Here is a 56,939-nt window from a genome sequence, read left to right on the forward strand (position 1 = left end):
GCGTCCATCCGCTGACTCCTGTCGCGTTGCGGTACCAGGTCGACGCGGCGGCCAACTCGGCGAAATGCGGGAACCGGGTCCCGTCGACGCCGCCGGCGGCGTCGAGCAGGGAGACCAGCGGCAGTTCGTCGAGGACCAGCATGACCACCGGCGGGTGCCGGTTGCCGGTCGCCGTACCCGCCGCACCGCCGTCGCCGAGTGGCATCACCACGGGGCCGGTCGGGGAAGCGAACAGGAAGAGCCCGACGAAGATCGGCGGGCCGACGGCCGCCAGGCGCAGTGCCCGTCCGAGCGCCGTCCAGCGCCGGTGGGCGAGGGCTCCGGCGGCACCGGCCACCAGTGCGGCCAGCAGCAGCGGTACGCCGCGCAGCGGTGTGATGTGCCGGCCCACCTGGATCGCCAGCGCGGTGACGAGCAGCCCGAGCAACAGGCTGTGGACCCCCGTCCGGAGCGCGTCTCCGGCCAGGCCGGCGAGCAGGCCCAGCAACCCGAGCGCCACCGTCGGCACCACCGCGACCAGCGCCACCAACAGCAGGATCTCGCCCCGGTCGGCCCGGTGGAACAGGAAGAAGTCCGGGCTGCGGCCGAGAACGTCCAGCAGCGGCTGGGTGATCACCAACCCGACCAGTGCGGTGACCTCCAACAGCCGACGGCCCTCGGCCCGCCGACTGCTGCGACCCCACCGTCGCCGGTGGCGTACCGTCGCTGCGCCGTCAGCGGTGCGTGCGGAGCCCCGCGGCGCCGGATCGTCGGTGGTCGCGGCATCCGCTCGGGCGGCGCTGCGGTCGGCTGAGCCGGCCCCGGTGTGGGGTCGGTCGGTCACGGCAGGGCCACCCGGTACAGGGTGCGGGTGCCCGAGGGCAGCTCCAGCCGGTCCTCGACGGTGCCGTGGCCGGCGAGCAGCGCCTCGAAGACGTCCCGCCGGTAGTCGGGGAAGAGGCCGTCGGGCTTGTTGGCCAGCAGCCGGGCGGCCATCGGATCGTCCGGGTGGACGAACTCGACCACCAGCCGGCCACCGGGGGCGGTGAAGCCGGCGAGGCAGGCCACCACCTCCGGCAGCGGCACGTTACGGCCGATCGCGAGGTGATGCACGAGCGCCAGGGCGAGCACGGTGTCCGCGTCGGCCCGGGCGGCGAACGAGGCCCGCTCGATCCCCCGCCAGCCAGTGCCGGGTGACGGGTCTGCCAGGTCCATCACCAACGGCAGCACCTGCCGTTGACCCTCGCCGCGCAGGGTGCGGTACAGCTGGTCGACCACCGCCGGGTCCTGCTCGACGGCGACCACGTAGTCGGCGTGCCGGGCGGCGAGCCGGGCGTACCGTCCGTCGTTGGCGCCCAGGTCGAGCACGAGCCGGCGCTGCCCGGCGCAGCTGAGCGCGGCGACCACGAAGCGTTCCTTGCCCGCCCGGTCGTCGTTGGAGTAACCGCAGGTGTACTGGTAGTCGACCCAGTGGGTGGGCGGCGGCTGATGGTCCAGGCGGCGAACGAGTTTGTCCAGCCCGCGAACGGTGGCCGCGGCCAACTCACGGGTGTACCCGGCGTCACGTAACTGGGCGCGTACGGCGGCGGTGCTGGTGGCGGCGCTGCGGCGCTGCACGGAGCCGTGCAGGTGGACGTGGGTGAGCACGCCGGGCAGCAACCGGCGGGTGCCCCGGAACAGCGGACCCATCTGATCGGGGGAGATGCCGTCGACGTGGGCCCGCAGCCAGGGTTGGAAGGGCAGCCCCAGGTGGGCGCCGAGCATCAGCGGATAGAGCAGGGTCTGGCAGAACTGCCGGTAGCCGGCCCAGGGTTCCCCGTCGCGCAGCGGGGTGAAGGACCCGACGTCGATGAAGACCGGCTCCGTGCCACGCCACTGGAGGTTGTACGCCGAGCCGTCCTTGAGGGTGAACCCGGCCGGCAGGGCGGCCTGGAGGATCTCCAGGTGCAGTTGCGCGGCGTCGCGCAGCATGGCGAAACACCACTCGTACGGGTAGGCGACGAACGGAATGCGCTCGTGCCGCAGCACCGTCGCCCAACGGCGCGAGGACGCGTCGGCCGGTAGGTGCCGCCACGGCGACTGTGCCGGCAGTTCCTCGGTGCCGCACACCTTGCCGGCGGCCAGCAGCGACGGGAAGAACCCGCTGGCCGTTAGGGCACGCCAGTCGGCCGCGGCGGTCTGGTCGAGTGCCCGCAGAATGTCGTCGCCGACGCGGAACACCCGGTTGGCCGGGTCGCGGAAGGAGCCGGGCTCCGCTCGGGGGCCGACGTCGATCGGAGTCGGTCCGGGCGACCGGCCCAGGTCTGGCAGCACCATCGCGTCGGATCAGCTCTGGTCGGTGGGCTGGCGGCGGAACCGGCTGACGAGGCGGCGCCAGTAGAGTTTGGCCGCCACCGCGACCCCGGCGATCCCACCGACCACCGCCTGCACGATCAGGCTGCCGGATCCCGCGTCCAGGTAGGCCAGGTGGTTCACCGACCACTCCTTCCGTCGCTGCCATGCCCTCGCACCGGCCGCCGCCGCTGCGTGGAGCCGAGGCGACACGGCCAAAAGGTACCGTACCTCCCGAACTACCATGAAAACCCGGAAAGCCCTATAACCTCCCCTCCCGCCTCCTCCGCCTGCCGGCTGTCGATCCGGTCACGGGAGCGCCCGTCGCCCTCGGATCGACACACCAGCGGGACTGTCAAGGGCGGTGGTGCATGGCCAGGCGGAGCAGGAGGAAACGCATCACCGTGGCGGCGAGGTTGGCCGCCACCAGTACGGACAGCTCCACCGCCCGGCTGGGGTCGGTTGCCGCGTGCAGCACCGCCAGCGAACCGCTGGTGAGCGCCAGGCCCAGGCCGAACGCCAGCAGTCCCTGCACGTGGTGCCGGGTGACGTGGCGGCGACCGGCGATACCGAAGGTGAGTCGGCGGTTCGCGGCGGTGTTGGCGATCGCGGTGAGCAACAGCGCCAGCAGGTTCGCCGGTTGGGCGCCGAGCGCCCCCCGGGTGAGAGTGAACAGCAACAGGTAGGCGCAGGTGCTGGCCACCCCCACGGCCCCGAACCGGACCAGTTGCCGGAGCAACCCGGTGGGCGGCAGCTCCGGCGGGGCCGCCAGCGGAGCCCGACCGAGCTGCACCCGCAACTCGTTCAGCGGCAGCGCACCGGTGAGCAACGCCCGGCCGAGACGACCGATGCCACGCAGGTCCGCCACGGCGGTCGCCACCACGTCCACCCGACTGTCCGGATCGTCGATCCAGTCGACCGGCACCTCGTGGATGCGCAGCCCGGCCCGCTGCGCCAGCACCAGAAGTTCGGTGTCGAAGAACCAGCCGGTGTCCTGCACCAAAGGCAGTAGCTCACGGGCCACGTCCGCCCGGATGGCCTTGAAACCGCACTGCGCGTCGGAGAAACGGACGGCGAGGGTGCCCCGCAGCAGCAGGTTGTACGTCCGGGAGATGAACTCCCGCCGGGCACCGCGTACCACCCGGGAGGTACGCGCCAACCGGGTGCCGATGGCCACGTCGGAGTGCCCCGAGATCAGCGGCGCGACCAGCGGCAGCAGCGCCGCGAGATCGGTGGACAGGTCGACGTCCATGTACGCCAGTACCGGCGCATCCGACGCCGACCAGGCCGCCCGCAGGGCGCGCCCCCGCCCCTTGGCGTCCAGGTGCCGCACCTGCACGCCGGGCAGTTCGGTGACGAGGGCCTCCGCGACGGCCAGGGTGCCGTCGACGCTCGCGTTGTCGGCGATAGTGATCTGGAACGGGTACGGGAAGTGAGCGACGAGGTGCGCGTGCAACCGTCGGACACAGGGTTCGAGGTCGGTCTCCTCGTTGTAGACCGGCACGACCACGTCCAGCACGGGATGCGACGCGGCCGGCCGGGCGGGCACCGCCGCTCGGGTCTCGATAGAGGTGATCATCGTTGTCACCCTTCCTTTCCGCTGCTCAGGTCGTAGAGAGTGACCCCGTCGACGGTCTGCGTCGGGAAGTTCTCCGCGACCCAGGCTGCGATCTCGGAGGAGGCGGAGCTGCCGCCGTTGGTGCCCCGGAACCCACCGCCACCGAGGAACCAGTGGATCTGCCCGTCAGCCACGTACCGCTGGAACTGTTCGAGGGTGGGCGACGGGTCGCTGCCGTTGAACCCGCCCACCGCCATCACCGGTTTGCCGGTGGCCAACTGGTAGCCGGAGGCGTTGTTGGCGCCGACGGTGGCCGCGATCCAGGTGTAGGAGTCGCTGTCGCGTTCCAGCAGCTCCCGCAGTTCGGCGCTCGGTTCGCGGGAGTCGAGCAGGCCGCCCGTGCCGCCGCCCCGGGCCCCGCCGTCCCGCCCGGCGGAGGCCGCTGCGCCCGGCTGACCGCCGTCCGCGTCACCCGGACGCTGACCACCTGGCTGCCCGCCACCGGCCTGGTTGGCGGGCGGTTGACCAGGTGCCTGCCCGTCGTCGGTGGCACCGGGCTGGCGGGCCCCGGCGCGGTCGTCGCCCGGCGTAGCGGGCCCGTTGCCGTCGTCGGTGCCGGCGGAACCGCCGAGCCTTCCGCCATTGGTCCCGCCACCGAAACGACCGCCTCCGCCCGGCCCGGATCCGCCGCGTACCTCCGGACCAGCGGTCGGGATGGATCCGGTGTGCGGGGTCGCGGCGGTCTGCATCGCGTACGCGGCCGGCCCGGCCAGCGCCACCACGACACTCACCGCGATCGCGGGAACGCCCACCCGACGTGCCACCCGGTGCGCCAGCAGCAGCGCCGACACCGCGACCAGCCCGCCGACCAGCACGGCGGTCCGCAGCCAGGGATACCAGTCGGGGGTACGGTCGAGCAGCGTCGCCGACCAGCCGGCGGTGACGGCGATCGTGACGGCGAGGGTCAGCGTGCCCGTGAGCCGCCGCCACCGCGTCGCAGCGGTGCGCGCCCGCCACAGCAGGGTCGTGCCGATGCCGACCAACGCACCGACCGCCGGTGCCAGCGCCACGGTGTAGTACTCGTGGAAGATGCCGGACATGTAGCTGAAGATTCCGCCGGTCACCAGTAGCCAGCCACCCCAGAGCAGCAGGCCCGCCCGTACCCGGTCGGTACGCGCCGCCCGACCGGCCAGCACCAGCCCGACGACGAGCAGGATCAGCGCAGCCGGCAGCAGCCACGAGATCTGCCCGCCGACCTGGGATCCGAACATCCGCAGCAGGCCAGTCTGCCCGGAGAACGGTCCGCCACCACCCGGTCCGCCACCACCTCCGACGCTGCCCACCTCGTTGCCGGTGATCCGGCCCAGACCGTTGTAGCCGAGGGTCAGCTCCAGCACGCTGTTCGTCTGCGACCCGCCGACGTAGGGGCGGTCCGCGGCGGGGACCAGTTCCACCACCGCCACCCACCAGCCGGCAGCCGCCACCACGCCCAGCCCGGCGAGCAGCACCTGCCGGATCCGACGACCCGGTGTGGTCGGCGCGGCGACCAGGTAGACCGCCCCGAGGACCGGCACCAGCAGGAACGCCTGGAGCATCTTGGTCAGGAAGCCGAAACCGATCAGAGCACCGGCGAACACCAGCCAACGGGTGCTCGCCGTCTCCAGGGCCCGGACCGTGGCGTACACGGCGGCGACCAGCAGCAGCACCAGCAGCGCGTCCGGGTTGTTGAACCGGAACATCAGGGTGGCGACCGGGGTGACGGCCAGCACCAGTCCGGCGATCAGGCCGGCCACCGGCCCGTACCAGCGGCGTACGGTGGCGTACAGCAGGCCGACCGTGGCCACGCCGCAGAGGGCTTGCGGCACCAGCAACGCCCAGCTGTTGAGCCCGAACAGGCGTACCGAGAGCGCCATCAGCCACAACGAGGCGGGCGTCTTGTCCACGGTGATCGAGTTGGCCGCGTCCGAGGAGCCGTAGAAGAAGGCGGTCCAGTCCTGCGAGCCGGCCTGCGCGGCAGCCGCATAGTAGGAGTTGGCCCAGCCGGAGGCGCCCAGGCCCCACAGGTAGAGCAGCCCGGTGACCAGCAGCAGCAGGGCCAGGGCCGGTCGGGTCCAGGCCGGCGCGGTCCCGGGCGGGAAGTCCGTCGCCGGTGTGTCGACCGTCGGCGTCTGGGGCTCCGGTGCCGGCTGCGCCGGGCCGGGTTGCGGCTCCGCCACGGACGACTCGACGTCGGTGCCGGGCCGGGAGGCCACGGTGGGCGCATCGGCGCCGTCAGCGTCGGCGTCCGTCGGCGTAGCTGACCGGGTGTCTGTTCTGTCCATGCCGACAAGCCTCTGCCGGCGAGCTGTTTCGTCTCCGTGCGTAACCTATGTGCCTGCTGTGGAGTTCGGTAGCAGGACGGTGAACACGGTGCGACCCGGTCGGGAGTCCAGGGACACGGTGCCGTGGTGTGCCTCCACCACGGCGGTGACGATTGCCAGGCCGAGGCCGGTACTACCGTGGACACGCGACCGGGAGCTGTCTGCCCGGGCGAAACGTTCGAAGACCTCCGGCTGCAGTTCAGCGGGCACGCCGGGGCCGTCGTCGACGACGTTGAGTTCGGCGGCGTCGCCGACCTGACGCAGGCTGGTGGTGACGGTACTGCCCGGCGGGGTGTGCACCCGGGCGTTGGCCAGCAGGTTCGCCAGCACCTGATGCAGCCGCGCGGGATCGCCCGGCACCCGGATGACCTCCTCGGACAGATCGAGCTGCCAACGGTGCTCGGGTCCCGCCACGTGCGCGTCGCTGACCGCGTCCACGACAAGCGCGGTGAGGTCGACCGGTTCGACCGCGAGGGGTCGACCGGAGTCCAGCCGGGCCAGCAGCAGCAGGTCGTCGACGAGGCTCGTCATCCGGGTACTCTCCGACTCGACCCGGCGCAGCGCGTGAGCCACGTCGGGCGGTACCCGGTCGTGCCCCCGGCGCGCCACCTCGGCGTAGCCGCGGATCGCCGCGAGGGGTGTGCGCAGTTCGTGGCTGGCGTCGGCGACGAACTGGCGTACCCGGGTTTCGCTGGCCTGCCGGGCGGCGAGGGCGGCAGCGACGTGGCCGAGCATCCGGTTGAGCGCGGAGCCGACCTGCCCGACTTCGGTACGCGGGTCGGTGTCGGCGGCCGGTACCCGTTCGGAGAGCGCCACCTCGCCCCGGTCGAGCGGTAGCTCGCTGACCCGGGCGGCAGTGGCGGCGACCCGGCGCAGCGGGCGCAGCGTGGCCCGGACGATCAGCGCACCGGCGCTGCCGGCGACGAGCAGCCCCACGACGGTGACCCCGGCCTGCGCGGCCACCATCGCCCAGACGGTTTCCTGAGCCTCGGCCAACGGCACACCGAGCATCCGCACGGTCCCGGTCGCCGACTCCCGGGCCACCACCCGGTAACTGCCCCGCTCTCCCAGGCTCAGGGTGTACGCCCGGCCGTCGGTGGGCACCTCGACGAGCGCGCTCACCTGCTCGACCGCTACCGGCTGTTCCTGCCGACCGAGCAGGGTCCATGCCTCGGTGATCTGCCCGTCGACGGCCTGGGCGCTGATCGTGCCGGGTGGGAAGCCGCGCGGCACCCGCACGTCACCCCAGGGACTCGTGCCGGGGCTCGGTTCCCACGGCGCGCCGGGTCGCGCGCCCCCGGGCGAGAAGCGCAGCTGTTCATCCACCCTCGAGATCAGGAACTGGCGCAGCGCAACGGTGGTGAGCGCCCCGATGGCCAGGCTGACCGCGGCGAGCAGCGCCACCAGGGTGAGCACCAGGCGGGTCCGCAGCGACCAGCCCGCCAGCCACCGGCGCACCGCGTTCACTCTGCCGGCTTGAGCAGGTAACCGGCCCCACGCAGCGTGTGGATCATGGGCTGCCGGCCGGCGTCGATCTTCTTACGCAGGTACGAGATGTACAGCTCGACGACGTTGGCCTGGCCGCCGAAGTCGTAGTTCCACACCCGGTCGAGAATCTGGGCCTTGCTCAGCACCCGGCGGGGATTGCGCATCAGGTACCGCAGCAGTTCGAACTCGGTGGCGGTGAGGGTGATCAGTTGTCCGTCCCGGCGTACCTCGTGGCTGTCCTCGTCCATGGTCAGGTCACCGACGGTGAGTACCGCGTCCGGGCGGGTGGCGACGGCGAAGCCGGAGCGGCGTAGCAGCGCCCGCAACCGGGCGATCACCTCCTCCAGGCTGAACGGCTTGGTCACATAGTCGTCGCCGCCGACGGTGAGTCCGGCGACGCGCTCCTCGACCGCGTCCCGGGCGGTCAGGAAGAGCACCGGTACGGTGTCGTTGTCCGCCCTCAGCTTGCGCAGCACCTGGAAGCCGTCCAGGTCGGGCAGCATGACGTCGAGCACCACCGCGTCGGGCCGGAACTGCCGGGCCGTCCGGACCGCGGCCATGCCGTCGCCGGCCGTGCGCACCTGCCAACCCTCGTAGCGCAGTGCCATCGACAGCAGGTCGGTCAGGGTCGGCTCATCGTCCACGACGAGCACCCGGACCGGCTCACCATCCGGCCGGCGCAGCTCCATCCGGCCCGGCGCGGCCTCCCCCTCGATCCTCATACCGTCCATGGTCGTACCGCGCTCTGGGTGCCGCTTGTGCGACTCCTGTGTGCCAGCTGTGCGGTGCCGGCCGCCCGAGGTCGCCCGGGGCTCACTCGGTCACGCCGACCGGGTCGGTCCGGACGAAGCGCATCGACCAGGTGCCCGATCCGTCGGGTCGTTGCCGCACGTAGAGATGGTCCGTTGCCGGCGCGGGTGCCTCCGGTGGACGGCGCAGCACCCACAGCCGGGGCGGGGCACCGTCCGGACCGGCCGGCAACGACCTGACCAGGTCGTTGGCCGGACCGCCGACGAAACGTACGGTCACCTCACTCATCACGTTCCGCCTCCAGCCCGCCCGGCGCGTCGGGCGTCCCGGCTCGCACGCTAACGCACCAGCCGCCGTTCGAGGCGGGTTTGCCCTGATCGGAGCCGGGGTACCGTGCCGGGACCACGGCCGTGAACGCCGTGGCGGGCAGACACGAGGGTAGGAGGCGGTCGATGCGTACGCTGGACGGGCGCTACCGGCTCGAACAGCGCATCGGCATCGGCGGGATGTCGGAGGTGTGGCGGGCGCACGACACCGTGCTGGACCGGCCGGTCGCGGTGAAGCTGGTCTCGCCCGGCCAGCCGGACGGGGCGGCCTCGGTGGAACGAATCCGCGGCGAGGCGCGGTCCGCGGCCCGCCTGGTCCATCCCAACGTGGCGAGTGTGCACGACTTCGGTACCTGCGCGACCGGGGTGGGGCACGAGTTGCCGTACATCGTGATGGAGTTGGCCGAGGGGCAGACCCTTGCCGCGCACCTGCGTACCGGCCCGCTGGACTGGCGGATCGCGGTACGGGTCTGCGCGGAGGTGAGCGCTGCGCTGGCCGCCGCGCACGCGCACGGCATCGTGCACCGGGACATCAAACCGGCGAACGTGATGCTCACCCCGACCGGCGTGAAGGTTCTCGACTTCGGCATCGCCACTCCGGCCGGCGCTGCCGACACCGCCCCCGACGGTGTCGTGATCGGTACACCCGCGTACCTGGCGCCGGAGCAGCTGCACCGGGCTCCGGCGACCCCGGCGGCCGACATGTACGCCCTCGGCGTCCTGCTTCACTACTGCCTGGCGGGGCGTCTGCCGTTCCCGGCGGACAGTGTCCCCGAGTTGCTCGGTCGAGAGGCTCGGCGTTCGCCACGACCGCTGCCCGAACTACCCGGGCTGCCCGCCGAGGTGGCCGACCTGTGCCGGCGTTCCCTGGCCGACGACCCGAGCACGCGGCCGAGCAGTCTGGTGTCCGCGCTGCTGCTGGCCGAGGTGGTCGACGCCCGGGTGTACGTGCCGATGCACGAGCCGCTGATGCCTCGGCAACGGCCGCAGACGTTGAGCCCGTGGACGGAACAGGCGGCGGAGGAGGTCACCGAGGCCGCGGTGGGGGCGCTCTGGAGCCGGCACGGCGGCTGATCCCGGTTTCACCCGACCGCCCCGGGGTAGCCGGGCGGGGAGTGACGGGAGGAACGCGATGCCGAGTTCCTGGTTGAACGAGGTTGCCGCCGCGACCGCCGAGGGCGGTCACATCCACACCGACGACGAGGTGCTGTCGACCGCCCTCGCCTCGCCGCTGGCGCCGCACTGCACCGGGCTGACCCCCTCGCAGCTGCTCGCCGCGGCGTTCGCATCCTGCCTGCACCATGCGGCGGTGGAGGCGGCCGGCGAGATCACCGACGAGGCGCACACCGTGCAGGTGCGCGCGGAGGCGAAGCTCGGACGCGACGACGACGGCCGGTACCGGTCCGACGTACACGCTTCCATATCGTCGGTGGGGCTGAGCCGGGAGCAGCTTACCGAGCTGGTCGAGTACGCCGACCGGCTCTGGCCCTTCTCCAGCGAGGACGGCCGGCACCGGCTCACCGTCAGTCCGGCGGACAACGGCCGACACTGATCGTCGGCGCGCGGAGCGGTTCGGGTGCTGTCGACGCGGCAGCGCCGGAGGGTGCCGCATGGTCCGACCATCCGATTGCCGTCACGTTGGGGCCGATCCGGGCCTCGTCCGTTCAGCTGATGCAGCCGGGAATGCCGATAGACGCCAGCAAGATCCCGATTAGGCCCTGTTTTATATGCTGATATACGATATTTACCTTAAAATTGATAAGGTGGCAACGGCGGTTTTGTAGGCACTCGCGAAGAATCACCAGGCGGATAGCCGCAAATTGTGGCGCATGCCACCATCCGGGCCGATGGCAGCGAGCCGTCAACTTTCTAGCCTCGGCGGGTGCATCCCCACGACGACATCGACCAGACGCCGACCCCCGGGCCACCAGCGAGCCTTTCGGCCGACAAGACATCGGCCGAAAGGGTTACCGGGCGGCATCGCGCCGTACCAGCACCGCGCCGGGGCGTTCGCGCGGTGCTCGTCTCCACCCCGGTCCGGGTGGCGCTGGCCACCGGCGTGACCTGCTGCCTCGGCGCCACCGCCGTGACCGCGGCCCGGCACGACGAGCAGGCACCGCCGCCCCGGGTGACCGAGGCGCTCACCGACCGCGCTCTCGCCGCTCAGGAGAAGGCCGCGTCCCGCGCCCTCGACCGCAGCCCCACGCCCGCTCCGGCAAGCGCGAGTCCGACCCCCTCGCCCACCGCGAAGCCGTCACCCAGCCCCACGAAGGCGACAAAGAAGGCCCCCGCCACCCCGACGCGCCCCCGACCCGTCGCCGGGCTCACCCAGGCCCAGATGGACAACGCCAAGGCGATCGTGGACGTCGGAGTCGAGATGAAGATCCCGCGCCAGGGCTTGGTGATCGCGGTGGCCACCGCGATGCAGGAGAGCACCCTGCTCAACTACGCCAGCGGCGTACTGCCCGAGTCACAGAACTACCCGCACCAGGCCATCGGCTGGGACCACGACTCGGTGGGACTGTTCCAGCAGCGGCCCAGCAGCGGTTGGGGCAGCGTACGGGATCTGATGCGGCCGGAGTACGCGGCCCGCGCGTTCTACGAGGCGCTGCTGAAGGTGCCCGGATGGCAGCAGATGAGCCTGACCCTGGCCGCCCAGGCCGTGCAGATCTCCGCCTTCCCCTACGCCTACGCCCAGCACGAGCAACGGGCCGGCACGGTGGTGGCGGCACTACTCTGAGCAGGACCCGGTCGCCGGTCCGGCCCGCCGCCGGAAACGGCGGGTCAGGCCCGCTTGGGCAGTACGACCACCCGACCGAAGAACTCGTCGATGCGGTGCACCACGTCGTTGAAATCGTCGAGGTCGATCGGCTTGGTGACGTAGGCGTTGGCCTGGAGGGTGTAGCTGCCGATGATGTCGGTGTCCGCGTTCGAGGTGGTCAGTACGACGATCGGGATGGTCCGCAGGTCCTCGTCGTTCTTCACCTCGCCGAGCACCTGACGCCCGTCCATCCGGGGCATGTTGAGGTCGAGCAGGATCATGTCCGGACGTTGGGCGTCGCGGTGCCGACCCTCGCGGCGGAGAAACTCCATCGCCTCCCGGCCGTCACTGACCACGTCGATCACCTTCTCGACGTTCGAGGTTGCCAGCGCCTCCTCGATCATGAGCACGTCGCCCGGGTCGTCGTCCACCACGAGGATACGAACCGGAGCGAGGGTGCCTGTGCCCATCTCTACCTGCCTCAGGTTGGCCAGCCCGGGACCTACCGATCCCATGCTGGCGGAAATGTAGCCCATAACCGGGCGGTCAACGACCGCCGGGTAGGCGAAGTCGCGGCGGTGTGTACAACACCCTCCGGTCAGGCAGCTTGCCGGTTCGCCACCGCGAGTACCGCCCGCCCCCGCTGGAGATGGCCCACCGCCCGGGGAAAATCGTGTAGTAACCGACCGTAGTGCTCCAGGGACGCGTCCATCGTCGCGACCGGCACCTCTCGACTACCCAGGATCGTCGCCAGCCACTCGATGAACTCGGTGAACAGCGAGCCGTCGTCGACGTAGAGAGCGGCGGCCAGAAAATCGACAATGTATCCGAGGTCGCTCACAGTCGCGTCCAGTTGGGCGGGCGAGTGGTCTCGGACGGCCGGGAACCGCCGCGCCAGTTCGGCCAGGGCGCTGTCGATCAGCTCACCGCGCCGGCTGACCAAACTGGCGTACTCGTCGTCGGCCAGGTGCACCAGGTCGGCCGGCGGTACCGCACGCAGCGCCCGTTCGTCGTCGAACAGGTCGGCGGCGGCGGGCGCGCTGGGAGCCCACGGCACCCCGAGTCGGCGCGCCCACCGGCCGTCCACGCCGAAACCCCGACCGCCGACGAGCACCGGCACGTCCGAACGCCGGCACGCCTCGATCATCCGGTGCGCATGGGGTAGCCGCATCGGCAACGCGGAGGCCAGCGCCACCGCGTACGCGTCGTAGCGGTGCAGGTACGACACCAAATGCGCAGCCGGCACGCTGGCCCCCAGGAAGGTCACATCCCAGCCGCGCAGGCGCAGCACCTCGGCCACCAGCCGCGCCGGCAACGCGTGCCACTCGCCGTCCATGCAGGCCACCACGATCCGGGCGCGGGTCGGACGCACGTCGACGTACGCGGCGACAGCGGCCACCACCCGCTCACTGATGTGGGTCGCCGCGTGCTCCTGAGCCACACTCCACTCGTTGCGCGCCCACCGTTCCCCCACCTCGGCCTGAGCCGGCGCGACCAGGTCCAGCAGTACCCGGTCTGCCGCCACACCACCGTCGAGCAGCCGGTGCGCCACCTCGATGGCGGAATGTTCGTCGGCCTCGGCGAGACAGTGCAGATAATCCGGGTAGGCGGCCTCGAGAGAGGTGTCCTGCGTCGCGGCGGTCACTGGGCCGTCGTCCTCGCCGAATCCGACCCGGTCGCGCCCGGCACCGCGTGCAGATGCCGCTGCGGGCGGCCACCGCCGGCGGCACGCAGGGCGAGCACCGCGATGTCGTCGTGCTCGCGCTGGGCCAGCCAGTCGCAGGTCACCTGCTCGATCCGCTCGGCCAGAGCGGGCGCCGGCATCCGATGGCACCCGCCGAGCGCTTGCACCAGACGATCGGTGCCGAGCAGTTCCTCGCCCCACCGACCGCCCCGGGCCTCGGTGACTCCGTCGCTGTAGAGCAGGCAGGTCTCCCCCGGGGCGAGCCGGGTGGAAACCTGACCGATCCGCGGATCCGGCACCACACCGATGAGCATCCCGTTCAACGGCAACTGCTCCACCTCGCCGGAGGCGCGCAGCACCAGCGGCGGCAGGTGCCCGCCGCCGGCAAGCGTCAACCCCAGGCCACCGTCACGATGCGGACGGGCCACGCCCAGCACCATCGTGGCGAACCGGCCCTGACCGTGCGCCAGCGTCGTCTCCAGCAGCGTGTCGTTGAGCAGCCGCAGCAGCCGCGCCGGTTGCTGCTCGACCCGGTGCAGCGCGTGCAAGCACTGACGCAGCTGCCCGGTGAACACCGCCGCTTCGACCCCCTTACCGGAGACGTCGCCGAGGAAGAACACCGAGCCACCGTCGGGCAGCCGGTGTGACCCGTAGAAGTCGCCCCCGATGCGCAGGCCGGCCTGCGCTGGACGGTACGCCGTACCCCACTGCACCCCCGGTGCCGGCGCGGGCGCGACAGGCAGCAGGCTGGCCTGCAACATGTCGGCCACCTCCGTCTGTTCGCGGTAGAGCAGTGCGGTGGTCAACGCCGCACCGGCCCGGGCAGCGAAGGCCCGGACCAGGTCCACGTCGTGCTCTGCGTACCAGCCGCCCGCCCCACGCGCGACGAGCAACACCCCCGCCGGCTCGTCCCGACCCGGCAACGGCACCAGGCGGGCCGCCACGTCGGCGGCGGAGCCGCCGGGCAGCCAGCCCGCGTCGACGGCCTGCTCGACCAGCCAGTCCACGGTGTGCGCGGCGCTGCCCCGCAGGCTGTCGGCGATCGCCGGGGGCAGCTGCGCCGCAGCCAGCACACCACGATCGACAGCGGGGGTCCCGTCCGCGTCCTGGCGAGCCCGCCACCATCGCGCCCGCCCGGATCGGGGCGCCGTGACCAGCACCGCCACCTCGGCCAGGGTCGGCACGGCGAGTCGGACCACGGCGGCAGCGGCACGATCCGGATGCATCGGGTTGCCCAGCTTGTCGCCGACGGTGGTGAGGAACGCCGACCTCGACCGCTCGGCGGCCAGTTCCTCGGCCCGCTTCTCGTCCTCACTGACATCTTCGACGTACCAGCAGCTACGCCCGGCGGACAACGGCACCTGACGCAACCGCAGCCGTCGGCCGTGGTGGCGCAGATACGACTCGTGGGAGGTCAGCTGCTCCACCGCCGCGAGCCTCCCGCCGACGACCGCCTCGGGCAGCAGACGTCGCGCGACCGGGCTGACGTGCCGCACGGAGCCGTCCGGGCCGCACAGCACCACGCCTTCGTGCAGATGTTCGGCGACCTCCGCCCAGTCTGCGGCGAGCTGCCCCCACGGTGGTTCCCCGGCGGCCGAGCCGGCCGCCGGCCGAGAGGTGGTCGGACGCCAGACGGGAACCCGGTCGACGCTCGGCGTGGCAGACCGTCCGTCGCCGGGGTCGAGGTCCCTGACGTCGGCACCTGTCACCAGCTTGAGCCTCGCTCCTTGTCGGTTCCGCAGCCGCTTCGAGCAGCGCGCATCGTCGCGTCCAGGCCCCAGCCTACGCGGGTCTGCCGGTACCGCCACCCCGGCGACCGGGCGATCGGGTGCCGACCAGCGAACCGGCCAGGTGGTTGTTACGATCCGAACGCCCCTGCCCGCCCGCCACCGCGGAAGGCGTGATCGTTGCTGTCCCACGGTCGCAGACCCGAGACGCCGCCGCTGCGCATGTCCGTCGACCGGTCCGTCCCACACTCCCCCGTGATCCAGGTCGTCGGTGACCTCGCCTACATGACCGCCGCGCCGCTGCGCGTCGAGATCGACCGGACGATGGACACCGGCCTCATCACTCTAATACTCGACTTCGGCGGCCTGAAGTTCATCGACAGCACCGGACTCAGCGTCATCGTCCACGCGTGGCGCGAGGGACAGCAGCGGGGCGTCCGCGTGCGGTTGCGGTCGGTCCCCCGGTTCCTCGGGGCCATCCTCGACATGACCGGCGTCACCGGCCTGCTGGCCCGAGAGCCGACCGTCGTCGAGCCTGCCGGCGCCACACCCGACGACCGGTCCGTCACCGCATAGCGCCGGCCGCGAAACCTGCCCCGCAACTTGCGCCTCGCCGGCGTACTGGCAGCATGGGGTCATGTCGGCACAGTTGTTGGTCATCGAGGTCGACCGGCACGACGCGGGGCACGCGGAGGTGCGGCTGACCGGCGACCTCGACTACGACAGTGCGCCGGAGCTCGTCGAGGTCGTCGCCACCCTGCGGCGCGACGGCTACCACCAGCTGGTCATCGACCTCGCCGGGGTGGTCATGTGCGACTCCTCCGGGTTGAGCGCGTTCGTGGTGGCCCACCGGGGCGGCTCCGCGCCGCTACGGTTGACCGGCGTCAACGCCACGCTGCGCCAGCTGCTGGACCGCACCGGCCTCGCCGAGTTACTGGAGCTTCCACTGGTCGCCGGGGACGACGTGCAGGTCGCCGGCTGACCCGGACGGGTCACCTGTCGAGGGTGGCCCCCGACCCTGGGACCAGGGGTCGGGGGCCGGAGGAAGGCTCACGGGACCGGGATCGGGTACCGGCCGACGCGGTGGTGCCGCGCGGCCGGTTCCGCATCCTCCGGTGGGCCCGAATCGGGAGTCCTGAACAGGTAGCGGACGAACTCCGCACCTGTGCCGTCGTCCTGCCCGCCGGGCCACTGGCCGGCACAGTCGACGCCGATCACCTCACGACCGCTGCCATCGGCCTCTTCCACCAGCGCCCACAGGCTCACCGCGTAGCAGCGGGTGCCCTCCGGTGGTGTCAGCCGCCACCGGGCGTACCAACCGGGTCGCGCGGGGACGATCTCGACTATCCGCTTCATCACGACCTGCCCTTCCGCAGTGCCTCGGAAGATCTCCGGTCCACCGCGATCGTCGGCCCAGTCCGGGTGACGGGCCCTCACCCCGGCCGGATGAAGCCTCGTCGAGGTCGTCGAGCCGCCACCGCCCGAGCGGGTCGTTCAGCGCAGCCGCCCACTCCGGTGCCCGCCTGGGCGCGCTCCTCGACCGAAGCCGCGCTCAGCGGACCCGCGCGGGCGTCTCGGGCGACGAACTCTCCAGCGGTACGGCGTTCGCCGAGATCAGTCCGAGCTGCGCCGCCGGTCGCGGCAGTACGGCGTCGAGAAGCCAGTCGGTACCCACCCTGGCCCGGTTGCCGGGCATCGCGAGCAGGTGGTAGCCACGGGTGACCGCCTTGGCGGGCAGGCCGGACAGCGACACCTTCAACGGGTTCGCCGCGGCCTGCTTACCACCCAGGTCGACCACCCAACCAAGATCGTGGTGCTTGTACGGCCGGCGGCGTCCCCGGCCGTACGAGGCGGCGATGTTGTGCGCGGCAAGCTTGCCCTGGCGCTGCGCGTGCTGGGCGGTCATCGTGCAGATCTCACCGGGCCGGGTCAGATCCGGCACTGCGGCGGCGTCGCCGCAGGCGTAGACCTCGGGGAATCCGGGGACGGTGAGGTACTCGTCGACGACCAACCTCCCCTTCTCGGTCCGCAGGCCCAGGTCGGCCACGAACGGATCGGGGCGTACGCCCACGCACCAGACCAGCGAGCAGGTGGGCACGTACTCGCCGTCGGTGAGCTTCACCCCGTCGGAGGTGGCGACCGCAACCGAGGTGCCCATCCGCACGTCCACCCCCCGCCGGCGCAGCACCCGATCCGCGGTGACCGACATCCTGCGGTCCAGTTCCGGCAGCACGCGTGGGGCGACGTCCAGCAGCAGCCACCTGGGCCGGATCTTGAGCCGGGGGTGCTGGGCGGCCAGTTCGTCGGTGAACAGGATGCCGTGCGCGGCCACCTCGGTGCCGGTGTATCCGGCCCCCACCACCACGAACGTGGCGCGAGCCTGCTGCTCCGCCGGGTCCTCGGCCTGCTCGGCCAGTTCGATCTGCCGGACCACGTGATCGTGCAGGTACAGCGCCTCCGGCAGGCCGCGGAAACCGTGCGCGTACTCGGTGACACCGGGAATCGGTAGGAGCTTGTTGACGCTGCCCACGGCCAGGACCAGTCGGTCGTACGCCAGCCGGTTGCGGTCCCCCTCCGGCTGGGTGAAGCCGACCCACCGGTTCTGCAGGTCGACGCTGTCGGCCTCGCCGATGACCACCCGCACACCGTCGAGAGTGCCCGACAGTGGCACCGCGATCCGGCCCGGCTCCACCACGCCCGCCGCCACCTCCGGCAGCAGCGGAAGGTAGAGGAAGTAGTCGGTCGAGTTCAGCAGGACGATCTCGGCTCGGTCGCGGGCCAGCCGGTTCAACGTCTTCGCCGCGTGGTACCCGGCGAACCCGGCACCCACGATCACCACACGAGGTTTCGTCATTTCGGCCCGGTTCCCGCCGTACGCGGCGGCAAACGTCCTCGGCCAGTCGTCAGCCGCGATCGAGTGGCCTCGGGAACTGGAGGAAGGTGACACCTCGCAGGTCGAGCCAGGCGCGGTCGGAGCCGCGGACCAACCGCACCATCACTTCGATCGTACCGTCCATGATGGGAGGCTCACTTGCGCTCGGTGACGACCTCCTTGGCGCCCGGCACCACGTTACGGGTCGCACGGAGGCTGGTGTACGTGACCACGGTCAGCACAACGACGATGACCAGCAACGAGGCCACGGTGGGAATCTCCGGGACACCCTCCCAGACCCCGTGCGCCCAGTGCAGACCGAGCTTGACACCGATGAAGGCCAGGATGACCGCCAGGCCGTAGGTGAGGTGGACGAGCCGGCTCAACGCGGCGTGCAGCACGAAGTACAGTGCCCGCAGACCCAGCAAGGCGAAGGCGTTGGTGGCGAAGACGAGGTACGGGTCCTCGGTGATGCCGTAGACCGCCGGCACCGAGTCGACGGCGAAGACCACGTCGGTGGCGAGCACCGCCACCACTACGAGCGCGAGCGGGGTGAGCGCCCGGCGCCCGTCGACCTGGACGGTCATCTTGGTGCCGTGGTACTCGTGGACCACCGGCATGAACCGGCGCAGCAGACGCACCGAGCGCATGGAGCCGATGTCCACCGACTGCTCGTGCCCGGTGAACGCGTCGCGGAGCAGTTTGGCAGCGGTGAACAGCAGGATCAACGCGAAGATCAGGAAGGCGAAGTCCAGGGTCTGCAGGGCCGCGGCGCCGAGGGCGATGAACAGGCCCCGCAGCACGAGCGCCCCGGTGATGCCGAACAGCAGCACCCGCTGGGCGAGCACGGTCGGCACGGCGAAGGCGGCCAGCAGCAGCATGAAGACGAAAAGGTTGTCGACCGACAGCGATTTCTCGACCAGGTAGCCGGTGAGGTACTCGAAGCCGCGTTGGGAGCCGTAACGGTGCCATACCCAGGCGCCGAAGAGCAGCGGCAGGGCTATGTAGAAGGCGGACCAGCCGAGTGCCTCCTTGAGTGACACCTCGTGCGGGCGCCGGGTCACCAGGAAGTCCAGCACCAGCAGGGCGAGCACACCGAGCAGGGTGATCGCCCAGAGTGAGGGCGTACCTACCGAATCCAAGCCGGCCGCTACAGAGAAATCGGACATGGGGCCTCCTCGAACACCGTGTCATGTTCGAGGTCTCCTTCACCCACGTTTCGTGGGCAACCACCCGAGGCACGCTCCGGGCGCGCCGTACTGACCGGCATGGTTCGTGGGAAGTACTCCCCTCGTGCAGACAAGGTTAGGACAGCCGGTTCCGGCCCGCCAGGCGGGGCGTTGCCAGGTCCGGTGGGCTCGCTCACCGTCGGCAGCAGCCTGAACACGACGTGAGCGCCTATCGTGAGCCGGTGACCGCAGATCTGGCGACCGGCCCGCTGGCGGGCGTACGGGTGGTGGAGCTGGCCGGGATCGGCCCGGGGCCGTTCGCCGCGATGATGCTCGCCGACCTCGGGGCCGAGGTGATCCGGGTCGACCGGGTCGGCGAGGTCGATACTGCCGCCTTCGGTACCCCGCATCCCGATCTGCTCAACCGGGGACGCCGCTCTATCGGGGTGGACCTGAAGTCCACCGACGGGCGCGAGGTGGCTTTGGCCCTGATCGGTGCCGCGGACGTCCTCGTCGAGGGATTTCGGCCCGGGGTCACCGAGCGGCTCGGTGTCGGCCCGGCCGACTGCCACGCGGTCAACCCGAGGCTGGTCTACGGGCGGATGACCGGGTGGGGGCAGGACGGCCCCAATGCCCCGTACGCCGGGCACGACATCGACTATCTGGCGCTCACCGGCGCGCTGCACGGTGTCGGACGACCGGACGAGCCCCCGGTGCCACCGATGAACCTGCTCGGCGACTTCGGTGGCGGCGGCATGATGCTCGCCCTCGGTGTGGTCAGCGCACTGTACGCGGTGCGCGGAGGCGCGACCGGTCAGGTCGTCGACGCGGCGATCGTGGACGGAGTGGCGGTGCTCAGCACCCAGATCCACGCGTTGCGGGAACTCGGCATGTGGCGTAACGCGCGCGGTACGAATCTGCTCGACGGCGGTGCGCCGTTCTACGACACGTACGAGTGCGCCGACGGACGTTATCTCGCCGTCGGCGCACTGGAGCCCCGCTTCTACGACGAACTGGTCCGGCTGACGGGCTTCCCGCTGCCCCCCGACGAGCCGGTCGACCGGACCGACCCGGGAAACTGGCCGGTGTTGCGGGCGGCCTGGGCGCGCCTGTTCCGCAGCCGGACCCGCGACGAGTGGGCGGCACTGCTCACCGCTTCGGACGCCTGCGCCGCACCGGTGCTGGACTGGCACGAGGCCCCGCAGCACCCGCACCTTGCCGCCCGGGAGACGTTCGTGCGCCGCGACGGGGTCGTTCAGCCTGCTCCGGCGCCCCGGTTCTCCGCCACCCCGACCGCGATCCGACGACCGCCGCCCTGGCCGGGCGAGCACACCGACCAGATCCTCGCCGAGGTCGGCTTCGACCGGGACCGGATCGCCCGGCTGCGCGCCGCCGGAGCGATCGGCTGAGTGGATCGGATCAGCTTCGGCCGCGACGTAGGGTCGCACCGGGTGCCAGGGCGGGCTCCACCATGTCCCGGTAGTCACGGGGTAGCTGCACCACCAGCTCGTCGAACTCTCCGCCGGTGACAGCCTCCCGAATGGTGGTGAACACCGCTCGTGCCGCATCCCGGGCGGCTGGTTCGGCAACCCCGGCGCGTACGGCCACCCGGGCGACGAACTCGGCCGCACCGAACCGCTCCGCCGCCTCGATGTCCGGGGTCGGACGCATCGGCAGCCGCAGCGGGGCGGGCAGTTGCACGGCCAGATCCAGCACCTCGCCGCCGGTCAGCCGCTCGGCCAGCGTCTCGAGCGTCGCCCGGATCAGCTCCGCCGCCCGCGACGACGAGGTAGCGGTGCGTTGGGCGACCTGGTCGACGAACGTGTCGTAGTTCATCGGGTACCCCCTCCGTCCGGCGGTTACCCATCCATCGGGTCACGAAACGGCGACCGCCTTTCCGTCCGACTCAGCGCGTGAGGGGCCCCACGACGGGTATCCGCGGCCGGTCGTGACCGGACCGGAGCCCGGGAGGAGCCGACACCATGGCAAGTTACGCCGACATCCTGCGATACCTGTCCGACTTGGACTATCCCGCGGGCAAGAACGAGGTGGTACGCGAGGCCGAGCGCGAGGGGGCGCCGCCGGACGTGCTGCAGGCCCTGCGTGCGCTGCCTCCGGTGGACTACGCGAACGGCAACCAGGTGGCCCGGTCGGCCGGCATCGAGGCGGACCCAGAGATCACAGACGCGCAGCGCGGCGCCCGGGGCCGCGACAAACGGCACCAGCGGGTGTCCCAACACCTGCGCAGCATCTGAACTGCTCAGCGGTGCCGGCGGCGGACCCGTTGGCGAGGGCACCTGCCGATCCGAACGCACGGGGACACCCCGACCGCGAACCGCAGTCGGGGGCGCCCCTGCGTAACCGCCTGCCCTGGCGACCGTGCGCCCGAACCGGGCGCAGCCACCAGGCGGCCGACAGCCACCCGAACCGGGTGGCTGCGCGTCAGTAAGATCAGCCTACCGCACGACATCAGCCGAATGGCCAGTAGGTGCCCGCCGAAGGGCCGCGACACCGGGATGTGATGCCATTGCCCGGATCGGCGGTCGCCACACCGGGCGGTCGGGTCTCGGCGGGCGTCGCTTCGGCACGCTCCACGATCCGACGCTACGCCCGCCCGGGTCACCCACCCTCAGTGCCGGTCAGCGGGCACCCCGGTGGGTTTCATGCGTCGCGTACGGTCACCACGTTGGCACCGGCGACCAGGTCCAGGAAGATCCGTTCGGCGACCCGGTCCCAGCCCGACGAGCCGAACACCGTGCCCGGCGCGGGGCCGTCGCGGCGCTCGCCGTAGACGTCGACGGAGCCGGCACCGGAGCCGGTCCGGACGCGCACCGGCAGGCCGTCGGTGACCGTCACATCGAGCTGGTTGACCCCACCGGTGACCCGCACCACGAGCAGCCCGTCGACCCGAGGCAACCGGAGGTCGGTCACGGTCGCACCGCCTACCAGCTCCAGTCCGGACAGCCGGGCGGCGCTCAGATCCACCCACCGCTCGGCAGCACCACCGGTGAGCCGCAGATTCCAGGTCACCCGCGCGTTCAGCAGCACCTCGACCGTGCCGGGCTGTTCACCGATCCGCTCCATCCGCAGCGACACCCGGTCGCCGACGAGTTCGGGGCGGCCCCGTGCGCCGGACGCCGCGGGGCTCACCACGCGGTACAGCTCCTCCCCCAGCTCAACGACCCGCAGATCGATGCGGTCCAACCCGTCGACCAGTTCGAAGCTGGCCTCCCGCCGACCGTCCAGCGGCGCGGCCCGTACCTCCTGAGGAGTCTCCCGGGCGGCCCGGGCGGCGCCTCCCAGTCCGCTGGCTTCGTCCGGGCCGGCGGTCGCAGCGACCACCGGATCCGTCGTACCGGAGAAGACGAGACCGAGCCGGTGCGGGTCGGAGAGGATCGCCACGACAGCGACCGCTCCCAGGCCCAGCACCAGCAACGCGGCGGCGACGAGCAGCCGGGCCGCCAGCGACCAGACCGGCTGGTCCTGTGGGGGCTCTTCGCTGCCGACAGGTGTCACCGACGACACCTCGATCTGCGGCACCGGGGCGGGCCCGCTAGATGTTCGGTCCTGTCCGTCCTGCACCGATTCGTCCATCGGTCTCCCCTTTCACGGTCCCCATACGCAGGGGTACGCGCCAGGAGGCACGACGGATCAGTCGAACCCGTGCCTGAGCTGGCACGAGACGGGAAAATGAACCGGACGGCGGTGACGAACCGTACCGCACCCGGTAGGCGCAGGCCGCCGCTGAGCGTCGTCGGCCGCACATGGCGGGGGCGAAGATCGACGGGTTCCGTCGGGTCGCCGAGGCGATGCTGGCGCACGGCGTGATGTACGGACGGGCACAGCACGGTACCGGTGCCCGTCGGAGGGAGCGGCAGGCACCGGTACCGTCGTTCCCGGGCCCCGCCCGGTGGTGGATCAGTTCACGCCACCCGCACCGAAGCGGTTGCGCCGCCGCCAGGCGAGCGTGCCGAGCAGCAGGACGGCTCCGGCTGCGACGAGTCCACCGCCGACCTTCATCGGCGTTTCGAGACTGCTGCCGGTGACCGGTAGGTGCGGCTTCTCCTTAGGTAGCACCCGTAGCTGCGTCGTGGCGGTACGCCCGGACTCCCGGCCGGTGGCGGTGAAGGTGAGCAGGCCGGTCACCGACGGCGTGTACCGCCGGGTGAAGACCCCTGCGGAGTTGGTCCGGGCGGTGAAGCTCGACGGCGCGGCGGCCTGGAGCGCGACCGGCGCCATGGCGACGGTACTGCCGTCGCTGCGCCGTGCCGTGCCGGCGGCGGGCGCGGCCAGCGGCGTCACCGAGACGGCGATGTCCACCGTCTCGTTCGGCCCGTAGTCGCGGCCGGTGAGGACGACCGTCTCACCGTGATAGATGGTGGGTCGGTTCACCGTCAGCGACGCGAGCACCGGCGGGTACGGGGGTGGTTGGGGCGTACCGTCGACCGATGGCGTCGGCTGCGGCTGCGCCGCCCCCGCCGCGGTCGGCACGGCCACCACGGCCAGACCGACCGTGAGCGCCATGATGATGCGGGAAAGCCGCATGTTTCGTTCCCTCCTACTGAGAACAGCTTGGTGCGGTGACAACATGGGTGGTCCATGGGGTGGCGGTCGGGGTCAGCCACAACTCGGCCGCTCCGCTGTCCGTCTTGCCGGTCAGTAGCGTGATCTCCAACGTGCTGCTTCCACCCGGTCCGAGCTCGACGTTCACGGTGGCGACCTGCCGTCGCCGTTCGGTGCCGTTGCCGACCGAGGTTTCGGCACCGTCGAGCCGGGTGTCGAGCACCGCCCCACCGGCCGGGCCGTACACCGACACGAGGGTCCGGACGGTGTACGGGTCCCCGGCCCGACCGAGGCCGAGGACCGAGTCACTGAGTCCCGAGGCCGGTGCGGTGGACTGGAGGGTCAACCGCAGCTCCAGCTCACGGCGGCCATCGGCGTGACAGGCGCCGACCGTGAGGTCGGCGCTCTGTCGGAGGTAGTAGCCGAGCTTCGCGCCGCTGCCGTCGTTGAGGAACACACCGACCGTCGGAACGGTGTCCTGTTCCGGGAGCGTCCCGGCCATCCGGCTGTCACCGAGCGTCCGTTGTTCTCCCGATCGGGCACTCCAGAACAATATCCGACGCTCCTGTATAGATCGACTCAATGCGGACATGAACCCGCCAGGACTGACATCTCGTTCGAAGAGCGTGTCGAAGACCGTGGCCGCCGCGCTGGCGAAGAAGACGTCCTGCTCCTTCGGACCCATCTGCTGATAGGTGTCGCTGAGCAGGGTCCGGACCGCATTCTCGGCGCTCAATGCCACCCCGCCCGGCACCCGTACCGGTCCGGTGACCTCGAGCAGGTACGACAACACCACCGGGTCGACCGCGAGAACGCCGTCGACCGTCTCCCCACTGTGCCGCTTGTACATCTGCCGATAGAGCGCGGCTGCGGTCGGGAAGTGCGGGCTGAGGTTGACGTCCGCCGGATAGGTGCCGGGCAGTTCCCCCCACAGGGCGCGTACCTCGGCCGGGACCGCGAGCGGCTGCGGGAACCGCCCCAGACTCCCACTGCTGCCCTGGGCACCCATCCTGACCCGGCCCTGTTCGGCCTCGATGACCGCGTACGCGCCGAACATGCCACCGGTCGCCCGCACCTCCGCGGAGTTCTGCGACACCAGCAGGTACCGTCGCGGCCCGTCAACGCCGAGCAACGGCGGCAACAGACGACTCGCCCGGTCCACCGCCGAGGTCATCGCGCCCAGCCGGTCGACCTCACCACGCAACTCCGTCAGGGCATGCCGCACCTGTCCGAACAACCGGTCCTCGGAAACCTCGGCCAGCTCGGTGCGGTTCCGCTGCACGGCGGCGTGCACCGCGACCAGATCGTCGGCGACGGCACGCAGAGCGGTCAGGTCCAGCCGACCCTCCCTGGGCACCAGCCCGCCGAGGTCGACGCGGAGCAACGCCGGAAACGCCTGGCGGGCGAGATCGTCGAGGGCGATGGCGATCTGGCGGATCACGGTGAGGTTGGCCCCGGCTACCGGCGCCTGCCGACCGAGCCACCATCCGGGGTCAGCGGTGGCCCGCAGTGCCGCTGCGGACTGTTCCTGAAGGGCAGCAAGGGTCCGTTGGGCGCGGGCGACGTCGCCACCGACGAGATGCGCGCTCAACTCGCCGGCCAGGTCGGCGGCGTTGACCAGGTGGGCGCGGGCCTGCCAGCCTCGGAAGCCGACCCAACCGGCGAGGCCCAGCAGCAACGAGCCGACCACCAGAGTGGTCAGCAGGACGCGGCGCAGTCGGGCACGCCGACGACGGCGGGACCGACTGCGCCGGCGTCGGGGACTCTCGCTCTCCGTCACGTCACATCCTTCCCGGGACCGTCAGCGAGTCTTTCCGTTCTTAACACGTAACGGACTATTCGGTGTGTTGATGACGGAATCATGCTGTTTGAGAGTTTCGTTCTCTTTTCCTGACGCGAAAGTCACCGTCGTGCGCCGCCGCACGCAGCAGCTCCTCGATCCGGTCGACGCCCGCCGGCAACGACATCTCCCGCAGGTACACCTCTCGACCGCGCCGCCCCATCTCGGCCCGCGTGGGCGCCGGAATCTGCGCCGCCAGCCAGAACCGGTCCGCCAGGCTGGCCCAGTCCTCCGGCGGGCAGGACAGACCCGCCCGGGCCCGCTCGACGAGAGTCGCGGTGTCGCCGCCAGCCGAGGCGACCACCGGGACACCGCAGGACATGGCCGCCGGGAGCTTGTCCGGCACGCTGCTGCGCAGCTCCGGAAGATCACGCGACATGACCAGCTGGTAGTCGGCGGCGGCGTACAGCTCCGGCATGTCCAACGGGGACCGCCGGTCCACGAACCGGACGTTGGTGGCCCGCAGCTCGGCGGCGAGCCCCCGCACCCGCCGCTCGTCGGAACCCGAGCCCACCAGGACCAGGTCCACGGTCTCGCCCAGGGCTGCCGCTGCCCGTACCGCCGTGTCCAGCCCCTGCCGTGCCCCGATCGTGCCTGCGTGCATCACGACACACCGCTCGTCACGGCGGACCAGGCGCCGCGCGGCCGGACCGGCCGACGCCGGGCGAAAGATCCGCTCGTCGGTCCAGTTGAGCACCACACCGACCCGCGCCGGATCGATCCCGTCCGACACCACCGCGTCGCGCAGCGAGGGCGTGGGCACCGCGACCCGGCTGGCGGCCCGGTACGTCCGGAGGGTGGCTGCCCGCACCCGCGCCGCCCACCGCCCCTCCTCGGCCGAGTCGGGCACCTGTTCGGCCCAGACGTCCGGCACGTGCAGCACCAGTGGCACCGGGCCGAGCAGGCGGAGCAGGGCCGCCGAGGCGAACGCGGCGGCCGGGGGCTGATAGACGTACAGCACGTCCACACCGGCCAGGAAGCGGCGACCCACGAGCGCCGCGCTACCAGCGAAGGTGAGCCAGGACGCCATCCGCCCGCGCACGGTGTCGTCGCCGGTGCTGTACCGGGGCACCCGGCGCACGGTCAGCCCCCGGCTGCGGGTCTCGTGGTGCCAACGTTGTCGCCAACCCGGATAGACGTGCCCGCCCGGGTAGTCGGGGAATCCGCACAGGACCCGGGTCTCGTGGCCCCGCGCGGCCAACTCCTCGGCGAGACTGCCGGGGATGAACGCCGGCTCCGGGGGAAAGTGGTAGGTCACGACCCCGACCCGCACCGGGACACCTCCGTCCCCGAACACCGGTTCGGCGCGCCGTCCGCGACCGGGGCCGCGACGACTGCGTAGGATCTCGGCATCCCCTCACGAGGCGGACGCCCCCGGCGACCGCCCGTCGTCGCGGTGCCGCCGCCCGCGACCGCGTCGTCCAAGGGGGTCCACATGCTCAGCGGGGTGCTGTTCGTCTGCCACGCGAACCTGTGCCGGTCACCGATGGCCGAGTACGCCGCGCGTCGCCTGCTCGCCGGGCGACCGGTGACGGTGGCCAGCGCCGGCACCGACGCCGTCGAAGGACTGGCCATGCATCCGTTCGCCGCGACGATCACCGCCGAGACCGGTGACGACCCGGCATCGTTTCGCAGTCGGCGGCTGCTGCCGGAACACCTCACCGAGGCGGTGCTGGTGCTGACCGCCACCCGGCGCCAGCGCTCGATCTGCACCGCGCTGGCACCGGCGGCGCTGCACCGGACGTTCACGCTGCGCCAGTTCGGCCGGCTCGCCGCGGTAGCCGAGCCACCGGACGAGGTGGACGATCCGGTGGGAGCGGCGGTGGCTGCCGCGGCCCTGGCCCGGGGACGGTTGCAGCCCGCCCTCGGGGACGCCGACGACCTGCAAGACCCCGTCGGGGGAACCCCGGACGACTTCCGACGCTGCGCCGAGGAGATCCACCGGGCACTACGTCCCCTGGCGACACTCATCGGGGCAGCCGGGTGAGTTCCTGCGTGTGGTCGCCGACCTCGCCGACATGGGTCCGCTCGGCGTGCCGGCCGGCCCTGTTCCGCTCCGTCGACACCGACTGGTCACCGGTTACGGTGGCAACCCGGTACGCCTCGTACTGGTAGGCCTCGGCCTTGGGCACCCGGGCCATGTTCAGCACGCAGCCGAGCAGCCGCACCGACACCGAGTGCAGCGCCCGGGCGGCGGCGGCCACCTGGGCCCGCGAGGTACGTCCCTGCTGGGTGACCAGCAGGGCGCCGTCGGCCTGCACCGCGACCACCACCCCGTCGGTGACCGCGAGCAGCGGTGCGGTGTCGATGATGACGATGTCGGCGGACTCACGAAGGGCCAGCAGCAGGTCCGACATCGCCTTGGACCCGAGCAGTTCACTCGGGTTGGGCGGCGCCGAGCCGCTGGGCAGGACGAGCAGGGACTTGTCTCCCCAGCGCTGCACCACGTCCCCCACCTGCACGTCTCCGACGAGCACGTCGGTGAGCCCCACTCCGCGGTCGATGCCCAGGTAGTCGCCGACCTTGGGCCGACGCAGGTCGGCGTCGACGAGCAGAACCCGCCAGCCCGCCTCGGCCAGGGCGATCGCGAGGTTGCACGACAGGGTCGTCTTGCCCTCTCCCTGCAGCGCACTGGTGACCGCGATGACCCGGGCCGGCTCGTGCACGTCGACGAATCGCAGGTTCGTCCGCAGCTTGCGGACGGCCTCGGCGCGCGCCGAGGTGGCGGCATCGCCGACGATCAGGGGGGCCGTCCGCGCGTTCGTGTCGAGCGGGATCTCACCGAGCAGCGGACTGCCGGTCACCCGCTGCAACCCGGCCGCGTTGCGCAGCCGGACGTCGGCCATGCCGCGCAGGATCGCCAGGCCGACGCCGGCCAGCAGGCCGAGCAGGGCACCGATGGCCGTGTTGCGCACCGGCTGGGGCGACACCGGCGCCGGGGTCACCCGGGGACCGCTCACCACTTCGATCTTGATCGGCCCGGGGCTGCCATCCGGCCGGGTCTCGACCTTCTGTACGAGCTCGACGAACTTCGCCGAGAGTGCCTCGGTCACCCGCAACGCCCGGGTCTGGTCGGTGTCGGTCACCGACGCCCGCAGCAGCACGGTACCGGTCTCGGTGGAGGTGCTGACCCGACGCTGGATCTCCTCGGCGGTCAGCCCGAGCTGGGTGTCAGCCACCGCGGCCTGCGCCAGCCGGTCGCTGGTCAGCAGCTCCGCGTACGACTTCACCCGCTGTTGCAGGAAGAGTCCACCCTGGTAGGCGTCGGTGACGCCCTGGCTCGGCGTGGTGACGAAGAAGGTGACCGACGCGACGTAGCGAGGCTGGGCCCGCACGGTGACCAAGGCGGTGACGCCCAGGGACACCATGAGGGTGACCAGGACTACCCACCAGTGCCGACGCACCAGGCGGAGATGGCGGTACAGGTCCATCAGGCGAGCCTCCGTACCGGGCCGGTAACGCCAAAGAACTTCACGAAAACCCCCAAGGTCGACTCACACTCGTGAAACCATTAAAGCGGCTCTTGCGGCTTATGTCCGGGGTTAGGTATTTTCTGGTTGGCGATCGCGTCCGCAGTACCCAACCGCACCGACGGTCTTCCGGAATCGCTCCGACCCGGAAAAAGTCCGATGGCGTCGTCGAACGCCAGGGGAGGTTCGTCGCCCTTCCGCCGGACAGCTCGTCGCCCTCCTGTGGGCAGAGTCGCCTCCGCTCCACTCGCAACGGCCGTCGGCACTGGATAAGGTCTTGCACGGGTGTGCCGGGAAGCCTGGTCGGCGATGGTGCCGTGCTGCCCTCCGACCGACGAGGTGGACCTCCCGTATGACCGACCGGAACACCGGCCCTGAGCCCCGCGGCGTGAGCCGCCTGTTCGCCCGTACCTCCTGGCCCGAGGCACGTTTCCTGGCCGATGTACTGCGCACCGAGACCGTCGGTGGCGCCCTGCTCCTCTTCGGGGCGGTGATCGCGCTGGTCTGGGCGAACTCACCGTGGGGTGACGCCTACGCGGAACTGGGGCGGTGGGTGCCCTGGTCCGGTGGTACGGCCCTGCACCTCGACCTCGACCTCGCCACCTGGGCCGCCGATGGACTGCTCGCCATCTTCTTCTTCGTGGTCGGGCTGGAACTCAAACGCGAGTTCGTCGCCGGCGAACTGCGCGACCCACGACGTGCGGCGCTACCGGTGGTGGCGGCGGTCGGCGGCATGGTCGTACCGGCGCTGATCTTCGTGGCCGTCAACGTCGCAGGCGGAGGCGACGGGCTTCGCGGTTGGGCGATTCCGACCGCCACCGACATCGCCTTCGCGCTGGCAGTGCTCGCCGTGATCGGCGCCTACCTCCCGCAGGGGCTGCGCGCGTTCCTGCTCACTCTGGCCGTGGTCGACGACCTGCTGGCCATCACCATCATCGCGGTCTTCTACACCGACGACTTCGCCGTCCTCCCGCTGCTCGGTTCCCTGGTGCCGATCGCCCTGTTCGGCCTGCTGGTCCAGCGCCGACGCACCTGGTGGTGGGCACTGATTCCGCTCGCCGTGATCGCCTGGACCCTGGTGCACTCCTCCGGGGTGCACGCCACGGTGGCCGGCGTCCTGCTGGGCTTCACCGTGCCGGTGCTCGCCGGCAAGAGCAGCGACGGACATCGCCCGATGCCCGGTCTCGCCGAGCACCTGGAGCACGTGTGGCGACCGGTCTCGGCCGGCTTCGCGGTGCCGGTCTTCGCGTTCTTCGCCGCCGGCGTCTCGCTGCGCGGCGCGGACCTCGCCGCACTGGTCACCGATCCGATCGTCCTCGGCATCGTGCTCGGCCTCGTCGTCGGCAAGTGCGTCGGCATCCTCGGCTCCACCTTCCTGCTGGCCCGGTTCACCCGGGCCAGCCTGGACGAGGACATCACCTGGTCAGACCTTCTCGGGGTTTCCTTCCTGGCCGGTATCGGCTTCACCGTTTCGCTGCTCATCGGCGAACTCGCCTTCGGATCCGGCGGCGTCGAGGGCGACAACGTCAAGGCCGCGGTGCTGGCCGGCTCGTTGATCTCGGCCCTGCTGGCCACCGTCGTGCTCCGGCGACGCAACAGGGTGTACCGGGCGATCGCTCTCAAGGAACAGGCCGACCAGGACCAGGACGGGGTACCGGACGTCTACCAGAAGCCTGGCGGCTGACCGACGGCCTCCGCTGACTCACCGGGCAACGCCCGGCCGACCCGCTCGGCCGGGCGTTGCCCGTCACCCGACCGGCGCCGGAAGTCCGCTGTCAGGGCGCTGCGCACCAGCAGGCGCAGGGCGACGATCGCCGCCAGGACGGCGACCTCCGGCCAGGACTGCCCCCCGGTCAGGTTGAGTAGACCGGCGGCCAGCAGCATGTCGAGCAGCACACCCAGGGCCGTCGCACGGCAGCCGGTGGTCAGTAACGCCACCGTCGCACCGAGCACACCGAAGGCCGCGACGAGGGCGGACAGCAGCATCCTCATCGATCGTCGACCTGGCGCTGCTCGTGTTCGATCTCCCGACCGAGCACATAGTTCAACACCGTCCGGATGGCGGCGATGGCCGCCAACTGGCCGATCTGCGCGAAGGTCGGCGACAGTGCGGTGCGCAGGATGTCCGCCGCCAGCTGAAACTCCAGGCCGAGGGTGAGGAAGCGCCCCAGGGACAGTCGGATCCGGGTGAACACGGCGGCGTCGCGCCTACGTAGCCCGTCGATCACGAACCGCAGCGCAGCCAGGGTCGCACCGACGACGATGACGACCGCACCGACCAGCTCGACCCCTGTCACCAGGAGCTGATGGCCCCGCTGCAGGATCACCTCGACGTCCACCCCGGCGCCTTACCCGACCTACCTCCGGGTAGTCGGCGTAGGGCGTGCGCGAGTCGGGCTGGTGGACGCAGTCGCGCACCACAGGTCGACGACGCTCATCGCAACTGGATCACCGCGTCGACGATGAGCCAGACACCGCTGACGGTGAACAGCGCGGCGGCACCGTACCTGATGGTGCGTTCCGGCAGTTTCCGGCCGAGCAGCCGGCCGGCGACGATCGCCAACGCGTCCGCCGCGACCATGCCGACCGTCGAACCGATCCAGGTGCCGAACCAGCCGTACTGGGTGGCGAGCGTGATGGTGGCGAGCATCGTCTTGTCGCCCAGCTCGGCGAGGAAGAAGGCGGCACCGACGGTGAGCACGGCTGACCTGCCGCCGCGGGCGGCACGCCGCTCATCGTCCTCGGTGAGCCGGTCACCCCGCAGCGTCCATGCGCCGAAGCCGAGGAAGGCCAGACCCGTCAGCAGCGAGATCCAGCCGGTCGGCAGGGCCGCACCGACACCGTGACCAATCGCCACCGAGGCGAGGTGCACGAGGGCGGTGGCGACGGTGATACCGAGCAGCACCGGTGCCGTGCGGAATCTGGTGGCGAATGCCAGCGCCATGAGCTGCGACTTGTCTCCCAGCTCAGCGACGAAGACGACGCCAAAGCTGATCACCAGCGCGGCGAGGAAACTGTCCATGGGGGCCCTTCCCGGTTCAGGCCGGGAGAAGGTGTGGAACGCCCTCGACCCGGCCGCAACAGCCTGGGTCGAAGGTCTCGCCCGCCACGTCGAAACGAGGCCGGGTGGCCGGATGCGTGACGCATCAGTATGTCGACCACGACGTTATGGGCTACTCCCCTTCGCTACGACCAGCCTAGCCGATCGAGCTCCGGCGGATCATCCCGGTCTGACGTGGCGGCCCGCTGCCGGCCGCCGGTCACCGCTCACGCGGCGCGGGCCAGCGTCACCCCGAACAGGCCGTCCGGGTCGGTCCAGAACCGCTCGCTGCGGAAACCCGCGGCGGCCAGCTCGGCTGAGATGCCCTCCGGTCGGAACTTCGCCGACACCTCGGTACGCAGATCCTCACCGGCGTCGAAGTGGACATCCAGATCGAGCACCTGCACCCGCATCGGTCGCTGCGCCCGCAACCGCATCTCGATCCACTCCTGTTCCGGGTTCCAGAGCGCGACATGGTCGAAATCCGCCGGCTCGAAGTCAGCGCCGAGCTCGCGGTTGAGTACCCGCAGCACGTTGCGGTTGAACTCCGCGGTCACCCCCGCCGCATCGTCGTACGCGGGCACGATGACCGCGGGATCCTTCACCAGGTCGGTGCCGACCAGCAGCCAGTCACCGGCCTCAAGCGCGGCCCGCAGCCCGGCGACGAACTCCGCCCGCTCGGCGGGCATCAGGTTGCCGATGGTGCCACCGAGGAAGACGACCAGCCGCCGCCCACCGGTCGGCAGGTGAGCCAGGTGGCGGGTGAAGTCCCCGACGATCCCGCGTACCCGCAGCCCCGGGAAGTCGGCGGCGAGGACCGCGGTGGACCCGGCCAACGCGCTCACCGACACGTCGAGCGGCACGAACGTGCCCAGGTCCCCCCGCCGGGTGAAGGCGTCAAGCAGCAGGCGGGTCTTCTCGGAGGAACCGGACCCCAGCTCGATGAGGGTCTTCGCGCCGGTCAACTCGGCGACCTCGGTCGCCTTCGTGGCCAGAACGGCCCGCTCGGCGCGGGTCGGGTAGTACTCCGGCAATCGGGTGATCTCGTCGAAGAGTTCGCTGCCCCGGGAGTCGTAGAACCACTTCGGCGGCAGCCACTTCTCGGCGGCGGTCAGCCCGGTGCGCACGTCCCGGCGCAGGCTGTGGTCGAGGTCCCGGTCATCGAGGTGGATCTCTAGCGGCTCAGCGCCCATCTGCTGTCTCCTCACGTCGTGTCTGACAGGTGCGTTCGGATTCGTGACCTCGCGGCACCGCCCGGCCCGGCCCCTCACCACGCCGCCAGCGCCCGCTGGCACACGTCGGTCGCCGTGGCCTGCACGAGCTGCCCGTCGGGCACCTCACGCCAGCCCGGTCCGTCGTCGTGCGGTTCGGAGGCCAGCAGCACCGACCCGGGTGTGGCACGCAGCGACAGGGCGTGCCCGGCCGCGCTGGCGACGACCGTCCGCCCATCGGTGAGCAGCAGGTTGAGCCGTGAACCGGGTGCCGCCGCCGCCACCGAGGTCACCGTCTCGGCGACCGCCCGTGCCGGCGCGACACCGGCACGCAACCGGTCGCGTACCAGGGCCCACAGCAGCGCCGAGTCGGTTGTCGCGTCGAGAGTGAGCAGGTCCCGTACGGGTAGCTCGGCGGCGAGCGGGACCATCGAGTCGGGCCAGCCCCGCACCACACCGTTGTGGCTGAACAGCCACCGCCCCTCGGCGAAGGGCGCGGCGGCGGTGTCGACGATCGCCATACCGACGGTGGCGGAGCGGACGGCGGCCAGCACCGCGGTCGCGGAGGTGACCGTCGCCAGCTCCGCGACGGTGGGGTCGCTCCAGATCGGCTGCGCCCGGCGGTACCGTACCGGCGCCGCGCCGTCCGGGTACCAGCCGACGCCGAAGCCGTCGGCGTTGATGGTCCCGCCGCCGCGCATGTCGCGTGGGGCCCAGGACTGACGCCACAGCGAATGCGGCGGGTCGAACAGCAGTTCCCGCAGCGTCACCGGGGGCCCCAGGTAGGCCAGGTGTCGGCACATCAGACGACCACCTGCCCGACCGTCACTGGTGCGCCTCGTCGGGCCGGGCGTCCCGGGCGCAGCGGAAGCCGCTGAAGATCTGCCGTCGGATGGGGTAGTCCCAGTTGCGGAACGTGCCTCGACAGGCCGCCTGGTCGGTACCGAACGAACCACCCCGCAGGACCTGGTAGTCGTCGCCGAAGAAAACCTCGGAATACTCTCGGTAGGGGAAGGCGACGAAACCTGGGTAGCCCCGCAGGGGGGTGCTGGTCCACTCCCACACGTCGCCGATGAGTTGATGCACGCCGAGGGGCGAGGCACCTACCGGGTAGGCCCCCACCGGAGCCGGTGACAGGTGCCGTTGGCCCAGATTGGCGTGCGCCCAGGTGGGGTCCTCGTCGCCCCACGGGTAGCGCCGGGACCGGCCCGTCGCCGGATCCCACCGGGCTGCCTTCTCCCACTCCGCCTCGGTGGGTAGCCGCCTGCCCGCCCAGGTGGCGTACGCCTGCGCTTCGTGGAAACAGACGTGCACCACCGGCTCGTCGTCGCGGACCCTGGCCCAACTACCGAAACGGAGGTACGCCCAGCCGTCGCCGTCGCTCCGCCAGTGCATCGGCGCGCTGAGCCCGGCCTGCTGGCGGTGCTGCCAACCGGCCTCGGTCCACCAGCGGGGGTCGTCGTACCCCCCGTCGTCGATGAATGCGCGGTACGCGCCGTTCGTGACCGGCGCGGCGTCGATGACGTACGCGGGCAGCTCGACCCGGTGGGCCGGGCGTTCGTTGTCGAGTGCCCACGGGTCGGTGTCGGTGCCCATCGTGAACGGACCGGCGGGCACCAGCACCTCGGCGGGCACCCGCACGGCCGGCTCGGGTGGCGGCGGCGCGTGCAGCGCCACCGGGCCGGTACGGAGCTGGTGAGTGGCGAGCATCGTCTCGTCGTGCTGCTGCTCGTGCTGCACTATCATGCCGAAGGCGAACCCGTCGGTGACCAGTCGACCGCTGTCGAAGGTGACCCGGTCCAGCAGGTCGTAGACCTTCTCCCGGACCGTGGCCACGTACGCCCGGGCCTCGGGCGGCGGCAGCAGCGGCAACGCCGGTCGGTCCCGACGTGGCTGCTTGAACGCGTCGTACAGATCGTCGATGTCGCACCGGACCGGCGCCCGCCCCCCGACGTCCCGCACCAGCCAGAGTTCCTCCTGGTTGCCCACGTGTGCCAGATCCCACACCAGGGGCGACATCAGCGGTGAGTGCTGGCGCATCAGGTCGGCGTCGTCCACCGTCTCGGTCAACAGGATCGTGCGGGCGCGGGTACGGGCCAGTTCCGCCGCGATCCGGCCACGCAACCCTTCGGCGTCGCGATCGATGCGGGTGTCGGTCACCACTGACTCCTCTCCGCGGCTGCGCGCCGCTGTCCCAATCCGTTGTCGATCTCGCGATGCAGGGCCGGGGGCAGTTCCAGCCGCGGCAGCGCGGCCCGCGCCAGGTCGAGCAGGCCCGCTGCGGTCCGGGCCAGGATCGTGTCCCGCAGGCCGTACCGTGCGGCGTGGTGCCAGCGGTCGGCGGAGGGTCCGGCGAGCGCCAGCGCCTCGCCGATCGTGTCGGGATCGGCGAGCAGTGCGCTGAGCACCGCCACCGGCAGGATCCAGCCGCGTCCCGGTTGGGCGTCGAGGTACCGGATCTCCAGGTAGCCGCGTGGACGTACCGGCGGGAAGAGTGTGCTGACGTGGTAATCCAGATCGTCGACGCGGGGCGGGCGGTGCAGCGCCCCGTCGATCCAGTCCGCGAACGTCATGTCCGGCGGGGCGGTCCAGTCCGGACCGTCTGCCCGTATGCAGAGCAGTGGTGCCGCCAGCACGTACGCCGTCCATGCGGCGACCGGATCCCGGTCAGCCTGCTCCGGCGTCCACACGGGGGCGGTACGGGCGGGATCGATGCGCCACCACGCACCCATCCGGGCGGACGCCCAGCCGGTGTCACGGCCCGCGTGTCGGCCGGCGGTGGCGAAGGTGGCGAGCAGGGACGGCCCGGCCGCGTGCACCAGTTGCCAACGGGCCGTCAGTTGCTCGGGCCGCCCCGCGTCGAGGCAGACCTGTAGTCCGGCCGTGCTGTACATCATCGTCCGGCCGTCGGGTCCTCGCCGGTCGAAGGTCCGACGCATCGCGCGGTACCGCGCGGTGTCGAGCACCGGCCGGGGATATCGATAGGGGTCGATGCCGGTCCGGCCGAGAGTCAGGTCGGCGGCGTCCAACAGCCTGGTGGCCTGCGCCACGTCGGCCTCGGTGGCTTCGACGAGCCCGGCGAGTCGCGCCCGGGGTGGTGTGGAGATCTCCAGTTGCCCGCCGGGCTCGACGGTCAACGCGCTGCCCCGCAGCAGGCGCAGGGCCGGGCTCGCCGGGTCCAGCGTGGTGGGGCCGTACGGTCCGAGCGCCGCGCGCAGCCGAGCGGCGTCGACGGGGCGGGCCGGATCGGCGGCGTCGTGGACCGTCCATTCCAACTCGACCCCGGTCAGGGTGGGTGGGCCGGTCTTGAAGCAGATCCGGGTGAGGTGCCGGGCAGCGGCGGCACGGTCCCGCAGCACCGGGATCCGGTCCACCTCGGGTGACATCACCATGCCCGACCCCTCCTGCTCTTGATCTGCCGCCACCGTAGCCCACCCCGGTGACAGCGGACCCTCGTGAACCGGCACCACACCTGCCGGCGGGTCAGTTCCGAACGCCCGGTCCGCCGCCTCCGGCGGCAGGTGTGACGAGGTCCTGTACCCGATGACGACCCGGACGACTCCGTCACCTTCTGTGTAGCAGGCCGTACTGTACGTCGAAGGGATTTCACAGTTCGGTCAAATTCCGGCCGGACCGTCGGACGGGTGGCGGACCCGAAATGGCGTCTCCGGCTGGGCCGAGCCCGTCACGGCCGGCGGACCGGCCGATGTCGGAACGCTCGCGCCGACCGCCGACGCGCCGTCCGAGCCCGCTGTGGGTACGGTGGTGCCGTGTTGTCTTCGGAGGTCGTACTCAGCGGCCGGTACCGCTTGGACGAGCGTGTCGCCACCGGCGGCATGGGCGATGTCTGGCGAGCGACCGATTTGATCCTCGGGCGGCAGGTCGCGGTCAAGGTACTGCTACCTGCCCTCGTCTGCGACCCCGACTTCATCGCCCGGTTCCGCGCCGAGGCACGGATCATGGCAGCTCTCCGGCACCCGGGGATCGTGCAGGTCTACGACTGCGGCGAGGACGATCTACCCAACGGCGGCCGCGCCGACTACCTGGTCATGGAGTTCGTCACCGGTCAGCCGCTGGCCAGGCGGATCGAGGCCGAGGGCCGTCTGGACGTCGGCGTGACCATGTCGGTGGTGGCGCAGGCGGCCCAGGCGTTGCATGCCGCGCACATCGGCGGGATCGTGCACCGCGACGTCAAACCGAGCAATCTGCTGATGCAGGAGGACGGCACCGTTGTCCTGGTCGACTTCGGGGTGGCCCGGTCGACGAACGTCACGAGCATCACCAGCACGAACGCGGTTCCAGGCACCGCCCTCTACATGGCGCCCGAGCAGGCCGCCGGGCGAGCCGTGTCGGGGGCTACCGACCTGTACGCCCTCGGTGCGGTCGCCTACTGCTGCCTCACCGGTAGCCCACCGTTCACCGGCGACAATCCTCTGCAGGTCGCCGTCCGGCACCTCGACGACCCGCCGCCGGAGCTGCCGCACGACATCCCGGAAGCGGTGCGGGTGCTTGTCGACCGGGCTCTGGCCAAGAACCCGGCCGACCGGTTCAGCAGCGGCGCGGCGATGGCGGAGGCGGCACGGGCTGCCGTTTCGGCGGACGCCTCAACCACCGCGGTGGCCCCGATGGCTACCGCACTGCGTGGTGCGGGGCCGGACACGCGAAGCGGAACGGCGGTCGTCGACATCCCGCGACCGGGTCGACGACGCGGTGCCCTGGTTGGTGCGTTCACCGCTGTGCTCGTCGGGTTGGCGGCGCTCGGCGCGGCGCTCGGGGCCGCGCAGGAGGCGGACACCCCGGCGGTCAAGCTGCCGACCACCGCGCCGGCGGTCCAGTCCACCGGGGCAGCGGCGCCTCCGAGCCCGCAGGAGAGCGCGCCGGCGCAGGCGCCGTCGTTGCGGCCGGCCGGATCGACGACCCAGCCGACCGAGTCCCCGTCTTCCGCACCGTCCTCGCCGCAGCCCAGCGAGTCGAGCGAACCCGCGTCGCCGGAGCCGAGCCCCACCCCCGACGTCCCGGAGCCGACGGGTACGTCGAGCAGTCCCACGCCGTCGGCGTCGGCCACGTCGACGCCGCCCAGCACTCCGCCCGACGTCGATCCGCCGGGCAACGGCGGGGGCGAGGGCGGCTGACCTACACCGCCGGGCTGCCCCGGCCTGGACCCGACCACCTTCACCGCGACGGTTCCGGCCGTGTCGAATCCCCGAAACGGACGTACGGCACCACACTGCGCTCTAGGCTCCTCACCAGCAGTTATCCCCATGGGTTCGGGAGTTCGGGTGAGTGTGGAGAAGTTGGTCGTCATCGGCCAGGGCTACGTCGGTCTACCGCTGGCCATGCAGGCGGTCGAAGCCGGCCTGGACGTGGTCGGTCTCGACGTGGACGTCGACCGGATCAAACGGCTCGCCTCCGGTGAGTCGTTCGTGTCGGACATCCCCACCGACCGGCTCGGCCGCGCCCTGGCCAGCGGCCGGTACCGCCCGAGCACCGAGTACGCCGACGCCCGGGCCTTCGACATCTGTGTCATCACCGTGCCCACTCCGCTGCGCGACGGCACTCCCGATCTGAGCTTCGTGGAGCAGGCCGGTACGGGGATCGGGCCGTACCTGCGGCCGGGCTGCACGGTGGTACTGGAATCCACCACCTATCCCGGCACCACCGAGGAGTTGCTCCGCCCGCTGCTGGAGGCGGCCAGTGGGCTGCGCAGCCCCGGGGACTTCCACCTCGGCTACAGCCCGGAGCGCATCGATCCGGGCAACCCGACGTGGCGACTGGCGAACACCCCGAAGGTGGTTTCCGGGGTGGACGCCGCCGCGCTGGCCCGCGTCGACTCGTTCTACCGGCGGCTGGTGCAGCGGACGGTGCCGGTGGACTCGACCCGGGTCGCCGAGTTGACCAAACTCATCGAGAACACCTTCCGACAGGTCAACATCGCCCTGGTCAACGAGCTGACGATGCTGTCTCACCAGTTGGACATCGACGTGTGGCAGGCGATCGAGGCGGCCGAGACGAAGCCGTTCGGTTTCATGCCGTTCCGGCCCGGCCCCGGCGTCGGCGGGCACTGCCTACCGATCGACCCCTGCTACCTTTCCTGGCAGGTGAAACGCCGCCTCGGCCGACAGTTCCGCTTCATCGAGCTGGCCAACGACGTCAATCACGAGATGCCCGAGCATGTGGCGCAACGGGTGATGGCCGGGCTGAACCGCTCCGGTCGGGCGGTCAGGGGGGCCCGGCTACTGCTGCTCGGTCTGGCGTACAAGCGCAACACCGGGGACATGCGGGACTCACCGGCCGTCGAGGTCGCCCGGCGGCTGCGCGAACTTGGCGCCGAGGTCCGGGCGGTCGAGCCGTACGCCGAGGCGCATCACCTTCCCGCCGGGGTGCTGACGGTGGACCTGACCGAACGCGAGGTACGCGAGGCCGACGGTGTCGTGGTGGTGACCGACCACGACGTGTTCGACTACGAGCTGGTGGTCAGGCACGCGCGATACGTTTTCGACACCCGTAACCGCTGCGCCGGCCCCACCGTGGAACGCCTCTGATCAGCGGTCAGCGAGCGCCTCGGCGGCCAGCCGAGTGCGACCTGGGTGACGGTCGGCGCTACCACCGCCAGTGCCGGACGGAAGGCGAAGCCGATGTCGTCGCCACCCTGGCCACAGCGGACATCACCGAGACAGCTGTCGTTATGACGGGTTGGTTGGCGGTGTACGCGAGCCGGTCATGCCGCATCACCTCCGGGTCGAGGCCGTCGCGATGACACCCATTCACATCAGGCATCAAAAGTGAGCCGGGTCACATCGATGTGTGTGGTTGGCGAGTAGGGTACGCCCAACGTCACTCCCCTCGAAGGGCGTCGCCGATGGTCGGATTGTCCCTGCCACGGGGGCGGCAACTGCGCATCGTCAGTGTGGCCGCCACCGGGTTCCTCCTCGCCAGCGTCGCCGGTGCCGCACCGGGCAACGCGCAGACGGTGTCGCCACCGGCCGTCGAGGCCGCCGCAGCCGTCGAGCCACCTCTCGGTGTCGACGAGATCGCCAGCAGCCCCAATCTCAAGCTGATCGCCAACGTGCCGAAGCATGCGCCGTTCAACACCACCGCAGCGCTCGGCACCGACCTCGCCTTCCAGGGCAGGTACGCCTTCGTCGGCAACTACGACGGCTTCGTGATCTACGACGTGTCTGAGCCGAGCCGGCCCGAGATCGTGTCCCAGGTGCTCTGCCCCGGTGCGCAGAACGACGTCTCCGTCTACGGCGACCTGCTCTTCCTGTCGACGGATGCGTCCCGCAACGACGACTCGTGCAGCAGCACCTCCCAGTCCGCCACCATCAAGGAATCGTGGGAGGGCGTCAAGATCTTCGACATCAGCGACAAGACCAGCCCGCGATACCTCAAGGCGGTCGAGACGGCCTGCGGCTCACACACCCACACGCTGGTCCCGGCGAAGAACAAGAAGTCGGTCTACCTGTACGTCTCCTCGTACAGCCCGAACGCCAACTTCCCGGACTGCCAGCCACCGCACGACTCGATCAGCATCGTCAAGGTGCCACTGAAGAAGCCGACCGACGCGGCGGTCGTCGCCACGCCGAACCTCTTCCCCGACGGCGGGTACCCAGGCCGTCCGGGCGGGTCGGCGACCAGCGGCTGCCACGACATCACCGCCTACCCGGCGAAGGACCTGGCCGCCGGCGCCTGCATGGGCAACGGCGTACTGCTGGACATCAGTCAGCGGGAGGCACCTCGGGTGCTGCACACCGTGCAGGACACGACCAACTTCGCGTTCTGGCACTCGGCCACCTTCAACAACCGCGGTACCAAGGTCGTCTTCACCGACGAGCTGGGCGGTGGCGGCGGCGCCACCTGCAACGAGACCGTGGGCCCGGAACGCGGCGCCAACGCCATCTACGACATCACCGGTCGCGGCGACCAGCGGAAGCTGGAGTTCCGCAGCTACTACAAGATCCCGCGAACCAACGGCGACACCGAGAACTGCGTGGCGCACAACGGGTCACTGATCCCGGTGCTGGGCAAGGACATCATGGTCCAGGCCTGGTATCAGGGCGGCATCTCGGTGTGGGACTTCACCGACTCCCGCAAGCCGAAGGAGATCGGCTACTGGGAGCGCGGCCCGCTGTCGGACAGCCGGCTGATCACGGGCGGCTCCTGGTCGGCCTACTACTACAACGGGCACATCTACTCCTCGGACATTCAGAAGGGGCTCGACGTGCTCGCGCTCAACGACTGGCGTACGTGGACGGCCAGGCTCGTCTACTTCCGCGAACTGAACGTCCAGACCCAGCCCAGCTACCTGAGCTGGTAGCTCCAGCGCACCGACCGCAACACCCACACCAGCGGTCGGGTTTCTCCCCTGCCATCGCGGGTACCTCCTGCGTCACACAGGAAAGGGGTGTGCAATGGCGCGCAACGAGTACCACGTGGTGCCCGACGGCGGCGGCTGGAAGGTCGAGCAGGGCAGCACCGTCGTCGGGACGTACGACACGAAGCAGCGGGCGGTCGAGGCCGGACGCGAGACGGCGCACGGCAACGAACCCAGCCAACTCGTCGTACACACGGCCGACGGCAGGATCGAGACCGAGTACACCTACCAGGACGACCCGTACCCGCCCGCCGGCTGACGGGGGCCATCTCGGCGGCGGCCTGCCGACACCATCCGTTCCGGGTGCTGTCGGCAGGCCGCCGTCGCAGCTCAGCCGGGCAGTGGCGCCCCGTCGCCGCGGTTACGGCGTGGGGACACCAGCCGGCGCACGATCGGGGTGGCGTTCCACCTCGCCGCGCCGACCAGGTCGCGGGCGTGTTCGAGGATCGTGTAGTCGGGCCTGGCCCGCCCGGCGGCGAGCGCGGCCTCCAGGTCGTTGCCGCAGCGCGTCAGTACGCTGTCGAAATCGCGGCGGACCGGCTCCAGCAGGTGGTAGCCGTACGAGCGGTGCAGGCGGGCGAAGAGCGGCTTGTACAACCGGGCCCGTTCGTGCAGCCCCGAGGAGTACGACATCGGGTTCTTCGGACGGCGCCGGACGTAGTCGGGCAGCATGTCGGCGAAGGCACGCCGGACGATCCACTTCTCCTGCCCGTCACGCAGCTTCAAGTCGATCGGCAAGCGCATCGCCAACTCGACGAGCGCCAGGTCCAGAAAGGGCACCCGCGCCTCGACGCCGAAAGCCATGCTCGTGCGGTCGACCCGCTGCAACTCGGTCCGGCACAGGTTGCGGATCTTGTGCAGGAAGAGTCGCCGGGACGCTTCCGGACCGACCGCGTGGTACATGGGGTACCCGCCGAACAGTTCGTCCGACCCGTCGCCGGTGAGCGCCACCCTGACGCCCAGCTCGTTCAGGCGCCGGAATATCGGTACCGAGACGACCGCGTTGATGATGTCGCCGTACTCGGTCAACTCGGAGATCCGGATCGCCTCCCGTACGTCGGCGAGCCGGATGTCGCGCGGGCGCAGCTGCACCACCTCGTGCGCCACCCCGAGGTCCCTGGCCAACCGCCGGGCGTACGCCAGGTCCGGGCTCTGCGATACCCCGACTGTGACGGCGACACAGTCGGGGTGCAGCTGCGCGGCGTGCAGCAGCGCCAGCGAGCTGTCCAGTCCGCCGGAGAGCACCACGCCCACTGTCAGGTCGGTGTCCAGCCGCACGCGCAGACTGTCGGTGAGGGCGGCCCGGACGAGCAGGGCGGCCTCGTCCGGATCCGCCACCACCGACCGGCCCGCACCGAGGGCGAGCAGGTCCACGTAGGGGCGCAGCTGCGGGTGACCGTCAGCGGTGGCCCACCCGTGATGCCCCGGCGGCACCTCGGCCACCGGCACGCCGAGCCGGACCAGCGCCTTGACCTCGCTGGCGAGGTGCAGGCAGCCCGGCGTACGCGCCCAGTAGAGCGGCTTCACGCCAAGCGGATCCCGGACCAGGTACGCGCGAGCGGTGGCCCGTTCCACGACGACGAAGGCGTACTCGCCACGCAACCGGGTGACCACCTGTTCACCCCAGTGCTCGAATGCGGCGAGCACCACTTCGGTGTCGCTGGCGCTGCGGAACCGATGGCCGAGGGCGGTCAGCTCGGCCCGTAGTTCGTGATGGTTGAAGACCTCGCCGTTGTAGCAGAGCAGCCAGCGCTCGTCGGAGGAAATCCAGGGCTGCACCGCGTGCTCGCGGTCCACCACCCGCAGCCGTCGGGTGCCGGCGAGCAGACCGGCTTCGTACCGGGTCTCGGTCACCTCCCCTCGTGACGCGAGCGTGCCGAGCATTCGCCGGAAGATCGCCGGGTCCGCCTCCGGGCCGATGCTGAGCGTGATTCCGCACATGATCAGATGCCCATCTCGGCTTCGTACGCCCGACGAAGCCGCGACGTCGCCGACGGCGCCAGGCAGATGTGCCACGCCTGCCCCTCGTCCACCACGTTGATCTCGCCCGCCCGCTGCCGGTTCAGCAGCACCGTGGCCAGGGTGTCCCGCACCCCGAAGCGGCGGTACCAGGCCATCTCCAGGTCCACCGCCCACCCGAGGCAGTGACCACTGGGCACCATCGCGGCGTACCCGAGGCGGCGCAGCCGGTACTGGTGTTCGGCGCTGCGCACCAGGCTGGTCACCCACAGCGGTGGGGTGCCCGCCGGGGTGGCGGCGGCGAACTCGCGACCGATGTCGTTGAGTAGGGCGATCACCTCTCGGCGGGCCCGGCGGAACAGCAAGCCGGCGGTATGCGGCGTGGCACCGGGCAGCATCCGGCGGCGCAGCGCGCGGACGCCCCGACCGGCGATGGTGCGGGGCTGCTCGATGTACTGGAACCGCAGCAGTCCCCGCCGCCGCAGCCACTCCAGGTCGACCAGTTCGGCGCTGTGGTTGACCTCCACGTCGGTGAGGAAGGTGGCGGCGTCCCGCCACCACATCACGTCGATCCGGGACAGCAGGTAGATGCGTACCAGCGCGGCCAGGTCAGCGGCGGAGCTACGTTCGTTCGGCTGGTATCGGGCCATTTCCAGCAACAGGGTCTCGCGGGCGCCGATCAGCCCCTGGGAGGTGGCGTCGAGCACCTGCATGATCGTGGGCTCCCGTAGCCGCTGGTCGACCAGTATCTGTCGGGCTTTCGCGCTGCCCACCCCGGCGAGTGCGCCCACCTCCACCAGAAGTTCGGCGACGGCGTCGCGGTAGGCCGCGAGGTCAGGTTGGGCCGTGGTTGGTGGACGCACGACGCCCTGCGGGCGCCGTCGGGCCGGGGTGACGGGAGGACCGGGTCGGTGTCGCGGGCTTCGGCTGGGCACTCGCATGATCGGTCCTCTCCACCACCGCGACGATCGCTTGTAACAGACAGTAAAGTCATCAAACCGGATTAGTACGAGTGATACTCCCGTATCCCTCTAAGGCATGGCATACCACGCTTCGACCGCTCTGGCCCCGGGCCATGCTGGGAGCTGCGGGCCGCGCCAGGGCAGCCCCTCGGCGACCCCGGGCACATGTTCGGGTGGTCGCCGCAGTGGACCGTTAGGCGTGATGAAAAGCTTGACCCATGAGTTCCACGTCCGAACTGCCCGACCCGTCCACCGAGCCGCCCGCCTTCATGGATCTCGGCCTGCGGCCCGAACTGCTCGCCGCGCTGGCCGCGCTCGGGTACGAGGAGCCCACGCCGATCCAGCGGGAGGCGATCCCACCGCTGCTGGCCGGCCGGGACCTGCTGGGTCAGGCGGCGACGGGCACGGGCAAGACAGCGGCGTTCGCCCTGCCGCTGCTGCAGCGGATGCCCGACGACCGCGCGGGCGACGACCCGCTCGCACTGGTACTGGTTCCGACCCGGGAACTCGCGGTGCAGGTCTCCGAGGCGTTCCACCGCTACGGCAAGGATCTCGGGGCCCGGGTCCTGCCGATCTACGGTGGACAGCCGATCGGCAGGCAACTGCGAGCGCTGGACTCCGGGGTCGACGTCGTGGTCGCCACTCCCGGTCGCGCCCTGGACCACATCGCCCGGGGGACACTGCGACTGGGCAACCTTGCCACGGTGGTCCTCGACGAGGCCGACGAGATGCTCGACATGGGCTTCGCCGAGGACATCGAGGCGATCCTGGAACACGCCCCCGAGCAGCGGCAGACGGTGCTGTTCTCCGCCACCATGCCGGCACGAATCGACGGGATGGCCAGGGCACACCTGACCGAACCGGTGCGCATCCTGATCGCCCGTGAACAGCCGGTCGCCGGCGAGGCGCCCCGGGTCCGGCAGAGCGCGTACCTGGTGGCGCGGGCACACAAACCAGCGGCACTGGGGCGGGTGCTCGACGTCGAGTCACCCACCGCGGCGATCGTGTTCTGCCGCAGCCGGGAGGAGGTCGACCGGCTCACCGAGACGATGAACGGCCGTGGCTACCGGGCCGAGGCACTGCACGGCGGGATGAGCCAGGAACAGCGGGACCGGGTGATGGGGCGGCTACGCGCCGGTACCGCCGACCTCTTGGTCGCCACCGACGTGGCGGCCCGGGGCCTCGACGTCGAGCAGCTCAGCCATGTAGTCAACTTCGACGTCCCGTCCGCGCCCGAGTCGTACGTGCACCGGATCGGGCGGGTGGGGCGGGCCGGACGGGAGGGCGTGGCGATCACGCTGGCCGAACCCCGGGAGCATCGGATGCTCAAGACCATCGAGCGGGTCACCGGGCAGCGGATCACCATCGACAAGATTCCCACGGTCGCCGATCTTCGGACCCGCCGGCTGGAGCTGACCCAGGCCGCGCTGCGGGAAAGCCTCTTGGAGGACGACCTGGATCCGTTCCGGGTCATCGTCGAAACACTCAGCGACGAGTTCGACCTGATGGAGGTGGCGCTCGCCGCGGTGAAGCTGGCCCACGAGGCGACCCTGCCAGGCTCCGACGAAGCCGAGGAGGAAATTCCGCAGGTCGCGATCCGTCCGGCCCGCAGCGGCCGGGATTCCCGCCCGGGCCAGGATCTCCGCACCGACCGCCGACCGTCACGCGCCCGCACGAGCGGCACCACCCAGGTCTTCATCGGTCTCGGCCGACGCGCGGGGGTACGCCCGCAGGACCTCGTCGGCGCCATCACCGGCGAGACCGGGATCCGCGGTCGAGACATCGGCTCCATCGAGATCGCCGATCGCTTCTCCCTGGTCGAGGTGCCCGTAGCCGTTGCCGACGAGGTCATCGCCGGACTTCGGGGAAGCACCATCAAGGGGCGCAAGGCGACCGTGCGCCGAGACCGCGACGAGCATCGCTGACAGCCGTACCGGGCGCTGGGCCGACGGCGGTCGCGGAAAGCGACCGCCGACGGCCAGGTCACCGCACGAGGCGTACGGGTCGTGCGGTGAGCTACCCGCGCTCTGGTGGACGGTCGGGAAGGTACGGTCCAGTACCACGCGCATGCCTGGTCGAGGTACCGCCGTGCAGGCGGGGAACGGCGAGCAGTTTGCGGTCGCCGGTGGACCGCGCCTGGCTCACGTCATGCTGGATCCCCCGTTGTTCCTCGGTGTGACTCGGCACACGGAGCACCGGGCCGCAGCCGCGACCCGGCCACGAAGCCGCCGTCGTACCCACGCCAGGCAGATCCAGAATCAGAAATTTCGATGTCACGCAAAACGCGAACCACTACAGGCGTGCTTTTGTTGCGAAATTGGCGGACGATCAGTCAAACTTTGAGCACACCCCGTCCGACACAGGGAGTAATCGACGATGGCCAAACAAGTAATCACGGTGCTGACTGACGACCTCGACGGCGGAAAGGCCGACCGCACGGTCGAGTTCAGCCTGGATGGCGTCGCATACACCATCGATGTTTCCGACGAGAACGCGGGTGTCCTGCGCAAGGCGTTGGATCCGTTTATCAATGCCGGTCGGCGTCTCGGCCGTGGCGCTGCCGACACGGGCCGCAACCCTCGTCGCAGCATCGGGTCGGGCACGCCGGGAATGAACCGCGAGCAGAACCGCGCCGTCCGCGAATGGGCCGTTCAGAACGGCTACAAGATTTCTGAGCGGGGTCGCATCCCCGTCGAGGTCGTTGAAGCGTACAAGAACCGCTGACCACGGGCATCCCACCTAGAGCAGGCAGCCGGGTTGCACAGTAACGATCCGGTTGCCACTTCTTTCCAACATGTTGCGGGGCCGCCCGGTCAATTCCGGACGGCCCCGCATGTTGCATCAACTCCGGCCCTCAGGCCACCGAATCAGTTGACCTCGATGCGCACCGCGTCGAAGGCGGGGGTCTGGTTGGCCCGCTCCGACATCGGAATGCGGTGCGAACCGTCACCGGCCCAGACCGCGCACTGTGCGGTGCCAGAGTCCGGCAGGCCCGGGATCTCGATGGTCACCTGATCCGGCTGGGCACCGCCGCCGCCGTCCTCGGTGGCGACGAAGAAGGCCGGCACCGGATCGGGCGCGGGGGCCTCGTCCGTGTCGTTCAGCATCCGGCAGGCCGTGTGGAAGTGACCGCGGGTAAGCCCCTCCCCGTCGAGCAGCGAGCTCTCCAGGTAGTAGCCACCCTGCCCAGCCGGCAGGAACCGGTCCCGGACGAGGTTACGGGTGCTGACCTGGATCGAGAAGCCCTCGTTGCGGTTGATCTGCTCCGGGAACTCGGTGATCAGCAGCGACGGGTTGTTGGCCGCGGCACCGACCTCGCCGAAGGCGGTGCTGATACAGCGGTTGCCGTTCTGGAACCCGTCGTGCGGCTGCAACTGGCTGTTGTCGCAGTTGTTCGCCAGTACATCGAGGCCGTTGTCGTTGTTGCCGTCGTCGTTGTCGTTGTCGCCGTCGTTGTTACCGCCATCACCGTCGTTGTTGTTGTCGACCGGCTGCACCTCACAGGTGGCAAGGTCGGCGAGACCACGTGGCCGGGAGCCGAAGCGGTCGATGGCGATGGTGATCCGGTCGAGGGTCGCGCGACGCTTGCTGGCCAACGGGTCGAGGATCGCGTTACGGATGAAAGTGTCGCCCTTGTCGCCCTCCCTGGCGAGCCGCTCGTCGGCCTCGGTGATCTGCGTCTGCAGCGCGTTGAGGTTACGGTCCACCTCGTCGCGGGCCCGGTCCGGCACCTGCGGCAGTTGGCTCACCACATCCGGGCAGGCCACCGCGAAGGCGCCGGTGGCCGCGCCGCCGGTGCCGTTGCGGGTTTCCTGGCACTCCTCGATCGTCTGCTGCCCATCACCCCAGTGATTCACCACCCAGCGGCCGTTCTGCCAGGTACGGGTCGTGGTGGCACCGCGGGCGTCCGGCGCGGTGGCACCGGGGCTCGGCGCGACACACTCGGCCGCCACGTTCCGCTTCTGCTGGTTCGACCGTCGGTCACCGGCCGACGAAATCTGGGTCACGGCGACAACGCCGCCGAAAACAGCGAGCGTGGCGCCAACGGCCAGGAGTCGCTTGGTCCGCGCGTTTCCGGTTGGTCGGCGCGACCGGGTTGACCTGCGCATCGAATTGCTCTCCTTCTCGATCCGGTTCCTGATTTGTGACTCGACGGACCGAACGGAATCTTGGTGGCACGCTCGACGGGGACCGCCTGAACGAACCAGTGGCACGTCGAACAACGACGATGCCCTTTCCACACCGTCTCCCGCGCCTGCCGGTACGGGTTGGGAAGTTCCTGTCCATTCGCGGTGAGGTACGGGCCCGCTCCGACGGAGGTTCAAAGGTCGACGACTTTTCTCGCGGTTTTTTCCGCACCCGGCCCGTCACCGTCGACCGGCCGACGCCGACAGAACGGTCAGACCACGGTCACCGCTCGCAGAGGCGGTCGTAGGCGAAGTCACCGACGAGGTCGTCGCGGCGGCCACTGGGTACTCATGAATCCTCTTTCCCGGCCTGCCCTGCGCCCTGGTGTCCGGTCGGCACCTGACCTGCTACGGCCCGTCGTTGGCCGAGGCTCCCGCGGTACTGGCCGCCCAGCTCGCCGCACCGTTCCACGGCCCGTCGACGAGCGGGCGCCCACGACGGTCGAGTGGCCGGCGAAGACGGGTCGAAGGTCCCGGTCGGTGCCGGCCCGCCGGCCCTGATCCCACCACCGCTGCCGGGGTCGAATGGAGGTGTCACCGGGACACGCGGTGCGAAGCAGAGAAGGGACGTGGACATGATGACCGCGATGGTCGAGCGGAACATCGCCGCCGAGACCCCGCTAGCCGAGACCAGTCAGCAGCAGCACCTGCGCACCCGGGCCGCCCGCTACTTGCTGGCCGGGCTCCGCCTGGCGCTCGGCTGGGTCTTCCTCTGGGCCTTCCTGGACAAGGTGTTCGGCCTGGGGTTCGCCACCGAGGCGAAGAACGCCTGGATCAACGGGGGCAGCCCCACCAAGGGCTTCCTGAGCTTCGGTGCCACCGGACCGTTCCAGGGCTTCTACAACGGCATCGCGGGAGCCGTCTGGGCCGACTGGCTCTTCATGGTCGGCTTGGCCGCCATCGGTACGGCGTTGCTGTTCGGCGTCGGCGTGCGTATCGCCGCCGCGACCGGGGGTTTGCTGCTGGTGCTGATGTGGACGGCCGTCCTGCCGCCGGAGAACAACCCCTTCATGGACGATCACCTCGTCTACGCCGGTGTGCTGGCCCTGATCGCGGTGACGAACGCAGGCGACACCTGGGGCCTGGGCCGCACCTGGGCCCGGCTGCCGGTCGTCGAGCGGTTCGGCTGGCTGCGTTGACCCTGGTCACCTCCCCGCGCGGCGGGTGTCTCCCACCGGAGGCGCCCGCCGCACCGTGTTCACCCGGTCTCTGCGGGTGGTCCGCATCGGTCCGCCGGACACGCCTCGGCGTGCCATCCGGCAGGATGGTGTCGACCGGAACCGACGCACCAGGAGAATCCGCATGAACCAGGCAGCGAGCAAGCCCGAGATCGGCCCGATCGAGGGCGCCCCGCCCGCCGACCTCGTGATCGAGGACATCACCGTGGGTGAGGGGTCGGAGGCCCAGCCCGGACAGGTGGCCCGCGTGCACTACGTGGGGGTGTCCCACTCCACCGGCACGGAGTTCGACGCCTCCTGGAACCGGGGTGCGCCGTTCGACTTTCCGCTCGGCGGCGGACGGGTCATCGCCGGCTGGGATCAGGGAGTGGTGGGGATGCGTGTCGGTGGTCGTCGCCGGCTGACCATCCCGCCGCACCTCGGGTACGGCAGCCGAGGTGCCGGCGGCGTCATCAAGCCCAACGAGACCTTGGTCTTCGTGGTCGACCTGCTCGGCGTCCGCTGACCCGCACGCGTCCGGCGCCGGCCCCGTGCCCGGCGCCGGACGCGTCAAGGGTGTCGGCGACCGCCCGGGCCGGTCAGGCCGCGGCCAGCACCCGCTCCGGCGTGACGCCGACGACCGGGATGACCCGCCCCAGCCCGGTGGCCCGCAGCACCCGCTCCACCATCGGCGGCGGATCGACGAGCACCAGGTTGCCGCCCTGCGATCGCACCCACGACCGGGCCGCGACCAACGTGCGGACTCCGGCTGCGGAGAGCAGCCCGACCCCGGAGAGATCCACCCGCAGCTCGGTGCGGGTGGGAGCCGCCCAGAGCGCGGCGCGAAACGCCGCGACCGTGGCGATGTCGATCACCCCGGCCACGCGAACGCACACCGCGGCGTCGGACACCCGGGTCTCGACGTGGAACCGGTCTTCGCGCTCTCGCATAGGACGAACCTATCCCCCACCACCGACACTTCCGCCCTGCTGGAGGACGGTTCCGGGTAAGCCCGGGGCAGGACCCGTAGGCACGCCGGTTCCACCTTAGGGACCATCCCGGGCCGGAGTCACCGGCCTGGCCGACAAGCGATCCGGTGCGTACGCCCGGTCAGCCGCCGCTGGCCGACGGCTGCGGGTCGGGCGAACCTCCGGCGACCGCACCCGGGTCCGCCGTCTGGGCGGGCGCGGGACGCAGCCCGGCGGGCACCGGCAGCGCGCTGCCCCTGGCGAACTCCGCCCAACTGACGTTCCATGCCGTCCAGCCGTTGCCCTCGTCGAGGGTGACCTCGGTGCCCTTGACGGTGACCAGGTCACCGACCTGGGTGACGCCCATCAACCAGTCCGCGTTGGCCGCTGACAGGTTGGTGCAGCCGTGCGACACGTTCGTGTGACCCTGGTCCCCCTCCGACCAGGGTGCGCCGTGGATGAACTCGCCGCCCCAGGTGAGTCGCTGTGCGTCCTCGACGTCGACCACGTACGGATCGGCCGAGCCCCGCGTGTCGAACGTGGTGAAGTCGTGCTTCTCCATGATCACCATCTTGCCGCTCGACGTCGGCGTACTCGGTTTACCCAGGCTGACCGGCAGCTTGCGTAGCAGCTTGCCGTCCCGGATCACCGACATCTGCTTGGTCGCGTTGTCGATCTCCAACTCCACCTGCCGACCGATCTTCGAGGTGGCTCGCCGGTCGGCGTCGCCGACGCTGTCCTTGCCTATCGGCAGGCCCTCCAACGCGGAGCGAACCTTGATCGTCGTACCTGGCCGCCAGAAGTCGGGCGCTCGGTAATAGACCTGGCTTCCGTCGGACACCCACGACCAGGTGCCCGGCTGCGGCGGATCCGTCTTGACGAACAAGCGACGCTGTACATCCGCCCGCGCCTCTCGAGGAATTGGCGGGTCGAAAGCGACGGTAACCGGCATGGCCGTTCCGTAAGTGCGGTCACCGGCGAAGTACAAAGTGCTGGCAATTGCTGGTTTGGCGGATTTCGGTCGAGTAGTGAACGTCGTCCTGCGGGTGACCGTCCGCCCGGAGTCGCCGGTGGCGGTGACCTCCGCGGTGTACGTCCGCTTCGGCTCCAGGGTTCGGCTCGGCACCCAGCCGGTACCGTCCTCACGCGGCTCCGTCGGGACTGGCGCACCTGCGTCGTCGGTGATCCGCACGGCGGTCACCCGCCCATGCTTGACCACCGTGCCGATCTCCCCGGTGACCGGCACGTCGCGGGTGCCCTCGGCCGGCGTCACGAACAGTTCCGGATTCGCCCGCGCCTCGGCGGGCTGCCCGGCCCTACGGTCACCAGTGCACGCGCCCAGTGCCAGCGGCGCTGCTGCGACACTCACCGCCAACAGCGCCAGTCGCCGTCTCAACATCATGATGCGTCCCCCCGTTGTCGCCGCTCCCTCCGCACATTCTCGCCAGCTCCACGCCGACGTTTTCACGGTTTCGACCAAGAGCGGGACATCGCCTGGAAAACCTCAAGCGTGCCCGCTCCCGGCAAACGGAAAATGGCGGCAACGACGCTACGGGCGAAACCCGGCCGACGGTGACGCCGCGTCCGTCGCCGTACCCGCTGATCCGGCCGAAACCGGCGTCACGGTCGTCAGACGGTCGCGATCAGCAGTGCCGGCTGCTCGACGCAGTCCGCCACGTGCCGCAGGAATCCGCCGGCCACCCCGCCGTCGCAGACGCGGTGGTCGAAGGTGAGGCTGAGCTGCACCACCTTCCGCACCGCGAGCTGCCCGTCGACAACCCACGGCTTGTCCACGATGCGGCCGACGCCGAGCAGGGCCGCCTCCGGATGATTGATGATCGGGGTGGAGCCGTCGACACCGAACACCCCGTAGTTGTTGAGGGTGAAGGTGCCCCCGGTCAGCCGGGTCGGCGGCAGTTCACCCGCTCTGGCGGCGGCGGTGGTGGCGGCCAGTTCTGCCGCGAGTTCGGTGGTGGTGAGCCGCTCGGCGTCCCGCAGTACCGGCACCACCAACCCCCGGTCGGTCTGGGCGGCGATGCCCAGGTGCACCCCGGTGGACTGGATGATCCGCTGCCCCTCGGTGTCGACCCGTGCGTTGAGCTGCGGGTAGCGGTGCAGCCCGGACAGACAGATCCGGGCGAGCAGGGCCAGAATGCTCACCTGGCGGTCCGGGCGGGCCGCGTTGATCGCGGCCCGGGTCTGCACCAGGGCCGTCGCGTCGACGTCGACCCAGATGGTCACCTCGGGGATCTCCCGCCGACTGCGGGACAGCTTGTCCGCGATGGTGCGGCGGATACCGGTGAGCGGGATGACCAGATCCCGGGTACCGGAGGTGGCCGCGTCGGCCCCCGCCGGAGGCTCCGCCGATGGCGCCGGCAGAGCCGAAAGTCCGGTGCTGCCACGTACGTCTGCCGTGACCCCGGCGACGTGGCTGGCCACCGCCTCCACATCGGCCCGCCGGACCACCCCGCCGGGGCCGCTGCCGCGCACCGCCGTCAGGTCCACGCCACGCTCCCGGGCCAACCGCCGCACGATCGGCGAGATGACGAGCGGCGGGGTCGTCCCGGGCGCCCGATCGGCCACCACCGACGGACGGCCGGCACCGGGCCGGGTGCCCTCCGCAGCGTGCCCGGCCAGCGGGGCACCGTTGCCCGACACGTACGGTGCGGTGGTGGTCCGCCGCCGACGGCGACGGGAATCGCCACGGCCGGTGCCGTACCCGATCAGGACGTTTCCGGAACCGGCCCGCTCCTCCTCGCGGTAGACCGTGTGCCCGGGCGGCTCGGTCCCGTCGGCGCACCCGGCGACCGGCTCGGCGACGGTGATCAGAGGCTGGCCCACCGGGCGGACCTCGCCCGCGACACCGTGCAGGGCGACGACCCGGCCGGCGTACGGGCAGGGCACGTCGACGACCGCCTTGGCCGTCTCCACCTCGACCACCGTCTGGTCCACGGTAACGATGTCGCCGACCGCGACCCGCCACTGCACGATCTCCGCCTCGGCGAGCCCCTCACCGAGGTCGGGCAGGAGGAAAACCCGCTCGGTCATGCCGCACTGCCCTCGGTGAGCCAGCGTCGGTCGGGTTGGTCGTCCCACTGCAACCGGGCCACCGCGTCCAGAACCCGGTCGACCGACGGCAGATGGGTGTGCTCCAGCATCGGCGCCGGGTACGGAATGTCCAGCCCGCAGACCCGCAGAACCGGGGCGTGCAGTGCGTGGAAGCACCGTTCCTGGACCCGCGCGGCGATCTCCGCACCGACCCCGGCGAAGCCCTGCGCCTCCTGCACCACCACACACCGACCGGTGCGGCGCACCGAGGCGGCGACGGTGGCGTCGTCGAACGGCACGATGGTACGCACGTCGACCACCTCCAGGTCCCACCCCTCGTCCCGGGCGGCTTCTGCGGCATCGAGCGCGACCGGGACCGCCGGCCCGTACGCGACGAGGGTGGCGTCACGTCCGGGCCGGCGTACGACCGCCCGGCCGAACGGCTCGGTCCGCGCCGGCAGCACGGTCTCGGCACCGGCGAAGTAAAGCTTCTTCGGTTCCATGAACACCACCGGGTCGGGATCGTCGATCGCCTCCCGCAGCAGCGAGTACGCGTCGTCGACGGTCGACGGCGTGACGACCTTCAGCCCGGGGGTGTGTGCGTAGTACGCCTCCGAGGAGTCACAGTGGTGTTCCACACCGCCGATCCCGCCGGCATAGGGCACCCGGATCACCATCGGCACGCTGAGTGCACCCCTCGTACGGTTGCGTAGTTTCGCCACGTGCGAGGCGATCTGCTCGAACGCCGGGTACGCGAACGCGTCGAACTGCATCTCGACCACCGGTCGCAGCCCGGACATGGCCAGCCCGACGGCGAAGCCGACGATACCGGCCTCCGCGAGGGGGGTGTCGAAGCAGCGCTTGTCACCGAAGCGGGCCTGCAATCCGTCGGTGATCCGGAAGACCCCACCGAGTTGGCCGACGTCCTCGCCGAAGACGAGCACCCGTTCGTCGGCGAGCATCGCGTCGGCGAGCGCGGCGTTCAGCGCCGTCGCCATGGTGGTGGCCATCAGGCGTCTCCCTCCGCTGCCGCGGCCAGTTCGGCGCGTACCTGCTCACGTTGCTCCACCAGCTGAGCGGTGGGTTCGGCGTAGACGTGGTCGAAGAGGCTCAGCGGGTCGACCGTGGGTTGGCCATTCATCCGTTCCCGCAGTCGGGCCGCGTACGTCTCGGCCTGCTCGGCGATCTCGGCGACGGCCGCGTCGTCGAGCACGTCCCGACCACGCAGGTAGGTTTCCAGCCGGGCCACCGGGTCGCGGTCGCGCCACGCCTCGACCTCGTCGGCGTCGCGGTAACGGGTGGCGTCGTCGGCGTTGGTGTGCGCCTCCATCCGGTAGGTGTGCGCCTCGACCAGGAACGGTCCCTTGCCGGCGCGGGCATGCGCGACTGCCCGGGTGAGTACGGCCAGCACAGCCATCGGGTCGTTGCCGTCGACCTGCTCGCTGGGGACGCCGTAGCCGACACCCTTGTGGGCGAGGGACGGGGCGGCGGTCTGCCGGGACAGCGGGACGCTGATCGCGTACCTGTTGTTCTGCACGAAGTACACGACGGGTGCCTTGAACACGGCTGCGAAGTTGACTCCCTCGTGGAAGTCACCCTCGCTGGTGGCGCCGTCACCGATGTAGACCAGGGCCACGGTGTCGCGTCCCTGGTACGACTCCCCGTAGGCCAGACCGGCGGCGTGTACGCACTGGGTGGCGAGCGGGGTGCACTGCGGCGCGGTGCGCTGCCGTGCCGGGTCGTATCCGCAGTGCCAGTCGCCGCGCAGCAGCGTGAGTACCTCGACCGGGTCGATGCCGCGGGCGGTCAGCGCCATCGATTCCCGGTAGGTCGGGAAGACCCAGTCGTCGTACCGCAGCGCCAGCACACCGCCGACCTGACAGGCCTCCTGGCCCCGGGACGACGGGTAGACAGCCAGCCGGCCCTGCTTGGTCAGCGCGGTGGCCTGGGCGTCGAAGCGCCGGCCGACGACCATCCGTCGGTACATCTCGCGCAACGCCTCGACCGACGGTTCGGGGTAGTCCGCGCGGGCCGGCAGCAGGGTGCCGTCCGGGTCGAGCAACCGGACCGGATCGTTCTGGGGCAGCAGGCCGACGGTGGGGTCGGGTGCGGTCGGGGTGACCGGCCGCCGCTTGCGCGGGGATGCCCTGCGGGCCGCCTGGGGAGTGGTGGTCACGGCGGAACCTCCTGGACGTGTGGTGGCCCTATGCTCCTGCTGTCGGATGATTGACTCAAGATCCCCGGTGAACGCGGGATGAATGGCACTCGGAGGAGGTCACCATGGGCCAGGAGACCGCCGACGAGGCGCGCCGATGGGGCGAAACGGGACGTTCGGCTGTCGCCCTCGACGAGGTGGACCGGCGCATCCTCGACGAGCTGACCCGCGACGGTCGGCTCTCCATCCGAACGCTCGCCGAGCGGGTACACGTCTCGCGTACCAACGCGTACGCCCGGGTGGAGCGGCTGCTGCGCGACGGCGTGATCACCGGGTTCACCGTGCGGGTCGCCCCCGAGCCCGCCGGCCTGGGCACATCGGCGTACATCGCGCTGACGATCAGGCAGAACACCTGGCGGGAGGTGTCGGCGGAGCTGGCCCGGGTGCGCTACGTCGAACATGTGGCGCTGCTCAGCGGTGAGCACGACGTGCTCGCCCTGGTCCGGGCACCGGACAACGCCACCCTGCGGGACGTGGTGCTGGACCGGGTGCAGCGCATCGCCGGGGTGCTCGCCACCCGCAGCTGGCTGGTCTTCGAGGAGTACGACGGAAAGCAGAGCCCGTGGGCGTGACCGCTCAGCGTCCCGGCGGGGGTTCCAGGCCCTCCCGGTCAGCCAACTCCAGCAGGGGCGTCAGCAGGTAGCGACGCCCGTCCAGGCCCGCGTGGAGGTCACCCCGCTCGGCGAACCGGCCCGGCACGGTGGCCACGTCGAAGTCCTCGGGTCGGGCATCGTCCAGTTCCGTCCAGTCCAGCGGCGCGGAAACCAGCGCGGCCGGCGTCGGCCGGATCGAGTACGCCGAGGCCATGGTGTGGTCCCGGGCCATCTGGTTGAAGTCGACGAAGACCGGCCGGTCCCGCTGCTCCCGCCACCAGGTGGTGGTGACCAGGTCGGGTCGACGCCGCTGCATCTCCCGCCCGAGGGCCAGCACCGCCCGACGG

The 56,939-nt window shown here is 70.9% G+C and carries 54 protein-coding genes and 1 pseudogene (2 of these 55 only partly in view); 19 read left to right on the forward strand and 36 right to left on the reverse strand.

From position 1 onward, the window contains the following. The 8 genes from HCA58_RS15035 to HCA58_RS15070 all read right to left on the reverse strand — a co-directional run. A protein-coding gene (locus tag HCA58_RS15035; RefSeq protein WP_169598458.1) for a sulfatase-like hydrolase/transferase crosses the window boundary here: on the reverse strand, positions 1–823 show its 5' portion. Its footprint begins 1,304 nt before the window's first position; the window shows 823 of its 2,127 coding nt (coding positions 1–823); its start codon is at positions 821–823; the stop codon falls past the left edge of the window. Further along, positions 820–2,295, reverse strand: a complete 1,476-nt coding sequence (locus HCA58_RS15040) for a class I SAM-dependent methyltransferase (RefSeq protein ID WP_169598459.1) — start codon at positions 2,293–2,295, stop codon at positions 820–822. The genes HCA58_RS15035 and HCA58_RS15040 overlap by 4 nt, the downstream gene beginning before the upstream one ends. A 9-nt stretch (positions 2,296–2,304) precedes the next feature. Continuing rightward, entirely contained in the window at positions 2,305–2,454 is a 150-nt protein-coding gene (locus HCA58_RS15045; protein ID WP_155220336.1) for a hypothetical protein, read from the reverse strand. Between the two features lie 211 nt (positions 2,455–2,665). Continuing rightward, positions 2,666–3,889 carry a dolichyl-phosphate beta-glucosyltransferase gene (locus tag HCA58_RS15050; RefSeq protein ID WP_169598460.1) on the reverse strand — a complete coding sequence of 408 codons (1,224 nt, stop codon included), beginning with the start codon at positions 3,887–3,889 and terminating at the stop codon, positions 2,666–2,668. A 5-nt stretch (positions 3,890–3,894) separates the two neighbouring features. Further along, positions 3,895–6,189 carry a glycosyltransferase family 39 protein gene (locus tag HCA58_RS15055; protein ID WP_169598461.1) on the reverse strand — a complete coding sequence of 765 codons (2,295 nt, stop codon included), beginning with the start codon at positions 6,187–6,189 and terminating at the stop codon, positions 3,895–3,897. 45 nt (positions 6,190–6,234) lie between these two features. Further along, a complete protein-coding gene (locus HCA58_RS15060; RefSeq protein ID WP_169598538.1) occupies positions 6,235–7,674 on the reverse strand; it encodes a HAMP domain-containing sensor histidine kinase in 1,440 nt (479 codons plus the stop codon). Between the two features lie 17 nt (positions 7,675–7,691). Then, positions 7,692–8,438 (reverse strand): response regulator transcription factor, encoded by a 747-nt coding sequence (locus HCA58_RS15065; RefSeq protein ID WP_169598462.1) that lies wholly within the window; start codon positions 8,436–8,438, stop codon positions 7,692–7,694. Between the two features lie 91 nt (positions 8,439–8,529). Further along, a complete protein-coding gene (locus HCA58_RS15070) occupies positions 8,530–8,754 on the reverse strand; it encodes a hypothetical protein (RefSeq protein ID WP_169598463.1) in 225 nt (74 codons plus the stop codon). 164 nt (positions 8,755–8,918) lie between these two features. On the opposite strand from HCA58_RS15070, the gene HCA58_RS15075 reads away from it, so the two are divergent. The 3 genes from HCA58_RS15075 to HCA58_RS15085 all read left to right on the forward strand — a co-directional run bounded on the left by HCA58_RS15075 (position 8,919) and on the right by HCA58_RS15085 (position 11,532). Next, on the forward strand, positions 8,919–9,866 hold the full coding sequence (locus HCA58_RS15075) for a serine/threonine-protein kinase (RefSeq protein WP_169598464.1): 948 nt from the start codon (positions 8,919–8,921) through the stop codon (positions 9,864–9,866). 58 nt (positions 9,867–9,924) lie between these two features. Continuing rightward, entirely contained in the window at positions 9,925–10,344 is a 420-nt protein-coding gene (locus HCA58_RS15080; protein WP_169598465.1) for an OsmC family protein, read from the forward strand. 330 nt (positions 10,345–10,674) lie between these two features. Beyond that, positions 10,675–11,532: a hypothetical protein gene (locus HCA58_RS15085; protein ID WP_169598466.1), complete on the forward strand. Its 858-nt coding sequence runs from the start codon at positions 10,675–10,677 to the stop codon at positions 11,530–11,532. A 44-nt stretch (positions 11,533–11,576) separates the two neighbouring features. Here HCA58_RS15085 and HCA58_RS15090 read toward each other — a convergent pair whose 3' ends face one another. The 3 genes from HCA58_RS15090 to HCA58_RS15100 form a co-directional block, all read right to left on the reverse strand. Continuing rightward, the gene (locus tag HCA58_RS15090; RefSeq protein ID WP_169598467.1) at positions 11,577–12,023 is read right to left on the reverse strand and encodes a response regulator; all 447 of its coding nucleotides are present in this window, start codon (positions 12,021–12,023) and stop codon (positions 11,577–11,579) included. Between the two features lie 128 nt (positions 12,024–12,151). Continuing rightward, complete coding sequence (locus HCA58_RS15095; protein ID WP_169598468.1) at positions 12,152–13,198, reverse strand: cobalamin B12-binding domain-containing protein; 1,047 nt, start codon at positions 13,196–13,198, stop codon at positions 12,152–12,154. Further along, positions 13,195–14,946, reverse strand: coding sequence for a PP2C family protein-serine/threonine phosphatase (locus tag HCA58_RS15100; RefSeq protein ID WP_169598469.1), 1,752 nt, complete (start codon positions 14,944–14,946; stop codon positions 13,195–13,197). Before HCA58_RS15100 ends, HCA58_RS15095 begins: the two co-directional genes overlap by 4 nt. 273 nt (positions 14,947–15,219) lie before the next feature. On the opposite strand from HCA58_RS15100, the gene HCA58_RS15105 reads away from it, so the two are divergent. Beyond that, the gene (locus HCA58_RS15105; RefSeq protein WP_346775995.1) at positions 15,220–15,540 is read left to right on the forward strand and encodes an STAS domain-containing protein; all 321 of its coding nucleotides are present in this window, start codon (positions 15,220–15,222) and stop codon (positions 15,538–15,540) included. A gap of 61 nt (positions 15,541–15,601) precedes the next feature. Next, positions 15,602–15,946, forward strand: coding sequence for an STAS domain-containing protein (locus HCA58_RS15110; RefSeq protein WP_169598470.1), 345 nt, complete (start codon positions 15,602–15,604; stop codon positions 15,944–15,946). Between the two features lie 68 nt (positions 15,947–16,014). On the opposite strand, the gene HCA58_RS15115 is transcribed toward HCA58_RS15110, so the two are convergent. The 3 genes from HCA58_RS15115 to HCA58_RS15125 all read right to left on the reverse strand — a co-directional run bounded on the left by HCA58_RS15115 (position 16,015) and on the right by HCA58_RS15125 (position 19,005). Next, complete coding sequence (locus tag HCA58_RS15115) at positions 16,015–16,320, reverse strand: hypothetical protein (protein WP_169598471.1); 306 nt, start codon at positions 16,318–16,320, stop codon at positions 16,015–16,017. A gap of 196 nt (positions 16,321–16,516) precedes the next feature. Further along, a complete protein-coding gene (locus tag HCA58_RS15120) occupies positions 16,517–17,818 on the reverse strand; it encodes an NAD(P)/FAD-dependent oxidoreductase (RefSeq protein ID WP_169598472.1) in 1,302 nt (433 codons plus the stop codon). Positions 17,819–17,991: 173 nt separating this feature from the next. Further along, positions 17,992–19,005 carry a TerC/Alx family metal homeostasis membrane protein gene (locus tag HCA58_RS15125; protein ID WP_169598473.1) on the reverse strand — a complete coding sequence of 338 codons (1,014 nt, stop codon included), beginning with the start codon at positions 19,003–19,005 and terminating at the stop codon, positions 17,992–17,994. Between the two features lie 242 nt (positions 19,006–19,247). Here HCA58_RS15125 and HCA58_RS15130 point away from each other — a divergent pair, with 242 nt between their 5' ends. Further along, entirely contained in the window at positions 19,248–20,414 is a 1,167-nt protein-coding gene (locus HCA58_RS15130; protein WP_169598474.1) for a CaiB/BaiF CoA-transferase family protein, read from the forward strand. A 10-nt stretch (positions 20,415–20,424) separates the two neighbouring features. Here HCA58_RS15130 and HCA58_RS15135 read toward each other — a convergent pair whose 3' ends face one another. Further along, entirely contained in the window at positions 20,425–20,841 is a 417-nt protein-coding gene (locus HCA58_RS15135; RefSeq protein ID WP_169598475.1) for a DUF2267 domain-containing protein, read from the reverse strand. A gap of 146 nt (positions 20,842–20,987) precedes the next feature. Here HCA58_RS15135 and HCA58_RS15140 point away from each other — a divergent pair, with 146 nt between their 5' ends. Continuing rightward, positions 20,988–21,260, forward strand: a complete 273-nt coding sequence (locus tag HCA58_RS15140; RefSeq protein WP_169598476.1) for a DUF2795 domain-containing protein — start codon at positions 20,988–20,990, stop codon at positions 21,258–21,260. Positions 21,261–21,666: 406 nt separating this feature from the next. Here HCA58_RS15140 and HCA58_RS15145 read toward each other — a convergent pair whose 3' ends face one another. From HCA58_RS15145 to HCA58_RS15160, 4 genes are all read right to left on the reverse strand, one after another. Continuing rightward, a complete protein-coding gene (locus HCA58_RS15145; RefSeq protein ID WP_240956251.1) occupies positions 21,667–22,599 on the reverse strand; it encodes a cell wall-active antibiotics response protein in 933 nt (310 codons plus the stop codon). Positions 22,600–22,923: 324 nt separating this feature from the next. Then, a complete protein-coding gene (locus HCA58_RS15150) occupies positions 22,924–23,550 on the reverse strand; it encodes a hypothetical protein (protein WP_169598477.1) in 627 nt (208 codons plus the stop codon). A gap of 13 nt (positions 23,551–23,563) precedes the next feature. Then, positions 23,564–25,348, reverse strand: a complete 1,785-nt coding sequence (locus HCA58_RS15155) for a DUF4012 domain-containing protein (RefSeq protein WP_346775996.1) — start codon at positions 25,346–25,348, stop codon at positions 23,564–23,566. 79 nt (positions 25,349–25,427) lie between these two features. After that, a complete protein-coding gene (locus tag HCA58_RS15160) occupies positions 25,428–26,681 on the reverse strand; it encodes a glycosyltransferase family 4 protein (protein WP_169598478.1) in 1,254 nt (417 codons plus the stop codon). Positions 26,682–26,843: 162 nt separating this feature from the next. On the opposite strand from HCA58_RS15160, the gene HCA58_RS15165 reads away from it, so the two are divergent. Then, positions 26,844–27,395 carry a low molecular weight phosphatase family protein gene (locus tag HCA58_RS15165; RefSeq protein ID WP_169598479.1) on the forward strand — a complete coding sequence of 184 codons (552 nt, stop codon included), beginning with the start codon at positions 26,844–26,846 and terminating at the stop codon, positions 27,393–27,395. On the opposite strand, the gene HCA58_RS15170 is transcribed toward HCA58_RS15165, so the two are convergent. Beyond that, the gene (locus tag HCA58_RS15170; RefSeq protein WP_169598480.1) at positions 27,376–28,839 is read right to left on the reverse strand and encodes a polysaccharide biosynthesis tyrosine autokinase; all 1,464 of its coding nucleotides are present in this window, start codon (positions 28,837–28,839) and stop codon (positions 27,376–27,378) included. The two genes, HCA58_RS15165 and HCA58_RS15170, sit on opposite strands and share 20 nt — an antisense overlap. Positions 28,840–29,230: 391 nt before the next feature. Between HCA58_RS15170 and nhaA the strand changes: the two genes are divergently transcribed. Continuing rightward, a complete protein-coding gene (gene nhaA / locus HCA58_RS15175) occupies positions 29,231–30,562 on the forward strand; it encodes a Na+/H+ antiporter NhaA (protein ID WP_169598481.1) in 1,332 nt (443 codons plus the stop codon). Here nhaA and HCA58_RS15180 read toward each other — a convergent pair. The 7 genes from HCA58_RS15180 to HCA58_RS15210 all read right to left on the reverse strand — a co-directional run bounded on the left by HCA58_RS15180 (position 30,541) and on the right by HCA58_RS15210 (position 36,521). Next, the gene (locus tag HCA58_RS15180) at positions 30,541–30,864 is read right to left on the reverse strand and encodes a DUF1622 domain-containing protein (RefSeq protein ID WP_169598482.1); all 324 of its coding nucleotides are present in this window, start codon (positions 30,862–30,864) and stop codon (positions 30,541–30,543) included. The genes nhaA and HCA58_RS15180 overlap by 22 nt on opposite strands. A 2-nt stretch (positions 30,865–30,866) precedes the next feature. Next, on the reverse strand, positions 30,867–31,217 hold the full coding sequence (locus HCA58_RS15185) for a DUF1622 domain-containing protein (protein ID WP_169598483.1): 351 nt from the start codon (positions 31,215–31,217) through the stop codon (positions 30,867–30,869). A 95-nt stretch (positions 31,218–31,312) separates the two neighbouring features. Then, positions 31,313–31,900 (reverse strand): TMEM165/GDT1 family protein, encoded by a 588-nt coding sequence (locus HCA58_RS15190; RefSeq protein WP_169598484.1) that lies wholly within the window; start codon positions 31,898–31,900, stop codon positions 31,313–31,315. Positions 31,901–32,145: 245 nt separating this feature from the next. Further along, complete coding sequence (gene egtD, locus HCA58_RS15195) at positions 32,146–33,111, reverse strand: L-histidine N(alpha)-methyltransferase (RefSeq protein WP_169598485.1); 966 nt, start codon at positions 33,109–33,111, stop codon at positions 32,146–32,148. Between the two features lie 74 nt (positions 33,112–33,185). Beyond that, positions 33,186–33,932: an ergothioneine biosynthesis protein EgtC gene (gene egtC / locus HCA58_RS15200; protein ID WP_169598486.1), complete on the reverse strand. Its 747-nt coding sequence runs from the start codon at positions 33,930–33,932 to the stop codon at positions 33,186–33,188. Between the two features lie 22 nt (positions 33,933–33,954). Further along, entirely contained in the window at positions 33,955–35,289 is a 1,335-nt protein-coding gene (gene egtB / locus HCA58_RS15205) for an ergothioneine biosynthesis protein EgtB (protein ID WP_169598487.1), read from the reverse strand. Continuing rightward, positions 35,286–36,521 carry a glutamate-cysteine ligase family protein gene (locus HCA58_RS15210; RefSeq protein WP_169598542.1) on the reverse strand — a complete coding sequence of 412 codons (1,236 nt, stop codon included), beginning with the start codon at positions 36,519–36,521 and terminating at the stop codon, positions 35,286–35,288. The genes egtB and HCA58_RS15210 overlap by 4 nt, the downstream gene beginning before the upstream one ends. Positions 36,522–36,899: 378 nt before the next feature. On the opposite strand from HCA58_RS15210, the gene HCA58_RS15215 reads away from it, so the two are divergent. The 4 genes from HCA58_RS15215 to HCA58_RS15230 all read left to right on the forward strand — a co-directional run bounded on the left by HCA58_RS15215 (position 36,900) and on the right by HCA58_RS15230 (position 41,762). Then, on the forward strand, positions 36,900–38,261 hold the full coding sequence (locus tag HCA58_RS15215) for a serine/threonine-protein kinase (RefSeq protein WP_169598488.1): 1,362 nt from the start codon (positions 36,900–36,902) through the stop codon (positions 38,259–38,261). A 147-nt stretch (positions 38,262–38,408) separates the two neighbouring features. Then, on the forward strand, positions 38,409–39,671 hold the full coding sequence (locus HCA58_RS15220) for a nucleotide sugar dehydrogenase (RefSeq protein WP_169598489.1): 1,263 nt from the start codon (positions 38,409–38,411) through the stop codon (positions 39,669–39,671). A 317-nt stretch (positions 39,672–39,988) separates the two neighbouring features. Then, on the forward strand, positions 39,989–41,446 hold the full coding sequence (locus tag HCA58_RS15225) for a hypothetical protein (RefSeq protein ID WP_169598490.1): 1,458 nt from the start codon (positions 39,989–39,991) through the stop codon (positions 41,444–41,446). A 94-nt stretch (positions 41,447–41,540) separates the two neighbouring features. Further along, positions 41,541–41,762 (forward strand): DUF2188 domain-containing protein, encoded by a 222-nt coding sequence (locus HCA58_RS15230; RefSeq protein ID WP_169598491.1) that lies wholly within the window; start codon positions 41,541–41,543, stop codon positions 41,760–41,762. A gap of 71 nt (positions 41,763–41,833) precedes the next feature. Here HCA58_RS15230 and HCA58_RS15235 read toward each other — a convergent pair whose 3' ends face one another. Beyond that, complete coding sequence (locus tag HCA58_RS15235; RefSeq protein ID WP_169598492.1) at positions 41,834–43,444, reverse strand: asparagine synthase-related protein; 1,611 nt, start codon at positions 43,442–43,444, stop codon at positions 41,834–41,836. A gap of 2 nt (positions 43,445–43,446) precedes the next feature. After that, on the reverse strand, positions 43,447–44,403 hold the full coding sequence (locus tag HCA58_RS15240) for a DUF5715 family protein (protein ID WP_169598493.1): 957 nt from the start codon (positions 44,401–44,403) through the stop codon (positions 43,447–43,449). 239 nt (positions 44,404–44,642) lie between these two features. Between HCA58_RS15240 and HCA58_RS15245 the strand changes: the two genes are divergently transcribed. Further along, positions 44,643–46,349 carry a DEAD/DEAH box helicase gene (locus tag HCA58_RS15245; protein WP_169598494.1) on the forward strand — a complete coding sequence of 569 codons (1,707 nt, stop codon included), beginning with the start codon at positions 44,643–44,645 and terminating at the stop codon, positions 46,347–46,349. Between the two features lie 451 nt (positions 46,350–46,800). After that, positions 46,801–47,148, forward strand: a complete 348-nt coding sequence (locus tag HCA58_RS15250) for an Lsr2 family protein (RefSeq protein ID WP_169598495.1) — start codon at positions 46,801–46,803, stop codon at positions 47,146–47,148. A gap of 143 nt (positions 47,149–47,291) precedes the next feature. On the opposite strand, the gene HCA58_RS15255 is transcribed toward HCA58_RS15250, so the two are convergent. Beyond that, the gene (locus tag HCA58_RS15255; protein WP_169598496.1) at positions 47,292–48,533 is read right to left on the reverse strand and encodes a hypothetical protein; all 1,242 of its coding nucleotides are present in this window, start codon (positions 48,531–48,533) and stop codon (positions 47,292–47,294) included. A 379-nt stretch (positions 48,534–48,912) separates the two neighbouring features. Between HCA58_RS15255 and HCA58_RS15260 the strand changes: the two are divergent. The 3 genes and pseudogenes from HCA58_RS15260 to HCA58_RS15270 all read left to right on the forward strand — a co-directional run. Next, a pseudogene (locus HCA58_RS15260) lies at positions 48,913–49,017 on the forward strand (cobalamin-binding protein); the annotation flags it as partial. Positions 49,018–49,180: 163 nt separating this feature from the next. Then, entirely contained in the window at positions 49,181–49,750 is a 570-nt protein-coding gene (locus HCA58_RS15265) for a hypothetical protein (RefSeq protein WP_346775997.1), read from the forward strand. A gap of 163 nt (positions 49,751–49,913) precedes the next feature. Continuing rightward, positions 49,914–50,294 (forward strand): FKBP-type peptidyl-prolyl cis-trans isomerase, encoded by a 381-nt coding sequence (locus HCA58_RS15270; protein ID WP_169598497.1) that lies wholly within the window; start codon positions 49,914–49,916, stop codon positions 50,292–50,294. 73 nt (positions 50,295–50,367) lie between these two features. Here HCA58_RS15270 and HCA58_RS15275 read toward each other — a convergent pair whose 3' ends face one another. From HCA58_RS15275 to pdhA, 5 genes are all read right to left on the reverse strand, one after another. Beyond that, positions 50,368–50,718 (reverse strand): anti-sigma factor antagonist, encoded by a 351-nt coding sequence (locus tag HCA58_RS15275; RefSeq protein ID WP_169598498.1) that lies wholly within the window; start codon positions 50,716–50,718, stop codon positions 50,368–50,370. Positions 50,719–50,878: 160 nt separating this feature from the next. Then, positions 50,879–52,138: an Ig-like domain-containing protein gene (locus HCA58_RS15280; protein WP_169598499.1), complete on the reverse strand. Its 1,260-nt coding sequence runs from the start codon at positions 52,136–52,138 to the stop codon at positions 50,879–50,881. Between the two features lie 227 nt (positions 52,139–52,365). Beyond that, entirely contained in the window at positions 52,366–53,784 is a 1,419-nt protein-coding gene (locus tag HCA58_RS15285) for a dihydrolipoamide acetyltransferase family protein (RefSeq protein WP_169598500.1), read from the reverse strand. After that, positions 53,781–54,797, reverse strand: coding sequence for an alpha-ketoacid dehydrogenase subunit beta (locus tag HCA58_RS15290; RefSeq protein WP_205808738.1), 1,017 nt, complete (start codon positions 54,795–54,797; stop codon positions 53,781–53,783). Before HCA58_RS15290 ends, HCA58_RS15285 begins: the two co-directional genes overlap by 4 nt. Further along, positions 54,794–55,960: a pyruvate dehydrogenase (acetyl-transferring) E1 component subunit alpha gene (pdhA, locus tag HCA58_RS15295; RefSeq protein WP_169598502.1), complete on the reverse strand. Its 1,167-nt coding sequence runs from the start codon at positions 55,958–55,960 to the stop codon at positions 54,794–54,796. The genes HCA58_RS15290 and pdhA overlap by 4 nt, the downstream gene beginning before the upstream one ends. Positions 55,961–56,064: 104 nt before the next feature. Here pdhA and HCA58_RS15300 point away from each other — a divergent pair, with 104 nt between their 5' ends. Beyond that, positions 56,065–56,571 carry an Lrp/AsnC family transcriptional regulator gene (locus HCA58_RS15300; protein WP_169598503.1) on the forward strand — a complete coding sequence of 169 codons (507 nt, stop codon included), beginning with the start codon at positions 56,065–56,067 and terminating at the stop codon, positions 56,569–56,571. A gap of 4 nt (positions 56,572–56,575) precedes the next feature. Here the strand turns inward: HCA58_RS15300 and HCA58_RS15305 are convergent, their stop codons facing one another. Further along, on the reverse strand, positions 56,576–56,939 hold the end of the coding sequence (locus tag HCA58_RS15305; RefSeq protein WP_169598504.1) for a DNA primase small subunit domain-containing protein. Its footprint extends 608 nt past the window's final position; only the last 364 of its 972 coding nucleotides appear in the window; its start codon lies off the right edge, out of view; it ends in the stop codon at positions 56,576–56,578.

The sequence above is a fragment of the Micromonospora sp. HNM0581 genome (assembly GCF_012726175.1).
GTDB lineage: Bacteria > Actinomycetota > Actinomycetes > Mycobacteriales > Micromonosporaceae > Micromonospora.

Coding starts and splice junctions, on each gene's coding strand:
- HCA58_RS15040 (WP_169598459.1), bottom strand. CDS start 2,295: ATGGTGCTGCCAGACCTGGGCCGGTCGCCCGGACCGACTCCGATCGAC.
- HCA58_RS15050 (WP_169598460.1), bottom strand. CDS start 3,889: ATGATCACCTCTATCGAGACCCGAGCGGCGGTGCCCGCCCGGCCGGCC.
- HCA58_RS15055 (WP_169598461.1), bottom strand. CDS start 6,189: ATGGACAGAACAGACACCCGGTCAGCTACGCCGACGGACGCCGACGCT.
- HCA58_RS15065 (WP_169598462.1), bottom strand. CDS start 8,438: ATGAGGATCGAGGGGGAGGCCGCGCCGGGCCGGATGGAGCTGCGCCGG.
- HCA58_RS15070 (WP_169598463.1), bottom strand. CDS start 8,754: ATGAGTGAGGTGACCGTACGTTTCGTCGGCGGTCCGGCCAACGACCTG.
- HCA58_RS15075 (WP_169598464.1), top strand. CDS start 8,919: ATGCGTACGCTGGACGGGCGCTACCGGCTCGAACAGCGCATCGGCATC.
- HCA58_RS15080 (WP_169598465.1), top strand. CDS start 9,925: ATGCCGAGTTCCTGGTTGAACGAGGTTGCCGCCGCGACCGCCGAGGGC.
- HCA58_RS15090 (WP_169598467.1), bottom strand. CDS start 12,023: ATGGGCACAGGCACCCTCGCTCCGGTTCGTATCCTCGTGGTGGACGAC.
- HCA58_RS15110 (WP_169598470.1), top strand. CDS start 15,602: ATGTCGGCACAGTTGTTGGTCATCGAGGTCGACCGGCACGACGCGGGG.
- HCA58_RS15115 (WP_169598471.1), bottom strand. CDS start 16,320: ATGAAGCGGATAGTCGAGATCGTCCCCGCGCGACCCGGTTGGTACGCC.
- HCA58_RS15120 (WP_169598472.1), bottom strand. CDS start 17,818: ATGACGAAACCTCGTGTGGTGATCGTGGGTGCCGGGTTCGCCGGGTAC.
- HCA58_RS15125 (WP_169598473.1), bottom strand. CDS start 19,005: ATGTCCGATTTCTCTGTAGCGGCCGGCTTGGATTCGGTAGGTACGCCC.
- HCA58_RS15135 (WP_169598475.1), bottom strand. CDS start 20,841: ATGAACTACGACACGTTCGTCGACCAGGTCGCCCAACGCACCGCTACC.
- HCA58_RS15140 (WP_169598476.1), top strand. CDS start 20,988: ATGGCAAGTTACGCCGACATCCTGCGATACCTGTCCGACTTGGACTAT.
- HCA58_RS15145 (WP_240956251.1), bottom strand. CDS start 22,599: ATGGACGAATCGGTGCAGGACGGACAGGACCGAACATCTAGCGGGCCC.
- HCA58_RS15150 (WP_169598477.1), bottom strand. CDS start 23,550: ATGCGGCTTTCCCGCATCATCATGGCGCTCACGGTCGGTCTGGCCGTG.
- HCA58_RS15165 (WP_169598479.1), top strand. CDS start 26,844: ATGCTCAGCGGGGTGCTGTTCGTCTGCCACGCGAACCTGTGCCGGTCA.
- HCA58_RS15170 (WP_169598480.1), bottom strand. CDS start 28,839: ATGGACCTGTACCGCCATCTCCGCCTGGTGCGTCGGCACTGGTGGGTA.
- nhaA (WP_169598481.1), top strand. CDS start 29,231: ATGACCGACCGGAACACCGGCCCTGAGCCCCGCGGCGTGAGCCGCCTG.
- HCA58_RS15180 (WP_169598482.1), bottom strand. CDS start 30,864: ATGCTGCTGTCCGCCCTCGTCGCGGCCTTCGGTGTGCTCGGTGCGACG.
- HCA58_RS15190 (WP_169598484.1), bottom strand. CDS start 31,900: ATGGACAGTTTCCTCGCCGCGCTGGTGATCAGCTTTGGCGTCGTCTTC.
- egtD (WP_169598485.1), bottom strand. CDS start 33,111: ATGGGCGCTGAGCCGCTAGAGATCCACCTCGATGACCGGGACCTCGAC.
- egtC (WP_169598486.1), bottom strand. CDS start 33,932: ATGTGCCGACACCTGGCCTACCTGGGGCCCCCGGTGACGCTGCGGGAA.
- HCA58_RS15210 (WP_169598542.1), bottom strand. CDS start 36,521: ATGGTGATGTCACCCGAGGTGGACCGGATCCCGGTGCTGCGGGACCGT.
- HCA58_RS15225 (WP_169598490.1), top strand. CDS start 39,989: ATGGTCGGATTGTCCCTGCCACGGGGGCGGCAACTGCGCATCGTCAGT.
- HCA58_RS15230 (WP_169598491.1), top strand. CDS start 41,541: ATGGCGCGCAACGAGTACCACGTGGTGCCCGACGGCGGCGGCTGGAAG.
- HCA58_RS15235 (WP_169598492.1), bottom strand. CDS start 43,444: ATGTGCGGAATCACGCTCAGCATCGGCCCGGAGGCGGACCCGGCGATC.
- HCA58_RS15240 (WP_169598493.1), bottom strand. CDS start 44,403: ATGCGAGTGCCCAGCCGAAGCCCGCGACACCGACCCGGTCCTCCCGTC.
- HCA58_RS15245 (WP_169598494.1), top strand. CDS start 44,643: ATGAGTTCCACGTCCGAACTGCCCGACCCGTCCACCGAGCCGCCCGCC.
- HCA58_RS15250 (WP_169598495.1), top strand. CDS start 46,801: ATGGCCAAACAAGTAATCACGGTGCTGACTGACGACCTCGACGGCGGA.
- HCA58_RS15255 (WP_169598496.1), bottom strand. CDS start 48,533: ATGCGCAGGTCAACCCGGTCGCGCCGACCAACCGGAAACGCGCGGACC.
- HCA58_RS15270 (WP_169598497.1), top strand. CDS start 49,914: ATGAACCAGGCAGCGAGCAAGCCCGAGATCGGCCCGATCGAGGGCGCC.
- HCA58_RS15275 (WP_169598498.1), bottom strand. CDS start 50,718: ATGCGAGAGCGCGAAGACCGGTTCCACGTCGAGACCCGGGTGTCCGAC.
- HCA58_RS15280 (WP_169598499.1), bottom strand. CDS start 52,138: ATGATGTTGAGACGGCGACTGGCGCTGTTGGCGGTGAGTGTCGCAGCA.
- HCA58_RS15285 (WP_169598500.1), bottom strand. CDS start 53,784: ATGACCGAGCGGGTTTTCCTCCTGCCCGACCTCGGTGAGGGGCTCGCC.
- HCA58_RS15300 (WP_169598503.1), top strand. CDS start 56,065: ATGGGCCAGGAGACCGCCGACGAGGCGCGCCGATGGGGCGAAACGGGA.